At 68.3% G+C, this 49,812-nt stretch carries 44 protein-coding genes and 7 pseudogenes; 28 read left to right on the forward strand and 23 right to left on the reverse strand.

Annotated elements, in window-relative coordinates:
• Positions 1–214: 214 nt before the first annotated feature.
• Both ACNPQM_RS32790 and ACNPQM_RS32795 read right to left on the reverse strand, forming a co-directional pair.
• Complete coding sequence (locus tag ACNPQM_RS32790; RefSeq protein WP_418086808.1) at positions 215–1,180, reverse strand: NADP-dependent oxidoreductase; 966 nt, start codon at positions 1,178–1,180, stop codon at positions 215–217.
• A 252-nt stretch (positions 1,181–1,432) separates the two neighbouring features.
• Positions 1,433–3,217 (reverse strand): MOSC domain-containing protein, encoded by a 1,785-nt coding sequence (locus ACNPQM_RS32795; RefSeq protein ID WP_418086809.1) that lies wholly within the window; start codon positions 3,215–3,217, stop codon positions 1,433–1,435.
• 417 nt (positions 3,218–3,634) lie between these two features.
• Here ACNPQM_RS32795 and ACNPQM_RS32800 point away from each other — a divergent pair, with 417 nt between their 5' ends.
• Positions 3,635–4,288: an HD domain-containing protein gene (locus ACNPQM_RS32800; RefSeq protein WP_418086810.1), complete on the forward strand. Its 654-nt coding sequence runs from the start codon at positions 3,635–3,637 to the stop codon at positions 4,286–4,288.
• 42 nt (positions 4,289–4,330) lie between these two features.
• Here ACNPQM_RS32800 and ACNPQM_RS32805 read toward each other — a convergent pair whose 3' ends face one another.
• Positions 4,331–4,594: a hypothetical protein gene (locus tag ACNPQM_RS32805; RefSeq protein WP_418086811.1), complete on the reverse strand. Its 264-nt coding sequence runs from the start codon at positions 4,592–4,594 to the stop codon at positions 4,331–4,333.
• Positions 4,595–4,728: 134 nt separating this feature from the next.
• Positions 4,729–5,280, reverse strand: a complete 552-nt coding sequence (locus ACNPQM_RS32810) for a glycoside hydrolase family 25 protein (RefSeq protein ID WP_418086845.1) — start codon at positions 5,278–5,280, stop codon at positions 4,729–4,731.
• A gap of 151 nt (positions 5,281–5,431) precedes the next feature.
• On the opposite strand from ACNPQM_RS32810, the gene ACNPQM_RS32815 reads away from it, so the two are divergent.
• A complete protein-coding gene (locus ACNPQM_RS32815) occupies positions 5,432–6,127 on the forward strand; it encodes an NADPH-dependent F420 reductase (protein ID WP_418086812.1) in 696 nt (231 codons plus the stop codon).
• 80 nt (positions 6,128–6,207) lie between these two features.
• Here the strand turns inward: ACNPQM_RS32815 and ACNPQM_RS32820 are convergent, their stop codons facing one another.
• The gene (locus ACNPQM_RS32820) at positions 6,208–7,557 is read right to left on the reverse strand and encodes a radical SAM protein (RefSeq protein WP_418086813.1); all 1,350 of its coding nucleotides are present in this window, start codon (positions 7,555–7,557) and stop codon (positions 6,208–6,210) included.
• Between the two features lie 113 nt (positions 7,558–7,670).
• On the opposite strand from ACNPQM_RS32820, the pseudogene ACNPQM_RS32825 reads away from it, so the two are divergent.
• The 7 genes and pseudogenes from ACNPQM_RS32825 to ACNPQM_RS32855 form a co-directional block, all read left to right on the forward strand.
• Positions 7,671–7,775 (forward strand): annotated as a pseudogene (locus ACNPQM_RS32825) (hypothetical protein); the annotation flags it as partial.
• A gap of 139 nt (positions 7,776–7,914) precedes the next feature.
• A complete protein-coding gene (locus tag ACNPQM_RS32830) occupies positions 7,915–8,376 on the forward strand; it encodes a hypothetical protein (RefSeq protein WP_418086814.1) in 462 nt (153 codons plus the stop codon).
• Positions 8,377–8,502: 126 nt separating this feature from the next.
• Positions 8,503–8,988 carry a MarR family winged helix-turn-helix transcriptional regulator gene (locus ACNPQM_RS32835; RefSeq protein ID WP_358860939.1) on the forward strand — a complete coding sequence of 162 codons (486 nt, stop codon included), beginning with the start codon at positions 8,503–8,505 and terminating at the stop codon, positions 8,986–8,988.
• A 91-nt stretch (positions 8,989–9,079) separates the two neighbouring features.
• Positions 9,080–10,579, forward strand: coding sequence for an MFS transporter (locus ACNPQM_RS32840; RefSeq protein ID WP_418086815.1), 1,500 nt, complete (start codon positions 9,080–9,082; stop codon positions 10,577–10,579).
• A 187-nt stretch (positions 10,580–10,766) separates the two neighbouring features.
• Entirely contained in the window at positions 10,767–10,994 is a 228-nt protein-coding gene (locus tag ACNPQM_RS32845) for a hypothetical protein (RefSeq protein WP_358860937.1), read from the forward strand.
• A 424-nt stretch (positions 10,995–11,418) separates the two neighbouring features.
• The gene (locus tag ACNPQM_RS32850; RefSeq protein ID WP_418086816.1) at positions 11,419–11,823 is read left to right on the forward strand and encodes a hypothetical protein; all 405 of its coding nucleotides are present in this window, start codon (positions 11,419–11,421) and stop codon (positions 11,821–11,823) included.
• A gap of 17 nt (positions 11,824–11,840) precedes the next feature.
• Positions 11,841–12,014: pseudogene (locus ACNPQM_RS32855) on the forward strand (FGGY-family carbohydrate kinase); the annotation flags it as partial.
• Between the two features lie 4 nt (positions 12,015–12,018).
• Here the strand turns inward: ACNPQM_RS32855 and ACNPQM_RS32860 are convergent.
• Positions 12,019–13,092, reverse strand: a complete 1,074-nt coding sequence (locus tag ACNPQM_RS32860; protein WP_418086817.1) for an enoyl-CoA hydratase/isomerase family protein — start codon at positions 13,090–13,092, stop codon at positions 12,019–12,021.
• A 256-nt stretch (positions 13,093–13,348) separates the two neighbouring features.
• On the opposite strand from ACNPQM_RS32860, the gene ACNPQM_RS32865 reads away from it, so the two are divergent.
• Entirely contained in the window at positions 13,349–15,541 is a 2,193-nt protein-coding gene (locus ACNPQM_RS32865) for a SpoIIE family protein phosphatase (RefSeq protein WP_418086818.1), read from the forward strand.
• Between the two features lie 98 nt (positions 15,542–15,639).
• Here ACNPQM_RS32865 and ACNPQM_RS32870 read toward each other — a convergent pair.
• Positions 15,640–16,837 (reverse strand): annotated as a pseudogene (locus ACNPQM_RS32870) (RNA-guided endonuclease InsQ/TnpB family protein).
• Between the two features lie 51 nt (positions 16,838–16,888).
• Here ACNPQM_RS32870 and tnpA (ACNPQM_RS32875) point away from each other — a divergent pair.
• Positions 16,889–17,318: pseudogene (tnpA, locus tag ACNPQM_RS32875) on the forward strand (IS200/IS605 family transposase).
• A gap of 218 nt (positions 17,319–17,536) precedes the next feature.
• A complete protein-coding gene (locus ACNPQM_RS32880) occupies positions 17,537–18,025 on the forward strand; it encodes a GNAT family N-acetyltransferase (RefSeq protein WP_418086819.1) in 489 nt (162 codons plus the stop codon).
• 786 nt (positions 18,026–18,811) lie between these two features.
• Here the strand turns inward: ACNPQM_RS32880 and katG are convergent.
• Complete coding sequence (katG, locus tag ACNPQM_RS32885; protein WP_418086820.1) at positions 18,812–21,043, reverse strand: catalase/peroxidase HPI; 2,232 nt, start codon at positions 21,041–21,043, stop codon at positions 18,812–18,814.
• 33 nt (positions 21,044–21,076) lie between these two features.
• A pseudogene (locus ACNPQM_RS32890) lies at positions 21,077–21,480 on the reverse strand (Fur family transcriptional regulator).
• Positions 21,481–21,672: 192 nt separating this feature from the next.
• Here ACNPQM_RS32890 and ACNPQM_RS32895 point away from each other — a divergent pair.
• Positions 21,673–22,083 (forward strand): Fur family transcriptional regulator, encoded by a 411-nt coding sequence (locus ACNPQM_RS32895; protein WP_358860931.1) that lies wholly within the window; start codon positions 21,673–21,675, stop codon positions 22,081–22,083.
• A 255-nt stretch (positions 22,084–22,338) separates the two neighbouring features.
• Here ACNPQM_RS32895 and ACNPQM_RS32900 read toward each other — a convergent pair whose 3' ends face one another.
• On the reverse strand, positions 22,339–22,563 hold the full coding sequence (locus ACNPQM_RS32900; protein WP_418086821.1) for a DUF6381 family protein: 225 nt from the start codon (positions 22,561–22,563) through the stop codon (positions 22,339–22,341).
• 410 nt (positions 22,564–22,973) lie between these two features.
• Positions 22,974–24,383: an APC family permease gene (locus ACNPQM_RS32905; RefSeq protein ID WP_418086822.1), complete on the reverse strand. Its 1,410-nt coding sequence runs from the start codon at positions 24,381–24,383 to the stop codon at positions 22,974–22,976.
• Between the two features lie 291 nt (positions 24,384–24,674).
• On the opposite strand from ACNPQM_RS32905, the gene ACNPQM_RS32910 reads away from it, so the two are divergent.
• From ACNPQM_RS32910 to ACNPQM_RS32920, 3 genes and pseudogenes are all read left to right on the forward strand, one after another.
• Positions 24,675–26,123 (forward strand): aldehyde dehydrogenase family protein, encoded by a 1,449-nt coding sequence (locus tag ACNPQM_RS32910; RefSeq protein WP_418086823.1) that lies wholly within the window; start codon positions 24,675–24,677, stop codon positions 26,121–26,123.
• Positions 26,124–26,256: 133 nt separating this feature from the next.
• Positions 26,257–26,565, forward strand: a pseudogene (locus tag ACNPQM_RS32915) (FAD-dependent oxidoreductase); the annotation flags it as partial.
• A gap of 81 nt (positions 26,566–26,646) precedes the next feature.
• A complete protein-coding gene (locus tag ACNPQM_RS32920) occupies positions 26,647–27,180 on the forward strand; it encodes an Lrp/AsnC family transcriptional regulator (RefSeq protein WP_418086824.1) in 534 nt (177 codons plus the stop codon).
• 76 nt (positions 27,181–27,256) lie between these two features.
• Here ACNPQM_RS32920 and ACNPQM_RS32925 read toward each other — a convergent pair whose 3' ends face one another.
• A complete protein-coding gene (locus ACNPQM_RS32925; RefSeq protein ID WP_418086825.1) occupies positions 27,257–28,456 on the reverse strand; it encodes an RNA-guided endonuclease InsQ/TnpB family protein in 1,200 nt (399 codons plus the stop codon).
• A gap of 51 nt (positions 28,457–28,507) precedes the next feature.
• On the opposite strand from ACNPQM_RS32925, the gene tnpA (ACNPQM_RS32930) reads away from it, so the two are divergent.
• The 6 genes from tnpA (ACNPQM_RS32930) (at position 28,508) to ACNPQM_RS32955 (ending at position 34,512) form a co-directional block, all read left to right on the forward strand.
• Positions 28,508–28,936, forward strand: a complete 429-nt coding sequence (gene tnpA, locus ACNPQM_RS32930; RefSeq protein ID WP_418086826.1) for an IS200/IS605 family transposase — start codon at positions 28,508–28,510, stop codon at positions 28,934–28,936.
• A 477-nt stretch (positions 28,937–29,413) separates the two neighbouring features.
• Entirely contained in the window at positions 29,414–30,298 is an 885-nt protein-coding gene (locus ACNPQM_RS32935) for an ABC transporter substrate-binding protein (RefSeq protein ID WP_418086827.1), read from the forward strand.
• Between the two features lie 8 nt (positions 30,299–30,306).
• Positions 30,307–31,281, forward strand: a complete 975-nt coding sequence (locus tag ACNPQM_RS32940; RefSeq protein WP_418086828.1) for an amino acid ABC transporter permease — start codon at positions 30,307–30,309, stop codon at positions 31,279–31,281.
• The gene (locus ACNPQM_RS32945) at positions 31,278–32,051 is read left to right on the forward strand and encodes an amino acid ABC transporter ATP-binding protein (protein ID WP_358860923.1); all 774 of its coding nucleotides are present in this window, start codon (positions 31,278–31,280) and stop codon (positions 32,049–32,051) included. The genes ACNPQM_RS32940 and ACNPQM_RS32945 overlap by 4 nt, the downstream gene beginning before the upstream one ends.
• Positions 32,051–33,670, forward strand: a complete 1,620-nt coding sequence (locus tag ACNPQM_RS32950) for an N-acyl-D-amino-acid deacylase family protein (protein ID WP_418086829.1) — start codon at positions 32,051–32,053, stop codon at positions 33,668–33,670. Before ACNPQM_RS32945 ends, ACNPQM_RS32950 begins: the two co-directional genes overlap by 1 nt.
• Positions 33,667–34,512 carry a serine hydrolase gene (locus ACNPQM_RS32955; protein WP_418086830.1) on the forward strand — a complete coding sequence of 282 codons (846 nt, stop codon included), beginning with the start codon at positions 33,667–33,669 and terminating at the stop codon, positions 34,510–34,512. The genes ACNPQM_RS32950 and ACNPQM_RS32955 overlap by 4 nt, the downstream gene beginning before the upstream one ends.
• An 89-nt stretch (positions 34,513–34,601) precedes the next feature.
• Here ACNPQM_RS32955 and ACNPQM_RS32960 read toward each other — a convergent pair whose 3' ends face one another.
• The 6 genes from ACNPQM_RS32960 to ACNPQM_RS32985 all read right to left on the reverse strand — a co-directional run bounded on the left by ACNPQM_RS32960 (position 34,602) and on the right by ACNPQM_RS32985 (position 40,276).
• Positions 34,602–35,525, reverse strand: coding sequence for a LysR family transcriptional regulator (locus tag ACNPQM_RS32960; protein WP_366695374.1), 924 nt, complete (start codon positions 35,523–35,525; stop codon positions 34,602–34,604).
• A gap of 9 nt (positions 35,526–35,534) precedes the next feature.
• Positions 35,535–36,887: a diaminopimelate decarboxylase gene (lysA, locus tag ACNPQM_RS32965; RefSeq protein WP_418086831.1), complete on the reverse strand. Its 1,353-nt coding sequence runs from the start codon at positions 36,885–36,887 to the stop codon at positions 35,535–35,537.
• Positions 36,888–37,154: 267 nt separating this feature from the next.
• Positions 37,155–37,766, reverse strand: coding sequence for a sugar O-acetyltransferase (locus ACNPQM_RS32970; RefSeq protein WP_418086832.1), 612 nt, complete (start codon positions 37,764–37,766; stop codon positions 37,155–37,157).
• Between the two features lie 184 nt (positions 37,767–37,950).
• Positions 37,951–38,976: a DUF6397 family protein gene (locus tag ACNPQM_RS32975; protein ID WP_418086833.1), complete on the reverse strand. Its 1,026-nt coding sequence runs from the start codon at positions 38,974–38,976 to the stop codon at positions 37,951–37,953.
• A 131-nt stretch (positions 38,977–39,107) separates the two neighbouring features.
• The gene (locus ACNPQM_RS32980; RefSeq protein WP_418086834.1) at positions 39,108–39,521 is read right to left on the reverse strand and encodes a roadblock/LC7 domain-containing protein; all 414 of its coding nucleotides are present in this window, start codon (positions 39,519–39,521) and stop codon (positions 39,108–39,110) included.
• Between the two features lie 116 nt (positions 39,522–39,637).
• Entirely contained in the window at positions 39,638–40,276 is a 639-nt protein-coding gene (locus ACNPQM_RS32985; RefSeq protein ID WP_418086835.1) for a GTP-binding protein, read from the reverse strand.
• A 330-nt stretch (positions 40,277–40,606) separates the two neighbouring features.
• On the opposite strand from ACNPQM_RS32985, the gene ACNPQM_RS32990 reads away from it, so the two are divergent.
• The 4 genes and pseudogenes from ACNPQM_RS32990 (at position 40,607) to ACNPQM_RS33005 (ending at position 42,386) form a co-directional block, all read left to right on the forward strand.
• Entirely contained in the window at positions 40,607–40,972 is a 366-nt protein-coding gene (locus tag ACNPQM_RS32990) for an ArsR/SmtB family transcription factor (RefSeq protein ID WP_418086836.1), read from the forward strand.
• Positions 40,956–41,726, forward strand: a pseudogene (locus tag ACNPQM_RS32995) (cation-transporting P-type ATPase); the annotation flags it as partial. The gene ACNPQM_RS32990 and the pseudogene ACNPQM_RS32995, both read left to right, overlap by 17 nt.
• Before the next feature lie 193 nt (positions 41,727–41,919).
• Positions 41,920–42,213 carry a hypothetical protein gene (locus ACNPQM_RS33000; RefSeq protein ID WP_418086837.1) on the forward strand — a complete coding sequence of 98 codons (294 nt, stop codon included), beginning with the start codon at positions 41,920–41,922 and terminating at the stop codon, positions 42,211–42,213.
• Complete coding sequence (locus tag ACNPQM_RS33005) at positions 42,213–42,386, forward strand: hypothetical protein (protein WP_418086838.1); 174 nt, start codon at positions 42,213–42,215, stop codon at positions 42,384–42,386. Before ACNPQM_RS33000 ends, ACNPQM_RS33005 begins: the two co-directional genes overlap by 1 nt.
• 11 nt (positions 42,387–42,397) lie before the next feature.
• Here ACNPQM_RS33005 and ACNPQM_RS33010 read toward each other — a convergent pair whose 3' ends face one another.
• Positions 42,398–43,966: an LCP family protein gene (locus ACNPQM_RS33010; protein WP_418086839.1), complete on the reverse strand. Its 1,569-nt coding sequence runs from the start codon at positions 43,964–43,966 to the stop codon at positions 42,398–42,400.
• Between the two features lie 173 nt (positions 43,967–44,139).
• On the opposite strand from ACNPQM_RS33010, the gene tatA reads away from it, so the two are divergent.
• Positions 44,140–44,304: a Sec-independent protein translocase subunit TatA gene (tatA, locus tag ACNPQM_RS33015; RefSeq protein WP_327242400.1), complete on the forward strand. Its 165-nt coding sequence runs from the start codon at positions 44,140–44,142 to the stop codon at positions 44,302–44,304.
• Between the two features lie 148 nt (positions 44,305–44,452).
• A complete protein-coding gene (locus tag ACNPQM_RS33020) occupies positions 44,453–45,028 on the forward strand; it encodes a TerD family protein (RefSeq protein WP_418086840.1) in 576 nt (191 codons plus the stop codon).
• A 31-nt stretch (positions 45,029–45,059) separates the two neighbouring features.
• On the opposite strand, the gene ACNPQM_RS33025 is transcribed toward ACNPQM_RS33020, so the two are convergent.
• From ACNPQM_RS33025 to ACNPQM_RS33040, 4 genes are read right to left on the reverse strand one after another with little or no spacing between them, the layout of a single operon-like run.
• On the reverse strand, positions 45,060–45,494 hold the full coding sequence (locus tag ACNPQM_RS33025; protein WP_418086841.1) for a DUF742 domain-containing protein: 435 nt from the start codon (positions 45,492–45,494) through the stop codon (positions 45,060–45,062).
• Positions 45,495–45,516: 22 nt separating this feature from the next.
• Complete coding sequence (locus tag ACNPQM_RS33030; protein WP_418086842.1) at positions 45,517–45,954, reverse strand: roadblock/LC7 domain-containing protein; 438 nt, start codon at positions 45,952–45,954, stop codon at positions 45,517–45,519.
• Positions 45,951–48,626 carry a nitrate- and nitrite sensing domain-containing protein gene (locus ACNPQM_RS33035; RefSeq protein ID WP_418086843.1) on the reverse strand — a complete coding sequence of 892 codons (2,676 nt, stop codon included), beginning with the start codon at positions 48,624–48,626 and terminating at the stop codon, positions 45,951–45,953. The genes ACNPQM_RS33030 and ACNPQM_RS33035 overlap by 4 nt, the downstream gene beginning before the upstream one ends.
• A 56-nt stretch (positions 48,627–48,682) precedes the next feature.
• The gene (locus ACNPQM_RS33040) at positions 48,683–49,546 is read right to left on the reverse strand and encodes an MHYT domain-containing protein (protein ID WP_418086844.1); all 864 of its coding nucleotides are present in this window, start codon (positions 49,544–49,546) and stop codon (positions 48,683–48,685) included.
• Between the last annotated feature and the right edge of the window lie 266 nt (positions 49,547–49,812).

The following is a 49,812-nucleotide window of genomic DNA, read 5'->3' on the forward strand; positions in this document are numbered from 1 at the left end:
CCCCGACCCATTCCCCCATCACCACGAAAACGAGTCTGGCCCCGCCGCTCACGCGGCGGGGCCAGAACCCCAAGATCTTCATGAATCTTCTAGGGCGTGTCGTCGAACGGCCGTCGTCGCTCGAAGGGCGGCCACGCCGTATCCGGTGTGCGATCACACGCTGCCGACGTGCGTGCCAGACGCCATGCGGCAGACGGCAGTTCGACGACAGCCCTTAGGGGCTCCGGTTACCGTCCACATGGAGGACGACCTTGCCGCGCGGATGCTCGGTCACAAGTACCTCGTAGGCCGCGCTGGTCTCGGTGAGTGGCATCACGCGGTCCACCACCGGCGTCAGACGGCCCTCGTCAATCAGTTCTGCGATGGCCACCAGACCGGCCCGGTCGGGTTCGACGATGAAGAACAGGGCTCGGACTTCATGGACGGCGGCCTTCTCGGGGTCCGGGGGCCGCACGACGCTGATGAGGGTTCCGCCGGGCCGCAGCGTCGCCCAGGAGCGGTCCTGCGTCTCTCCGCCCACCAGGTCGAGCACCACGTCCGCGTCCCGTACCAGGCCCTCGAACCGTTCAGCCCGGTAGTCGATGACCCGCTGCGCGCCGAGCGCGGTGACGAAGTCAATGTCACGCGAGGAAACGGTGGCCGTCACGCGCCCGCCCAGCGCCGTAGCGATCTGCACGGCGAAGGTGCCCACGCCGCCGGCGCCGCCGTGAACCAGGACGTGCTGTCCCGGTTGCAGCTCGGCATGGTCGACCAATGCCTGCCATGCGGTGAGGGCTGCGAGCGGTACAGCGGCCGTGTGGTCGTGGTCCACCTGGGACGGCTTCGCGGCGAGCACGCTTGCGGGAACGGCAACGTACTCGGCTGCCGCACCGTCGCGGGTGAACGGGATCAGCCCGTAGACCTCGTCGCCGACAGCGAGATCGGTCACCCCGGCGCCGACTTCGGCCACAACGCCGGAGACCTCGTGCGAGGGAATGGTCGGCGTTCGGTCGCGCCCCGTCCCGTCAATGCTGTCGGTCCAGCTGGCGTCCCATTCGAGTTCGCCGGCGGTGATGGAGGCGGCGTGCACCGCGACGAGCACTTCGCCGGTGGCCGGTTCGGGGCATGGGGCCGACTCGTAGACGAATTGTTCCGGGCCGCCCCGCCGGTGGGCCCGGACGGCGTGCATCGTACTGGTCATGAGGAGATCACTCCCGTGATCGGACCGACCTCAGTCGGTCATACCGGCCCGATCACTCCTTGGACGGCAGCTCGCTCCTCATCAGGCCCGCACCGGACGCCTGGCTTCGTAGCTGAAATGCAGCATCGATCGTTGGCGCATCGCGGCACCACCCAGTGCCTCTCCCGGCAAGCGAATCACTGACATGCCGACCTGTCTCGTGTTCAGAGAGCCGTTGGTCAGCTGATCATCTGCTGTTCGGCGCGGAGGCAGTCACAGATCGAGGATGAGATCCGCGGGTGGTTGTGAGCAGCAGATGAGCGCGTTGCCCTCGGCCGGCAGGTCGATGGGATCAGGAGAGTAGTCGACACCGCCGGAGACGACTGCCGTCTCGCAGGTGTGACAGACACCGGTACGGCACGACCACCGCACTGGGACATCGCATGCCTCGGCGAGTTCCAGGAGTGTGCCGTAGCCGGGGTCCCAGGGAACGGTCAGGCTGCTGCGGGCGAAAGTGACTGAGGGGCCGGTACCCGGTCCAGGCGGATGGGTGGGCAGATGGGGAGCCGGTGCATCGGTCGGAACCACTCCGGGCGTCATCGCGGTCACGGATCCAAAGGTCTCTGTGTGGATCCGCCCAGGGGCCAGGCCGCAGCTCACCAGTGCTTGTGTCATGTCGTCCATGAATGCCGCCGGACCGCAGATGTAGGCGTTGGCGTCCTCCGGGATTCCAAGGCTCTCCAGAATCTGGGCGGTGAGCCGACCGGTGGAGGAGTAGTCGTCGCTGAGACGGTCGTCGTCGCGTGGGCGGCTGTACGAGACATGCCGTCGGCCGGACGGCAGGCGTGACATCAGGGTGCGCACCTCGTCGGCGAAAGGGTGCTCGGCGCCGTCCCGGGCTCCGTGCACCCACCACACCGCGCGGGGATCACGGTTGTCGGCCAGTGCATGGAGCATGGCGAGCACCGGGGTGGCACCGACGCCGGCGGAGATCAGCACGATGGGTGCCTCGTTGTTGTCGAGGGTGAAGGTGCCTCGCGGAGCAGCCACCTCGAGGACGTCGTCGACCACGACGTGTTGATGCAAGTAGCTGCTGCCCACGCCATGGGGTTCTTGCTTGACGCTGATCCGGTAGTCAGCGCCCCCCGGGCGCCCGGACAGGGAGTAGCTGCGAATAACCGGTGCGCCCTGCGGGTCGGGACGCATCCTGACGGTGACGAACTGGCCTGGCAGCGCTGGTGGAAGCCGACTGCCGTCGGTGGCGGAGAGGGTGAGGGAAAAGATACTCCTGCTTTCGGGGGCGATGCGCGTGACCGCCAGGGGGCGGAAGCCCGGCCAGGCCGGCGGCGGGCTGCTCGCGGCGGCAGTCAGGCCCGTATTGCCTCCCGTACTGCCTGTTGACCAGCCCTTCGAGTCGTAGTCGTCCAGGAGCGACTGCATGGACGTCTTCCAGCCAGGGCTGAGAGCGGGAATGCGGAGCGCCCGCTCCACCTGGTAGCGCGAACGCCCGGGTCTGTAGAGGACGGCGTCGACCTCCGCGACGGTCATGGCTTCCGGCCCCGTGGAGACTTTGACGATCTCGTCTCCGGCCTGGACGACCCCCTCGGCCAGCACCTTCAGATAGAAGCCGGGGCGTCCATGGGCGACCAGCAGGGCGGGCATCTGCGGTTCGTCCATGCGAAGACCCACGCGATAGCACGTCACCCGGGGCTGCGTGACTTCGAACAACGCCTCGCCGATGCGGTACCGGTCGCCGATGCACACCTCGTCGTCGGGCAGTCCGTCCACGGTGAAGTTCTCACCGAACTGGCCGTGAGTGAAATCGTTGCGGTGCAGGTGCTCCTGCCAGTACCGATAGGAGTCCACCTGGTACACCAGCACCGCCCGGTACGGCCCGCCGTGACCGGTGAGGTCGCCCTGGCCGTCTCCGTCGATGTTCAGCTTCCTGACCATCCGCGGGCCCGTGACCGGGTGCTTCCATACACCCGTATGCGTCTCTCGGCCCTTCCAGGGAACATCCCGGGGCATCCCGACATTCACCGCGACGAGCGTGGCCATCCGTGCATCTCCCTGGTCGAACGGACCGCCCCCATCACTGCCACGCTAATACGCCAACTGTCGATGGCACGTGCAGGACACGTGACGCAGTGCCCTGCGCAGGGGTCTCCTTATCAGCACAGGTCCGTACTGCTCAGGGGCGGACCGGAGACGAAGGTGGCACCGCACTGGCAGTGGCGCAGCAGTCGCCAGGGTCCGGATTCATCGGGCCCTCCAGGACGGACGTCCGAAAACCATCCTGTCGGCGGCGGAGGCCGCAGCGAGGTCGACTCCTACCAAGTCCATGCCAACGCCCTGGCATCAGGGGTCTCCCCCAGGTCCTCGGCGTGGTCACGCCACGCTGCCCGGGTTGCCGCTCCACCGGCGAACACGGAAGGTGAAGCCAACGGCTGTCCACTCACAAGAAAGCGCAGGTGAATGACAGTGACCATCGCGCCGTCCTCCGTGGCCGGTATCCGTGCGCCCGACACCGGAATCGCGCGGGAAGCGGACCAGTTGGTCCGGGACACCACGAGCGAGCTCATCTACCACCACTCACGGCGCGTGTTCTGGTTCGGTGCCCTGCAGGGACGCCGTCGCGGTCTGAGCTTCGATCCCGAACTCCTCTACATCGGCGCTCTCTTCCACGACCTCGGGCTCGGCGAGCGCTTCCACGGGAGCGGCCGGCGGTTCGAGGTGGACAGCGCGGACGAGGCCCGGCGATTCCTCCAGTCGCACCATGTGCCGGAGGACAGCATCCGGCGCGTGTGGACCGCCATTGCGCTGCATACGACGCCTGGTATCCCGCAGTTCATGGAGCCGGAAGTAGCTCTGGTAACGGCCGGGGTCGAATGCGACGTCCTCGGTATCGGCTACGAGGAGATCTCGGAGGCCAACCGGGCAGAGATTGTCGCCCTGCATCCCCGGCCGGAATTCAAGCGGCGCATTCTCGCTGCATTCACCGACGGGATCCGGCCAAAACCGGAGACGACCTTCGGCAATGTGAAGGCCGATGTGCTGCAGCACTATGTGCCCGGTTTCGAGCGCGGGGATTTCGTCCGTACGATCCTCGACTCCCCATGGCCGGAGTGAGCGGGCGCATCCGATCGGCACCGGACTGGCCGCGGCGGCCGTTCAGCCCGCTTGGGCGATCGCACCGCGGAGCATGGCCACGGTCGTCGCCGCCGCCCGACGCTCCGTGTCGTCCTCTGTCGCACGCACACGCTCCTCCAGGAGCACAACGGCCGCCTGGAGGACCCCGATGCGCACCGGAACGCTCCGCATTCCGGCCAGTACCGCGGCCGCCTGCTCCGCCGGGGTCGCCGTCGAAGCCTGCGGAATGAGGATGGTGCCGCGCCCGAGCGCACGGTCGCGGGGTGGTTGAGCTGCTGAGGTCACCGGAGAAGTCTGCCGCACCCGAACCCTGGATTCGGTCAGCGACTTAGCCGTTGTCCGTCCTCTTGATGGTTGATGTGTACGTAGACGCGCCTCGACAGGTCTTCCAGCTGCACCGCCGACCAGACAGCCAGCGGTCATGGTCGCGCCCAGGTGCGCATAGCGCTGCGTGAGGCGAAGGCGGCCAGGTCCTTGTCGAGCGGGTGGTCGGCGTACTGATGGATGCGCCAGGGCGCCTCGATACGGGGATGTCCGGCGGTCACGAAGTCTGCGATCCACAGACCGTCACCGGCATACGACGTGGTGTCGTAGTTCAGCCAGAAGTGCCGGTTGCAGTAGAGCAGGACCCGGTGGTGCGGCCTCAGGCGCTTGACCTCGCGGATGAAGCGGTCCTTCTCGGCATCGCTCGCCCGCGTTCCGTCACCGGTCACTTCCCAGTCCACGGCGAGCAGATCGCCTGCCTTCTCCGAGGCCTTGCTCACGAAGTACTCTGCCTGCGCGGTGAGGTTTCCCGGCCACAGGAAGTGATAGAAGCCGACCACGCATTCTGCGTCCCTGGCTCGCTTGACCTGTGCGGACAGGTGTGGATTGACGTACGAACGGCCCTCGGTGGCCTTGATGAAAACGAAGTCGATTCCGTCCGTGTCGAAGGACGGCTGATACGAGCTGACATCGACGCCGTGCAGCATGGGCACCGCCTTCAAGTGGGCTCCGTGGTTCCGTTTCTCTCTGTACGTGCCCGCAGCCACCGGTTCCCATCCGTCCCTCCCCAGGGGAACGTTCTTCCGGCCACCCGGAATAGGTCTCCGCATCAGCGAGTTGGTGAAACGACAAGACGGCATGGCACTTCGCAGGCACCATCGGAAGGTCGGATCAATGAAGATCGGCATCATCGGAGCAGGCAACATCGGCGGCAACCTGACCCGGCGTCTCACCGCGCTCGGTCACGAGGTGTCCGTCGCCAATTCCCGTGGCCCTCAGACGCTCACGGCGCTCGCCGAGGAGACCGGAGCCACCCCGGTCACCGTGGCAGAGGCGGCGCAAGGGGCGCGCGTCGTCGTCGTCACCATCCCGGTCAAGGCCGTCCCCGGCCTGCCCGCGGGGTTCCTCGACGGGGCGGCGGAGGGTGTGGTCGTCATCGACACCGGCAACTATTACCCGCAGCAGCGCGATGGCCGTATCGCCGCCATCGAGAACGGCCTGCCGGAGAGCAGGTGGACCGAGGAGCAGATCGGTCACCCGGTCATCAAGGCATTCAACGGGACGTACGCGGAGGACATCCTCTCCAAGCCGCTCCCGAAGGGCAGCCCCGGCCGTCAGGCCCTGCCGGTCGCCGGTGACGACGCGGCCGCCAAACAGACCGTGCGGGACCTCATCGACGAGCTGGGCTTCGACACGGTGGACGCGGGCAGCCTGGACGAGTCGTGGCGCCAGCAGCCCGGCACGCCCGTCTACGGCAACCAGGGCGATGCCGAGACCATCGCGAAGGCGCTGGCCGAGGCGTCCCCGGAGCGTACGGCGGAGTGGCGCGCCTGACGGACAACGCCCTGGTGCGGGGCTTCGCCGAGGTTGTAAGTGAACTCACGGCCGACGCACGGGCGTTGTCCGACGGCTCACTACCGCGCGTCGTCCGGTGCGGCCGGGAGGCTGTCCATGAACGAGCTGACGGAGAACACGGCGCGACCGGGTCCGGGCGGACCGTAACCGGGCGGCGAGCTGAGCCCGTACTCCTCCATCGTCGAGCGGTACGCGTCCAGCAGCCGGATGTGGTAATCCAGTGGCGCGCCGTCCGGGTTGGTCTTTCCCAGCGGCGTGGTGGGCTCCGGGCACCATGTCGTGAAGCGCGGGGTGATGCCGTGCGACATGAAGAACCGCAGGCCCTCGGTGGTCGAGTCGATGGCCTCGTCAACGGTCGTGAAGCCGAATGGCTCGGCCATCTCCACGCCCGCCACGAAGTTGGGAATGACGTTGCGGGCGCCGAAGACCTCAGCGGAGTCCAGGATCCGGCGGTGCCACTCGTCGCGGCCCACGTAGCGCTCCTTGCCGGGGCAGTACAGCTCGAACAGCCGCCGGTCCCACACTTCGTAGTTGGGGTGGTAGATCTGGACGCCGTAGTCGTGGAAGCGCTGGACATCGGCTTTCGGCAGTGCCTGCGCGACGACCTTGCCGATCCAACGGCCGGGAAAGGCGTCCTCGATCGCCTTGGCGTACTGCCCGTAGAAGTCGGCTTCGTCGCGCCCCCCGATGTGGGAGGTGATGGCGCCGCCGGTCAGGGTGTAGGCGGTTGAGGTCTTCGCGGTGTCGTAGCGGTCGATGATGGCAAGTGCTTCCAGCACCTCCTCGACCGGCTTGACCCCGGTGTAGGGACGTCCCGCCGCCTTGTGCTGGCGCCAGTTGTGGTTGATGTCGCAGTACTGGCACTCCTCCTTGGCACCGAAGTACTGGCAGACGCGGAAGACCGTCAGATAGACGAGGTAGCCCCACTGGATGGTGGGCGCGACCTCCATCACCGACTTGCCGTTGGCAAGCGTGTGGCGGTAATAATCCGGCATCGGCGGCAGGCCCACGTCCGAGATCCGCCTGCCGTCCAGGTACAGCCCCAGGACGCCGTCCTCGTCGGCCGCGACGCGGTAGGGCGACGCCGGGTTCACCCGGACCGAAACTACCGTGCGGCGCAGCTCGTACGGGCCTCCGGTGAGCACGATCTCCTCCGGCGGGCGTCGCAGGGCTGCCGCACCCAGTTCCGGCAGGGTGCCGTGGTCGAAGGAGAAGATGAAGTACGACTTCGGCTTGACGTCACCGTCCTCGTTGTCACTGAGCGCGGACTCATCGAACGCCACGCCGCCGCGGAGCAGGTCCTCCTTGATGACGGCTTCCCGCGGCACGTGCGGGAACCGTTCCATGAGCCGCTCGATCAGGTGGGTACGGCTGGGGTCGCTGTGGCCGGTGTCGGTACGGCTGGGCATGTACGGGACTCCTCGGTCCGGTCGTCGAATGTTCTTCCGGGTACGCCACACCTTGCAACGAACCACGGACGTGATCCGTTCGCGACGCCCGTCCCCATCCCTTCGAGCACGGGGTGGGACTGCTGCAGATGCGCGGCATGAACAAGGAGCTGGGACCCACGGTGCTCGGCATGCACCATGCGGTGGAGGCGGCGCCGGCTCCGCGGGGGATCCTGAATCCCGGAAAAGTTCTCGGCGCCCGGCCGGGCGTTTCGGTGTCGCTCCTGGGGGTCGTCGCCGGTCGGAAGGGTGGTTCGGGGCCCCTGTCAGTGGGGCGCGGCACACTGGCAGAAGTGCGAGACGGGCAAAGGGGAGCGGATGGGCAGCGAGCACGACACCGGTTTCGAACCGGCCACTGGGGACGGCCCTTTGGCCCCGGGGCCGACGGAGAAGCGTGCCGTGTCGGTGCGGACGGCGTGGGAGGGGCTGCTGCAGATCCGGCGGCTGACAAACACCGGGCGGGCGGACCCGGAGGGCGTACCGGCTCAGTGGGAGCTCCGTCGGATGGTGCGGGCGGTCGCGCTGGCGCTGGAGGCGGCCGGCGTGCCCGCGTCGGCCGTTGATGCGTCCGGGCAGCGGGTCGCTTCCGGGTACCGCGTACAGGAGGGCGAGACACCCGGCACCGTACGGGTGGAGTGGCTCGGTCCGCCCGGCAGCGGGGCTGCGCACGAGGAGGAGGCGGAACTGACCCGGTGCGCGACATCGCTGGGGCAACTGGGCTGGACGGCGCTGCTGTACCGCGGGCCGCGACGCCGGCGGTTCCTGGAGGTCGAGCCCTGAAATGTCACCCGCGCCTGTCGCTGTTCGGGTACCGGCTCTCCTCTGTTCACCGCCACCCGGGCGACGCCATATAGGTCGACTTCCGGATAATCCGCCACGGATCGAATCACGGTTACCCTGACAGACATGACTGCCATGGCACCCACCCGCACCGAACCGGACCTCTCCTTCCTGTTGGACCACACCAGTCATGTCCTGCGGACTCAGATGTCGGCAGCGCTTGCCGAGATCGGACTCACGGCGCGCATGCACTGCGTGCTGGTCCACGCGCTGGAGGAGGAGCGGACCCAGATCCAGCTCGCCGAGATCGGCGACATGGACAAGACCACGATGGTCGTGACGGTCGACGCCCTGGAGGAGGCCGGTCTCGCCGAGCGCCGCCCCTCCAGCAAGGACCGTCGGGCCCGGATCATCGCCGTGACCGAGAAGGGCGCCAAGGTCGCCGAGCAGAGCCAGCAGATCGTCGACGGTGTGCACGAGCGGGCACTCACCGCCCTCCCCCAGGACGAGCGTGACGTGCTGCTGCGCGCACTGAAACACCTGGTCGATGGTCACCTGGCGACCCCGTCCGAGAGTCCACAGACGGTCCGGCGTGCACGCCAGCGTGGGTAACGGACCACAGAGATAGAACTGAAAGAAATAGTCTGCAACAAAACCATCCGCTAATGTCTCTCCTGTCACCTCATTCGACAGGAGAGAACGCATGTCCGCTCCTTCTGCTTCTCCCGCAGCCGCTGACCGGCCGGCGCCGTCCGCGACCCCCGCTCCCACGGCCCGCTCCCGTCGGCTGGCCCTCGGAGTGATCGCCACCGGCATGCTGATGATCGTCCTCGACGGCTCCATCGTGACCGTGGCCATGCCGACCATCCAGAACGACCTGGGGTTCACACCCGCCGGGTTGAGCTGGGTCGTCAACGCCTATCTGATCGCATTCGGCAGCCTGCTGCTTCTCGCAGGCAGGCTCGGCGACCTGCTCGGCCGCAAGAGCATGTTCCTTGCCGGCACCGCGCTGTTCACCGCCGCGTCGCTGCTGGCGGGCGTGGCCACCACGCCCGCGACACTGATCGCCGCCCGGTTCCTGCAGGGCGTCGGCAGCGCCATGGCGTCCGCAGTCGGCCTGGGCATCCTCGTGACGCTCTTCACCGAGCCCCGCGAACGCGCCCGGGCGATAGCCGTGTTCAGCTTCACCGGTGCGGCCGGGGCGTCGATCGGCCAGGTGCTCGGCGGCGTCCTCACCGATGCGCTCAGTTGGCACTGGATCTTCTTCATCAACCTGCCGATCGGCCTCGCGGCGCTCGCGGTCGCCATGCCAGTCCTGCCCGCCGACCGCGGTCTCGGACTCCGGGCCGGCGCAGACGTCACCGGCGCGCTCCTGGTCACCACAGGGCTGATGACGGGCATCTACACAGTCGTCAAGGTCGAGGAGTACGGCTGGACCTCCGCGCGCACGCTCGGGCTGGGCGCCCTCGCCGCCGTCCTGCTCGGCGCATTCGTCGCCCGCCAGGCCACCGCTGGAACCCCGCTCATGCCGCTGCGCATCCTGCGATCGCGTACCGTCGCGGGGGCCAACCTGGTCCAACTGCTCATGGTCGCGGCGCTGTTCTCATTCCAGATCCTGGTCGCCCTGTACCTGCAGAAGGTCCTCGGTTACGGCTCCGCACGGACCGGACTCGCGATGCTTCCGGCAGCCGTGGCGATCGGCGCCGTGTCCCTGGGGGTCTCGGCCCGCCTCAATGCGCGCTTCGGTGAACGCCGCGTCCTGCTGAGCGGGCTCGTCATGCTGGTCGGGGTCCTCGGACTGCTCGCTCGCGTGCCTGTGCACGCGCATTACCTCACCGATCTGCTCCCAGTGATGCTGCTCGGGGCCGGTTTCGGCCTCGCCCTCCCGGCGCTGACCACACTCGGCATGTCCGATGCGAAGGCCGATGACGCCGGGCTCGCGTCCGGGCTGTTCAACACCACCCAGCAGATCGGTATGGCAGTGGGCGTCGCCCTGCTGTCCACGCTGGCGGCCTCCCGCACCCAGGGACTGCTCACAAACGGAGAGAACCGGGCCAGGGCACTGACGGGCGGCTACCACCTGGCCTTCGCCGTAGGCGCGGGCCTCCTGGTCGCCGCATTCGCGGTCGCGTTCATGGTGCTGCGCCCGGTGCGGCCGAGCCATCTCCATGCGGAGCCACCGGGCAGCAATCGACGCCCCTGAACGTCCCACCGACGTGGATTGCGCGCCCGTGGGAGTCCACGGCAGCCGGACGAGCCAATCGCAGGACAGCCCAGCAGGACGTCAGTCAGCCCCAGTGCCACGGCCACCGGAACCCGGCTACGAGTATCAATGTCAGACCCATGAGAGATGCTTGATGGTCCGACACCTCTGACCAGGAGATGCTGAGATGCGCAATGACGAACTCGTCGCGGCCCAGGCGTACGTCCGGCTGCTGGAGGCCACTCGGGCCGCCCTCGCGGACCCGGACGAGGCGCCGTTGTACCTGCCCCTGCTCGCCTCGCCGATGGCGGAGGCCGACGGTGCACTGCAACGTGCAGGGCTCTGCGGAAATGAGGCCCGGTTCTTCGACCTCGTGCGGACCCTGCAGCCGAGCATGTCCGGCAGCAGTCGCTGAACAGCACCAAACACTGCATATCGCAGCATGGCAGCCTGGGCTGCGATGCCCGCGGCGGCCGGTTCGTTCCCGAGGGAAAGGAAGCGGCCGCCTCGGTCGGTGCCCTCGCACAAGCCAGGGCAGCGCGGCGGGCATCCCGGTGACACAGCGGTGCCACCGCCCCTACGGTGGCTGTCATGACTGCAGCTCCACGGACGCTCGCACTCGCCCGCCCTGTGGTGATCTCGTCGGTGCCCGGGTCGCGGTGGGCACCCTCTCGTGGCCCTGGACCGATACCCGCGAGCAGGCGTTCACCGCGAGGTCCCCTCGCGGTGCGGAGGGCGCTGCGCCGCGTGGCGCAGGACCGGTGAGCCCCTGCTGAGCGAGACAAGGGTCAGACTGTTCTTCTGACCGCAGGCACGACGACAAGGACGGCGGTCCGCCGATGGTTCGAAGCAGCAGGAACGCCCGGCGTCTCGTGGTGAACGACGAGACGTTCCTCTGGTCGGTCGGTCATGACCACGATGTCGAGGAGGGCACGTACCGCAACTGCCGCGAGATCCTCACGATCCGCCACTACCGTGCACGCGGGCGGCTCCTGATCGTGTTCCAGGAGGGCACCGGCCGACTGGTCCCCGACGGCTTTCTCCCCTCGGGAGCCGTCGGCACCACGCAGGGCGGCTGGCTGAACCTGCACAAGCCCGGAACCGTCAGAGCCCTGCTCGACGAGGCGGTGTCCGGCGGGTGGCACCCGGACACCTCCTCGACCGAGCAACTCGACGGCTGGGAGCTCTTCGATGCGGTGGCCGCTCGCCGGAACGCGGGGTCGCCCGAGCTCCCTCACACGTGATGAATTGTTTCACGCCCTTAAGGAGTCTGGCACCGGCGTATCGCCGTACGCTGCGGCGTGCCGCAGAGCCGGCGGGCCGCGAACCGACCCGGATCCATCTGGTCGGCGGCGGCTCCCGCAAAGAGCTGCTGTGCCAATCGACAGCGGATGCGACCGGGCTGCCCGTCATCGCCGGCGCCCGGGTCACCGCGTGCCTCAGCCGGCGGCCGAGGCCTCACAGGCGAGTCCGAGTTCGCGGCCACCCAAGGGCGTGAAGAACGCTGCCACGTCAGCCGTCGTGACCTGGTTCAGCCGGGCCGGACTCCACTGCGGGGTGCGGTCCTTGTCGATGATCTGGGCGCGCACACCTTCCACCAGATCGGGCCGGGTGAAGGCGGTGCAGGAGACGCGGAACTCCTGATCGAGCACCTCCTCCAAGCTGTTGAGGAGCCGGGCGCTGCGCACCGAGGCAAGGGTTGCCTTGAGTGCGGTGGGCGACTTGGTCAGAATCGTCTCGGCGGTCTCCTTCGCGGCGGATACTCCGCAGTTCTGGAGCCGCTCGACGATCTCCTCGACCGAGTCCGCCGCATAGCAGGCGTCGATCCAGTCCCGATGCGCGGCCAGTTCGGCGACCGGGGCCTCTGTGACGTACTGCCGCACCACCTCCGTGACGTCGGCGGGCGTGGCGGCCCCGGCCAGCTCCCGGGTCAGTTCCGGCAGGTGCCGCGACGATACGAAATGGTCCGCGAGCCCGCACAGCAAGGCGTCGGCCGCTCCGACGGCGACCCCGGTGAGCGCCAGGTGGGTACCGAGTTCACCGGGTGCGGAGGCGAGAAGATGGGTCCCGCCCACGTCGGGTACGAAGCCGATACCGGTCTCCGGCATGGCGACGCGGGAGCGTTCCGTGACGACACGGACGCTTCCATGGGCCGAGATGCCCACCCCGCCACCCATCACGATGCCGTCCATGAGCGCGACGTACGGCTTGGGGAAGCGGGCGATACGGGCGTTGAGCCGGTACTCGTCACGCCAGAAGTCCAGCGATGCGGAGCCGCCCGCGCGGGCGTCCTCATAGACGGCGCGGATGTCGCCGCCTGCGCAGAGGCCGCGCCCCCCCGCCCCACTGATCAGCACCGCGGTCACCGAGTCGTCGTGTTCTGCCCCGGTGAGGGCTTCGTCGACGCGGAGCACCATGGTGTGAGTCAGCGCGTTCAGTGCGCGTGGACGGTTGAGCCTGATGTGCCGGGTGCGGCCCTCGGTGTGCAGCAGGACGGGATCTTCGTTGTTCATCAGTGCGCTCCGGTCAGGCCCTGGGTTGTATCGTCCACCGGTCACGGACGATCTTCCGATGCTCATTCTGCGATGGCGGTCCGCAGATCGAGGCAGCAGGGGTACCGAGGACCCGCAGGAACGAGTTCGGCGGACCGCTGGGAGCGGGGTCCGCTGTGGCAGCACTCCGGGGCGGGTTCGACAATTGAGACACGTACCAGACACACCTGCAGGCCGTACTGTCCGCCAATCCCGCCGGACGACCTCCGGAGCAGGAATGACCGACCACGACCAGGAGCCGGACTCCGACGATACGCCCCGCCCGCAGATCGACCAGCCGTACATTGGCGAGACCGGGACGGAAGAGCGGCTTGCCCTGAATCGCACGGGCAGCTTCGAGTGGGACCTGGATGCGCGGTCACTGGACATCGACGCGGCAGGTCTGCTCGTCTTCGGACTGGACCCGGAGGAGTTCACCCCCGACCCGGAAATTCTGGTTTCACGGCTCGACCCGGCGGAACGGGCCCGGCTGGAACTTGCGATCGACGAGGCCATCACGGGTGGCCACAGTTCATACAGCGTCCATTTCCAGGTTCCGCGTGAGAACGGCACCCACCAGTGGACACATGTCCAGGCGCGGATTCTGCGGAGGGACGACGGGCGGGCGCACCGGGTCATCGGGGTCGTGCGGGATGCGACGGCGGAGGTCACCCATTCGGCCTTCGTGCTGGACCTGGAGAAACGCCGCCAACGGCAGACCAGCATCGTTGAGCGCACAACAAGTGCGATGTCGCGTGCGGTGAGCGTGAACGACGTGACCGCCACACTCGCCGGCCCCAGCAGTCTGGCCATGCTCGGCACGGACGGACTCGCCCTCGGTCTGGTGGAGAACACCTCCATGAATGTCATCGCGGTGAGCGGGGTCGCGCCGGAGAGCATCATCGAGATCGGGTCCGGAAGCCTCGACCCGCGGTTCCCCCTGGCCGATACGGTCCTCAGCGGTCGACCCCGTTTCATGACTTCAATCGCCGGCCCCCTGCGGCGGTATCCGGCCCTGGAGCCGTACACGGACCAGCTGAACTTCCGCGCCGCCGCCTATCTTCCGCTGGTCGCGCAGGCGCGATCACTGGGCGGTCTCGCGCTCTTCTACTGCGAGCGGACGGCCTTCAACGCCGACGAACGCAACCTGTGTCTGGGGCTCGCGGCGATCGTGGCCCAGTCACTGCAGCGGGCGACCCTCTTCGACGAGGAGCGGGAGTTCGCCACCGGGCTGCAGTCGGCGATGCTTCCCCGGCGGATCCAGGAGATCGAGGGCGGCGAGATCGCCGTGCGCTACCACGCGGCACGCAGCGGGCGGCAGGTCGGCGGCGACTGGTACGACGTGATCGCCCTGCCCAAGAACCGCTTCGGCATCGTCGTGGGCGACGTGGAAGGACATGACACCCATGCGGCCGCCATCATGGGCCAGCTGCGCATCGCCCTGCGCGCGTACGCGGGCGAGGGACACCCGCCGGAGACGGTGCTGGCCCGGGCCTCGCGCTTTCTCTCCGAACTGGACACGGACCGCTTCGCCACCTGCACATACGCCCAGGTCGACCTCCCCTCGGGTGCCGTACGTGTGGTCCGCGCCGGGCACTTCTGTCCGCTGATCCGGCACATGGACGGCCGGGTCGGCACTCCGCAGATTCGGGGCGGTCTGCCCCTCGGGCTCTCCACGGACTTCGGGAACGAGGAGTACCCGGAGACGCGTCTCGACCTGGTGCCCGGCGAGACCCTTGTCCTTTACACCGATGGTCTGGTGGAGAAACCGGGCGCCGATATCGAATCGGGTGTCCGTGCACTGATCCACGAGGTGAGCACGGGGCCCGCGAGTGCGCAGGCACTGGCCGACCATTTGTCCGACCGGCTCTGGGAGCACTGGGACGCGGAGGACGATGTGGCATTGCTGATCCTCCGGCGCAGTCCGGACCCGGGTTCGCGGCGGGCGCCGCGCCTGCACCAGTACATCCACCAGGCGGATCCCGAGGGCCTCTCCGATGCCCGATCCATCGTGCGTCAGGCACTGCAGGACTGGAACATGGCCGATCTCGCCGACGATGCCGAACTGGTCACCGGCGAGCTGCTGGTGAATGTGCTTCTGCACACCGAAGGCGGGGCTGTGCTCACGTTGGAGGTCCTTCCCGAACCTGTCCACCGGGTGCGGCTTTCGGTGCAGGACCGCTCCAGTGCCTGGCCGAGGCGCCGGACTCCCGGCGAGACAGCGACATCGGGACGCGGTCTGCTGCTCCTCGACGCCGTCGCCGTTCGCTGGGGCGTCGAGCCGCGCGGCGAGGGGAAGGCGGTGTGGTGCGAGATCGGACCTGCCGCACCGCCCGCCACCACGCCCCTGGTCGCTGCCGCGAAGGCCCATGAGTCCGCGGGGCCTGTGGAGATCCCGGATCCGCCCGAGCCGACGGAGGAACGACGTTGAGCAAGCTGTGAGTTGAGGGAGCACGTCATAGCCTGGTCGTGCTTCGGCAGTTCGAGCGTCTTGTGACTCCTCCCCCACCTGATGGTGGGGGCTTCTCGCTATGCCGGTCGGGCTTCGCGACGGACCAGCCCGGCCCGTAGAACGTTCAGGGCGCCCACCGTGTCCGCGTGTGCCTGGTGGCCGCACGAGACGCAGTGGAACTTCTCCTGGGTGGGCCGGTTCTCCTTGGCGGTGTGCCCGCACCGAGGGCACCGCCGGGAGGTGTTGCGGGGGTCCACGGCCATCACTTCCCGTCCGGCGCATTCTGCCTTGGCGGTGAGGATCGTCAGGAACACCCCCCATCCGGCATCAGCGACCGAACGGTTCAGCCCGGCCTTCGCGGCGGCCCCGTTGGGCAGGAAGCCGCCCGGCGTGGCGGGGTCCGGCTTCGGAGCCGGGGCCTCGCTCATGTTGCGGATCCTTAAGGCTTCGTGCGCGATGAAATCGTGGTCACGCACCAGGTTCAACGCGCTCTTGTGCGCGTGGTCCAGGCGCTGACGGCGGACCTTGCGGTGCAGCCGCGCCACCGTCTCCACGGCCTTACGACGGCGCCTGCTGCCCCGCTTGCACCGGGCGAGGGCCTGCTGCGCGGCTTCGAGCCTGGCGGCGGCCTTCGCCCCGTGACGGGGGTTGGGCACGAACTCGCCGCCCGAATCGGCGAGGAAGTTCGTTATCCCCATGTCGATGCCGACCACGGAACCGGTCCGGGGAAGCGGCTCAGGCGCGGTCTGCTCGGCGGTCAGGATGACGAACCAGCGCCGCCCTTCACGCTTGACGCTGACCGTCTTGACCTTGCCGACCACCGGCCGGTGCCGGCACCTTGACGTGCCCGACGCCCTGGATGCGGACGCGGGTGACGGGATCATGCGGAGTCGAGTCCCAGCGGCAGCCGTCGCCGTCCTTCGGGAAGTCCACGGTGTCGAACCGCTTGCCCGAACGAAAACGTGGATACCCCGGCGCCTCCCCGGCCTTCACCCGCCGGAAGAACGCCGCGAACGCCTTGTCCAGCCGCCGCAACGTCGCCTGCTGAGAAGAGAACAACCAACGGCCCTGACGCTCCAGGTCGAACGCCCGGATCTCCTTGAGCTGCGCGGACTGCTGCCCGTACCGAACCGTCGTCCTCGAGCCGTGCCGGTAGGCGTCCCGGCGCTCCTGCAACGCTCCGTTGTAGAGCGAGCAGTGGTCACGCAGCATCTCGGCGAGCGCGATCGCCTGGCCCGCAGTGGGCCGCATGAGGAACTTGTACGCACGAATCATCCGGCCCACCCCCTCCCTGGCCCGCTGCGGAGATCATAATCCACTTGGCATATGTCACGAAACTGGGAACAAAACTCCGATATTCACACAAATCGCCACGTCACCTAACCACCTTCATGCTCACTTGGTGTTCGTCACCAAGTACCGGCGCGACAGGTTCGATGACGACATGCTGAAGCGGTGCGAAGAGATCATGCGCGAGGTCTGCGGCACGTTCGAGGCGCAGCTGCGGGAGTTCAACGGCGAAGCCGACCACGTCCACCTGCTGGTGCACTACCCGCCGAAGGTCGCCCTGTCGAAGCCGATCAACAGCCTCAAGGGCGTCAGCTCCAGGTACCTGCGAGCGGAGTACACCGGGCGAATCAACCGCATCGGCACGGGACCGGTCTTCTGGTCCCGCTCCTACTTCGCGGGATCCTGCGGCGGAGCACCACTGACCATGATCCGCCAGTACATCGAAGAACAGAAACGACCTGCCTGACCATCCCCCACGCGCAGCGAACTTTGGCGCTTCGCGCCTCCGGACCAAGGATGCGTTTCACTCCCCGGCTGAAGCCGGGGATACCCACGCAAGATCAGGGATGGATTGTTCCTCCACATGTTTCATCGCTGAATGGCGACGAGGCGCACAACGGCGGTACCTGATCTGCAGGACGAAAAGTGCTGGAGGTCGCGTTCCCGTTCAGGCATCCTGACTGCATGTTGATCAGGGAAGCCAAGCCCGAGGACTGGCCTGCCATCTGGCCCTTCTTCCACACCATCGTCGCCGCAGGTGAAACCTTCACCTATCCGACGGATCTCGGCCAGGACCAAGGCCGTGACTGGTGGATCCTGCCAGCCCCCAACCGGACCGTCGTCGCGGTGGACGACTCGGGTACGGTCCTGGGCACGGCAAAGATGAACCGCAACCACATGGGCAACGGATCGCACATCGCGAGCGCCAGCTACATGGTTGACCCGGCGCACTCGGGGCAGGGCGTGGGGCGCGCACTGTGCGAATACACGATGCAGTGGGCGCGTGCTGCGGGCTACCAAGCGATGCAGTTCAACGCGGTGGTGGAGACCAACGCCCATGCGGTGAACCTGTACCGGGCACTCGGCTTCGAGGTACTGGGCACACTGCCGGAGGGCTTCCGCCACCCGAAGAAGGGCTACGTCGGGCTGCACATCATGCACCGCACTCTGTGAGAAGCACCGGGGAAGGGCCTGGTGCCTCACCATTCCGGGACGCTGCTGCCACCCTGTTCAGGCTGGTGCGGGCACCGAGCTGCGTCATCTCCTCGACGGTGCCGAGTAGGATCTGGCCAACTTCCTTCCAGTGGCGCCCGACTGGGTGTCTCAGCACCTGCCCGACCACGCCGACCCCGTCACAACCGCCCTGGCGCGATTCCTCGCCCTGTCGGCGCCGACCGTACCCTCAAGGCCGTAGGCGCCCCTGCTCCGTTGATCAACTGGTCGGCAGGTCCCCGCGCTGTTGCCGTGTACGACGCGGAGAACGTGTGCGCGTGTATCCGGGGCACTTCGACGCGGGTGCCGACAGCTGAAGCAGGTTGTCCGCGGCGTTCCTTGCCTTCAGACAGCCACGTGCACGGAGAGTGGTCCTGGGGCTCCCCGAGGGCTCGATGGAACGTTCCTCCGCGCAGGCACTGAACCTTGGGCTGCCGATGGTCGCCTTCACCGAACACATCGACCACACCGTGTGCACCGTCGCTGTCCGAGCCCGCTCCACATGGGCACGTGAGACGCCCCGGATCTTCGGTCCGGGGCGTCTCACGGCCCGGCGGAAGCTCGTCCCGTCGCCGGCTGTCGGCGGTAGCACTTGCCCGCCTGGGCACCTTCAGTTGCGGTCACCGACCGGCCGATGGCAGCAACAGCGGTTGCCGCCTCGCTGTTGTGCCCGAGCACCAGGACAACAGGGCGACAATCGAGGCCGTACCGGTGGCTACCCTGCGCGGGCCCACCTGGACGTCGTGATCAGACAAGGTCGAACCGGTCGAGGTTCATCACCTTGTCCCACGCCGCGACGAAGTCGTTCACGAACTTCCTCTTCGCGTCGTCGCCCGCGTAGACCTCCGCGAGCGCGCGCAGCTCGGAGTTCGACCCGAAGACGAGGTCGGCGCGGCTGCCGGTCCACTTGACCTCGCCCGTGGCGGCGTCGCGACCCTCGAATGTGTTCGCGTCCTCGGACGTCGCCTTCCACGTCGTGCCCAGGTCGAGCAGATTGGCGAAGAAGTCGTTGGTCAGAGACCCGGGGGTCGTGGTGAAGACGCCGAGCGGCGACTGCTGGTAGTTGGCGCCCAGGACACGGAGGCCACCGACGAGGACGGTCATCTCGGGGGCGCTCAGAGTCAGCAGGTTCGCCCGGTCGATCAGCAGGTACTCAGCCGGCAGCCGGTTGCCCTTGCCGAGGTAGTTGCGGAATCCGTCGGCGGTCGGCTCGAGCGCGGCGAACGACTCCACGTCGGTCTGCTCCTGCGACGCGTCCACGCGGCCCGGCGTGAAGGGGACCTCGACGTCGAAGCCGGCGTCCTTGGCAGCCTGCTCGACGGCCGCACCACCGGCCAGCACGATCACATCGGCGAGCGAAACCTGCTTGCCGCCGGATCGGGCGGCGTTGAAGGACTCCTGGATCCCCTCCAGGGTGCGCAGCACCACCGCCAGCTGGTCGGGGTCGTTGCCCGCCCACCCGTTCTGCGGCTGGAGGCGGATGCGCGCGCCGTTGGCGCCGCCCCGCTTGTCGCTGCCACGGAAGGACGAGGCCGACGCCCACGCGGTGGACACGAGCTGGGACACCGACAGGTCAGAGGCCAGGATCTGGCCCTTGAGGGCGGCGATGTCCTCGGCGTCGATGAGCTCGTGCGTCACCGCGGGGAGAGGGTCCTGCCACAGCAGCGTCTCGGCCGGGACCTCCGGGCCGAGGTAGCGCACGGTCGGGCCCATGTCGCGGTGGGTCAGCTTGAACCACGCCCGGGCGAAGGCATCTGCGAACTCGTCGGGGTTCTGGAGGAAGCGTCGCGAGATCTGCTCGTAGGCCGGGTCGAACCGGAGCGAGAGGTCGGTCGTCAGCATCGTCGGGGCGTGGCTCTTCGACGGGTCGTGGGCGTCGGGGACGGTGCCTGCCCCGGCGCTGTCCTTCGGCCTCCACTGATGCGCACCGGCGGGGCTCTGGAACAGCTCCCACTCGTATCCGAACAGGATCTCGAAGAAGCTGTTGTCCCAGGTCACCGGGGTGTTCGTCCACGTCCCCTCAAGGCCGCTGGTGATCGTGTCGCCGCCCTTTCCGGTGCGATACGAGTTCCTCCAGCCGAGGCCCTGCTCCTCGAGCGAGGCGCCCTCGGGGTCGGGGCCGACGTTGTCCGCGGGGCCCGCACCGTGCGTCTTGCCGAAGGTGTGACCGCCCGCGATCAGGGCGACCGTCTCCTCGTCGTTCATCGCCATCCGGCGGAACGTCTCACGGATGTCGCGGGCCGCGGCAAGCGGGTCCGGGTTGCCGTTCGGGCCCTCCGGGTTGACGTAGATGAGGCCCATCTGGACCGCGCCGAGGGGGTTTTCCAGCTCTCGGTCGCCGGTGTAGCGCTCATCGCCGAGCCACGTGGTCTCGGGACCCCAGTAGACGTCCTCGTCGGGCTCCCACACATCCGCACGACCGCCGCCGAAGCCGAAGGTCTTGAAGCCCATCGACTCCAGGGCGACGTTGCCGGCGAGGATCATGAGGTCGGCCCACGAGATGCTCTGGCCGTACTTCTTCTTGACCGGCCACAGCAGGCGGCGGGCCTTGTCGAGGTTCCCGTTGTCCGGCCAGCTGTTGAGGGGGGCGAAGCGCTGCTGGCCGGCCCCGGCGCCGCCGCGGCCGTCGCTGATCCGGTAGGTGCCCGCGCTGTGCCACGCCATCCGGATCATGAACGGGCCGTAGTGACCGAAGTCGGCCGGCCACCAGTCCTGCGAATTTGTCAGTACCTCTGCGATATCCCGTTTCACGGCAGGGAGTTCGAGACTCTTGAACGCCTCGGCGTAGTCGAACTCCTCCCCGAGGGGATTGGCCACGGCCGGGTTCTTGGCGAGGACCTTCAAGTTGAGCCGCTCCGGCCACCACTGGCGGTTTCCGCCGCCCTGAGTCGGGTGCGGGGCACGCCCGTGCACGATCGGGCAACCACCTCCGCCCTCCGCTTTCGCGTCTACGACGATTGCATCGTGGTTCTCAGACATGGGAATCCTTCCGTACTGGGCGGATCACGGTGTTCAGGAACTGCGGGCGGTGGAACAGTCGGGGCACAGGCTCCGGCGATGACCTCGGCCCGTTGATCGAGCAGCTGTGGTCGTCGGAGACGGGCAGGCGGGGCGCCTCACCGACCGCGCGGGTCGACACCGGCGACGACACCCCACAACAGGTACACGATGTGGTGCTGGTTGTCCCCGAGGCGTCGCTCGAACCGGGCCGGACTGCCGACCGGTTCGACGCGGCGTACGAGTCACGCCGTAGTGAGCGCGTGGAGGGCCTCACACACGATTGCAAGGGAGATGGGGCCCACCGGTCGCGCGCCCGGGAGGCGATCGCCTCGATGCCGAGGTGGTCACCGTTCCGGACGGTCTCGAGCAGCGCGCCCCCGGGCGGCCGTCACCGCCCCCAGGCCGGCACCGCACAGCTCCTCGGCGGTGGTCCCGTCACTCTGTCTCCTGCCGTACTGGAGTCTTCCTGTCCCTGGGCTATTGCCGAAACCGATCCTACGATGGACAGAGTCTCAGTCAAGAAGCGCGCCAAACCTATATTCGATCAGGACTTCGAACTCCACTGGTAAATTCGGGTATCCCCACCGAATCTGAATTGGTGAACTGATATGAGTGACCTGCTGGAGCGACTGCGAGGACGTGGCTGGCGGATGACCTCCCAGCGGCGTGTCGTTGCGGAGGTCCTCGACGGCGACCACGTGCATCTCACGGCCGACGAGGTGCACGCTCGCGCAGCGCAGCGACTGCCCGAGATCTCTCGGGCGACCGTCTACAACACCCTGGGCGAGATGGTCTCCCTCGGTGAGGTCATAGAGGTCTCCACCGACGGCCGCGCCAAGCGCTACGACCCCAACGCACACCACCCGCACCAGCACTTGGTGTGCTCCAGCTGCGGCACGATTCGCGATGTCCACCCGACCGGCGATCCGCTGGCCGCCCTCCCGGCGGTGGAACGGTTCGGCTTCACGGTGTCCGATGCCGAGGTCACCTACCGCGGGCTGTGCCCGTCCTGTACATAAGACCGACCGGCAATTGGGGAGTGGGTGAAGGAGCGGGGCTGGGGTGCGTGCATCGCAAGGCGGAGGATCGAGCCATGGTGGAGCCATGGTGGAGCCATGGTGATGGACGACAACGCCGCGAGGTGCGTGCCCCAGCCCCGTGACGCCGCCCCCAATTGCCTGTCGGTCTACGGGCTGTCCCGTGACCGGCAGACGGAGGGCCTCCCACCGCAGTGCGGTGGGAGGCCCTCCGTGCCGTTGAATGCCGACGATGCGTCAGCGAGATGAGAACTCGTCCTTCTCACTGTCGGCACGGCGACCGGGCCTGTCCTCGGCCGCACGTCCGCCGTCCTTCATGGACTGCTCCCTGATGCGCCGGGCCTCCTCGTACAGCCTGCGACGTTCCTGCGGATCGCTCGCCTGCTCGGCACGCTGGTTCAGCTCACGAACCTTGTCCTGCATCTGCCGCGCACGACTGGCGGACTCGCCTGCAACGCTCATCATCACTCCTGGGGAGGTGAGGGTGGGACACATCGCAGCCAACCAGCGCGCCACCGCTCGCGCACCCGGGAGCGTCACCCTGCGCAATCGTCGCAGGCAGTCAGCCTTGATGGGGTCGCGTCACTTCGAAGGCAGGCATCTTTTACATCCCCTCTGCATCAATGTGCTGGGTATCTGCAGCAATCCGGCACCCCACCGGACGCGCGGGTTGAAGTCAACCGGCGCGGGCGCGTCCGACTACGACAGCAGGGCCTCCCGGCATCGCTCGGTTCGATTCGCATCCCGAGCTACCGAGAGGCTCTGCCTTCATGCGCGTACCGCCAGAACATCACCCGCCCAGGACCCCTGCTCGACCCGCACGTTCCAGGACCGGTTGACAGGCGGCTTCTGGAGCCTGTGCGCCGACCTGGTCAGGCCGGGCGGTCGTCGGTGATGTGCCGGTCCTGCACCTTGGTCCGGTACAGCCACAGCAGTACCGCCACGACCAGAACTGCGAGTGCCACTCCCAGTTCTGTATAACCGCCGTATCCGGTGATGGAGAAACCGGTCGCGCCCACCACCAGCACCACGGTGAGGAACCCGGTCAGCGTCCAGGCCAGGGGCACGAAGAACCGGGGCAGCCGGATGGGACGAACGGCGTCGGGACGGTCCTTGCGCAGCAGCGCGAAGCCGGAGACCGCCAGCACATGGGTGAGGATGTATCCCAGGTTGCCCGTGACGATGATGGCCAGCGGGGTCTGAAGCACCGTCAACACGAAGACATTGAGCGCCAGGGCCACCAGCAGCGCCCGGGCCGGCACACCGCGCTTGTTCAGCACTCCCACCTGCCTGATGGTGAGCCCGGCCTTGCCCATCTCGTACAGCACGCGGGAACCGTCCGCGAGACCGGTGATCATGATGAGCAGCAGCGAGGCGATGAGGAAGACCACCATGAGGTCGGAGGCGCCGCCCACCAGGTCCTGGAAGGCTCCGATGAAGAAGGTGGTGGGCTCCTCGCCGATGGCCTTCTCGCCGACGTACCCCGACAGGGTCAGTGGCAGCAGGATGAACACACCGAGGGAGAACAGCACACCGGCGCGCAGCGCCCGGGAGGTGTCGCGCACCGTGTCCTTGTACTCGGGGGCGAAGGTCGCGCACACCTCCACACCGAACGACGTCCACGCCATGACGTACAGCCACACCAGCGCCTCGCGCAGTCCCGCGGCGCCGTGCAGATTCCAGTGCAGGCCCTGCGCGCTCCAGTCACCGGAGAACAGCGGCAGGACGATGAATACGGCGAGCGGCACGAGCAGCGCACCGCCGGTGACGTAGACGACCCACATGGCGACGTGCAGTCCGATCATCGCCGCGCCGAACAGCAGCAGCATCACGAGCAGGCCCACAGCTATGGGGAAGTCCACTTTCGCCGGCCCGAACTCCAGGCTCCAGTCCTGGCCGGGGAACCACTGTGCCTGAACGAAGGAGCCGATGAGTCCGGCGTAGACGGCGAGGGCCGTCGTCCAGGGGAACCAGTAGCCGATGCTCGCGATCGGACCCACCACGGGCGCCCGCTTCTTCCATCCCTCGGTCGCGTAGTGCGCGATCCCTCCGGAGGAATCGGGGAACATGGCGGCCATCTCGGTGTAGATCCAGTTCGTCGCGGTGGCCAGCACCATCGACGCCGCCCACAGGGCGATCGCACCCCAGGCGCCGAGTCCGCCGATGGAGGCGCCGAGCGAGGCGATGAGCGCCGCCGGCATGGTCAGCGACATCGCGAATCCGTCGAACCAGCTCATCTTCTTCGGCAGTGCCGGGGCGGACGCACCCGCCGATCCCGACAAGTCCGAAGGGTCCGGCGAGGGCGGGGCTGGGATCTGTGGCTGGGATGACATGGCGTTCCCCTCAGAGTGGGCGCAGACATGACAGTCGATGACGCCTGGTTATAGGGGAGGCGAAAAATGTCTGTCAATACTCATGAACAAGCAATCATCGACTTTCGCTTTTGCCTATTCCGCAGTCTTGACAGCCCTTAATTGCTCAGTGAGTCTCCAGTCATCGCAGCGGACCCTGGCTGACGCGGCCCGGAGCCGATGCGCCCTTTCCCGGTCAGGACAGGACAGAGAGGCCAACGCATGACCACCCCGACCGCCGACCGGCACCAGCTCTTCATCAACGGCGCGTACACCGAAGGCACCTCCGGAACCACCCACAAGGTCATCAGCCCCGCGACGGGCGAACTCGTGGGCACCTTCCCGCTGCCCGCGGCCGCCGACGTAGACGCCGCGGTGCGTGCCGCCAACGAGGCCCAGCCTGCCTGGGCCTCGACCAATGTGTGGACCCGTGCCGAGCTCTGCCACCGCATCGGTACCGAACTCGGCAAGCGCGTGGACGAACTCGCCCGCCTCCAGTCCCTGGAGCAGGGCAAGCCGCTCGCCGAGTCCGTCGCCGACATCGAGGAGGCGGCCAAGCTCTTCCACCTGCACGCCGAGGACGCCGTACGACTGCACGGCGAGACGCTGCCCTCCACCGACAACACCAAGCGGATGTTCACCTTCCAGCGCCCGGTGGGCACTTGGGGCATCATCACGCCGTGGAACTTCCCGCTGCTGATGCTCGCGGAGTTCGTCGCCCCCGGTCTCGCCACCGGCAACGCCCATGTCGTCAAGCCGCCGGCCAACACCCCGCTCACCGTTCTCAAGGCGATGGAGGCGTTCGTTGCCGCCGGACTGCCCGACGGCCTCGTCAACATCGTGCCCGGAGAGGGCGACACCGGCGATGCGCTGGTACGCCACGAGGGCATCCACGCCATCGGGTTCATCGGCTCCACCGCGACCGGCGCGAAGATCCAGTCCGCCGCCGGACTCAAGCGCTCCATCATGGAGTGCTCGGGCAACGGGCCGCTCGTCGTCCTCGCCGACGCCGATGTCGAGGCCGCCGCCAAGGCCGCTGTCGACGGTGCCTATCCGTGCGCCGGACAGGTCTGTTGCGCCACCGAACGCGTCATCGTGCACGCGGACATCCACGACGAATTCGTCGAGGCCGTGCTCCGCGAGGCCCAGCGCATCACCCTCGGCGACCCGTTCGACCCCAAGACAGTTCTGGGCCCCCTCAACAACGAGGACGTCGCGGCCAAGATGGACCGTCACATGGCAGATGCCCGCGAGCGCGGCGCACGCATCCTGCTCGGCGGCAAGCGCGCTTCAGGACACCCCACGGACCTCTACTATGAGTTCACCGTGGTGGACGGGGTGCCCGAGGACAGCCTGCTGTCCCGCGAGGAGTCCTTCGGCCCGGTCGTCCCGATCATCACCGGGCAGGACGAGGACGACCTTCTGCGCATCGCCAACGACGACAAACTGGGCCTGCAGGGTGCCGTCTTCACCCGCAGCATGACCTCCGCCTTCCGCTTCATCGAGGAGATGGAGGTAGGCCAGGTCGTCGTGAACGAGAGCAACAACTGGTGGGACATCAACATGCCTTTCGGTGGAGCCGGCAGCCGCTCCACCGGCTGGGGCCGCATCGGCGGCAAGTGGACGCTCATGGACATGACCGACACCCGCACCGGCGTCATCAGTCTCTGAGCTCCCGGCTCGCCCGAACGTCCGCCGACCGGGGCCCTGACCAGCGTCGGGGTCCCGGCCCGCCCTGCCTCTCCGAGCCAGCAACAAGGTACCCGCCACATGACCACCACAGCTCCGCGCCCCACCGGCCATCGCTCGCTTCTGCATGTTCGCCGGCACCGCCGCGCACGGCCGGATCTCCTACGCCCTCGGCTTCACCGGACTCGGCGTCGGCGCCACCCGCTACGGCGCCCAGGTCATGGTGGACCTGCTCTCCGGCCGGAGCACGGAGCGGCTCCGGCCCGCCATGAACCGCCGCCCTCCGGTGCCCTTCCCCCCGGAGCAGGTCCGGTATCTCGGCATCGAGGCCACCCGGTGGTCCATGGCCCGCGAAGACGCGCACGGCCATCGCAACCTGTGGCTGCGCACCTTGGACCGACTCGGCCTCCGCTTCGACTCCTGAGCCGGACAGGATAGGCCCGTACGACCAAAGTTCCAGGCCCGCACACCGTGGCGGGCCGTACATGAGAGCCGGAGCAACAGCATGAGCACGCTGGGTGGCAGCCCCCTGGACGACACCGACCGCCAGATCATCGCCGCACTCCAAGCAGATGGCCGCCGCCCGTACAGCCAGATCGCCGACGAACTGAACATCCCGGCCTCCTCCGTGCGATACCGCGTCCAGCGCATGGAGGACAACGGCACCCTCCAGATCGTCGGCATCGCAAACCCGCTCACCATCGGCTTCGACCGGTTCGCCATGGTCGGCATCCGGGTCAGGCCGGGCAGCGCCCAGGAGGTCTGCCGACGACTGCGGGAGCTGCCCGAGACCTCGTACGTCATCATGACGGCAGGCACCTACGACGTGATGGCAGAGGTGATCTGCCGGGACACCGACCACTTCACCGACCTGATGAACCGCAGACTGCATCACATCGACGGAGTCGTCTCGACCGACTCGTTCTTCGTGCTGGAAGTGCACAAGCTGGCGTACGGCTGGGGCGTCGGTGAGGTCGACACCTCTCTGCTCGACGCCCCGCAGCCGCCGCGCAACGCCGGTCTCGACCAGCGCACCTGAGCCGCGTCGCGAGCGTCTGCTCGCGCATCCCCAACGCACGTGACTCCTCCCCCACCTGAAGGGTGGGGGCTTCTCGCTATGCCGGTCGGGCTTCGCGACGGACCAGCCCGGCCCGTAGAACGTTCAGGGCGCCCACCGTGTCCGCGTGTGCCTGGTGGCCGCACGAGACGCAGTGGAACTTCTCCTGGGTGGGCCGGTTCTCCTTGGCGGTGTGCCCGCACTGAGGGCACCGCCGGGAGGTGTTGCGGGGGTCCACGGCCATCACTTCCCGTCCGGCGCATTCTGCCTTGGCGGTGAGGATCGTCAGGAACACCCCCCATCCGGCATCAGCGATCGAACGGTTCAGCCCGGCCTTGGCGGCGGCCCCGTTGGGCAGGAAGCCGCCCGGCGTGGCGGGGTCCGGCTTCGGAGCCGGGGCCTCGCTCATGTTGCGGATCCTTAAGGCTTCGTGCGCGATGAAATCGTGGTCACGCACCAGGTTCAACGCGGTCTTGTGCGCGTGGTCCAGGCGCTGACGGCGGACCTTGCGGTGCAGCCGCGCCACCGTCTCCACGGCCTTACGACGGCGCCTGCTGCCCCGCTTGCACCGGGCGAGGGCCTGCTGCGCGGCTTCGAGCCTGGCGGCGGCCTTCGCCCCGTGACGGGGGTTGGGCACGAACTCGCCGCCCGAATCGGCGAGGAAGTTCGCTATCCCCATGTCGATGCCGACCACGGAACCGGTCCGGGGAAGCGGCTCAGGCGCGGTCTGCTCGGCGGTCAGGATGACGAACCAGCGCCGCCCTTCACGCTTGACGCTGACCGTCTTGACCTTGCCGACCACCGGCCGGTGCCGGTGCACCTTGACGTGCCCGACGCCCTGGAGGCGGACGCGGGTGACGGGATCATGCGGAGTCGAGTCCCAGCGGCAGCCGTCACCGTCCTTCGGGAAATCCACGGTGTCGAACCGCCTGCCCGAACGAAAACGCGGATACCCCGGCGCCTCCCCGGCCTTGACCCGCCGGAAGAACGCCGCGAACGCCTTGTCCAGCCGCCGCAACGTCGCCTGCTGAGAAGAGAACGACCAACGGCCCTGACGTTCCGGGTCGAAGGCCCGGATCTCCTTGAGCTGCGCGGACTGCTGCCCGTACCGAACCGTCGTCCTCGAGCCGTGCCGATAGGCGTCCCGGCGCTCCTGCAACGCTCCGTTGTAGAGCGAGCAGTGATCACGCAGCATCTCGGCGAGCGCGCCCTGCTGGCCCACGGTGGGCCGCATCAGAAACTTGTACGCACGAATCATCCGGCCCACCCCCTCCCTGGCCCGCTGCGGAGATCATAATCCACTTGGCATATGTCACGACACTGGGAACAAAATTCTGACATTCACACAAATCGCCACGTCGCCTGCCATCTCCATGCTCACTTGGTGTTCGTCACCAAATACCGGCGCGACAGGTTCGATGACGACATGCTGAAGCGGTGCGAAGAGATCATGCGGGAGGTCTGCGGCACGTTCGAGGCGCAGCTGCGGGAGTTCAACGGCGAAGCCGACCACGTCCACCTGCTGGTGCACTACCCGCCGAAGGTCGCCCTGTCGAAGCCGATCAACAGCCTCAAGGGCGTCAGCTCCAGGTACCTGCGAGCGGAGTACACCGGGCGAATCAACCGCATCGGCACGGGACCGGTCTTCTGGTCCCGCTCCTACTTCGCGGGATCCTGCGGCGGAGCACCACTGACCATGATCCGCCAGTACATCGAAGAACAGAAACGACCTGCCTGACCATCCCCCAGGCGCAGCGAACTTTGGCGCTTCGCGCCTCCGGACCAAGGATGCGTTTCACTCCCCGGCTGAAGCCGGGGATACCCACGCAAGATCAGGGATGGCCGTGATGGGTGTCTTCGGTGAGGAACTGGCGCGTCCTCACGCACCCGAAGGGCCGGATCGGCAAGCCGACGTCGCCCAACCCCCGCGCGGTGGCGGATCGACGACCATGTGGCCGTCGATCCGCCATCGCGTTCGCCGGAATCCTGCTGTACTGCGCGTCGATCACCAGAAGCGTCCGCCGGTACCGAGCAGCTGTGCGCACCGGCCGAGCGGTTGTCGCATGCGACGCCCCGTTCCCGTTCGGCGACTGGTTCGCCCGGACTCGGAGCCATACATATTTCGATGGTCAGGCATGAATAGCTTCATCATCTTCCATTCACCCGGGCGCGACTGCCAGCATCGGCGCACCGCCACCCCGTGAGGGAGAATCCGATGAATCGTCCCCGTTCTCTGCGCTGCCTGGCAGCCCTCGCCGTCCTGGCCCTCGCGGCCACGGCCTGTGGACGCTCCAGTCAGGGCGACGCCCCGTCCGGCAGCGCCTCGCAGACCACCACCGGCCGGACCGCAGCCGAACTGCTCCCTGCTCAGTACCGGCAGAAGGGTGTGCTGCGCGTGGCCACCGCGGTCGGCTATCCGCCGATGGAGATGTACGCACCCGGGACCACCCGGCTCACCGGTGTCGACCCCGACCTGGCCAAGGCCATCGCACAGCGGCTCAAGCTGAAGCTCGAACTCACCAATGCCGCCTTCGACGGACTCATCCCTGGGCTGGAATCCGGACGGTTCGACCTGGTCATGTCATCCATGACCGACAGTGCTCAGCGGCGCCAGGCGGTCGACTTCGTCGACTACTTCCGGACCGGCGGCGTGGTCATGACGAAGAAGGGCAATCCGCAGGGCATCAACTCGCTCGCGGACCTGTGCGGGAAGACCGTCGTCCTCGCCAAGGGCAGCTCGAACCTTCAGATCGGCGAGGAACAGAACGCCAAGTGCCGGGAGAAGATGCGGATCTCCCAGAGCGAGGACGCACCGACCGGGCTGCTCCAGCTGGACAGCGGGCGTGCGGTCGCGACCATCGTCGACTATCCGGTCGCCAAGATGTTCACCAAGAAGAGCAACGCCTACGAGGTCCTGCCGGAGCAGTACGGCACCGCCCCGTGGGGCATCGCGGCCGCGAAGAGCCAGGCCGGGCTGCGCGACGCCGTCCACAAGGCCCTGCAGGAACTGATCGACGACGGCGCTTACAAGAAGATCCTCGACACCTGGGGAGTCGGCGACAGCGCCGTACCCGCAGCCACCGTCAACGACGGGCAGTGAGAACGGACATGAGCCACCAGAAGATGCCCGGCGCCGCCCTCGGTGCGGCGCCGGATCCGGCCCACGCGGAAGCGAGACCGCAGGAGGACGACCTGTCCCTCCAGGTGACCAAACGCCCTCGTCCCGGGCGCTGGCTGGCGGTCCTCGCAGCGGCGCTGTTCGCGGTGTGGCTCGCCTACACCATCATCGTCAATCCCAACCTGCACTGGGACATCGTCGCCGAGTACCAGTTCGACGGCGTGATCCTCAAAGGCCTCGGGGTGACCATTCAGCTCACTCTCGTCTCCATGGCTCTCGGCATCGCCATCGGGATCGTCGTCGCGGTGATGCAGCTTTCCGACAGTCCCGTACTGCGTCTCACCGCCGGCGCCTATACCTGGTTCTTCCGGGGCACCCCACTGCTGGTCCAGCTCATCTTCTGGTTCAACCTGGCCCTGCTGTTCCCGGTGATCAGCATCGGTATCCCCTTCGACGGCCCCAAACTCATCAGCTGGCAGTCCAACCAGGTCATCACCGGATTCGTCGCGGCACTGCTCGGCCTGTCCATCAACGAGGGCGCCTACATGGCCGAGATCGTTCGGGCCGGTATTCAAAGCGTGGACCCCGGCCAGCGCGAGGCAGGCGCATCCATCGGAATGTCGAACCGTCAGATCCTTTCCCGCATCATCCTTCCGCAGGCGATGCGGGTCATCATCCCGCCTTTCGGCAACCAGTTCATCTCCATGCTCAAGACGACTTCGCTGGTCTCGGTCATCGCCGGCGCCGATCTGATGACCGTCTCCCAGCACCTCTACCTCGCCAACTTCGAGGTGGTAGCGCTGCTCCTGGTGGCTTCGCTCTGGTACCTGGTGCTCACCACGATCGCCAGCATCGGCCAGCACGCCGTCGAACGCCGCTACAGCCCCGGCGCCGCGCCCGGGCTGCGGAGCAGGGTCCTGACCAATCTCGTACCCCGGCGCGCCAAGAAGGGGGCAGCGGCATGAATGACGTGATCCTCAGGGCCCGCGGGGTCCGTAAACGATTCGGTGACACCGAGGTGCTCAAGGGCATCGATCTCGAAGTCGGCAGCGGTGAGGTGCTCTGTGTCATCGGCCCGTCCGGGTCCGGGAAGTCCACGCTGCTGCGCTGCTTCAACCACCTTGACCAGATCGACGCGGGGCGGGTGTGGATGAAAGGTGAACTGATCGGCTACGAGCAGCACGGCCCGTCCGGCCGAGTGCTGCGGGAACGACGCGCCCGCGACATCCGACGCCAGCGCGAACGGATCGGCATGGTGTTCCAGCGGTTCCATCTGTTCCCGCACCGCACGGCAGTGCAGAATGTGATGGAGGGGCCGGTTACCGTCAAGGGCCGGTCCCGAGCGCAGGCCGAGAAGCAGGCCCGGCAACTGCTGGCCGACGTCGGTCTCGCGGACCGAGCGGACCACTACCCGGGGCAGCTGTCCGGCGGGCAGCAGCAGCGCGTGGCAATCGCCCGCGCACTGGCCATGGAGCCCATACTCATGCTCTTCGACGAACCCACCTCCGCCCTCGATCCCGAACTCGTCGGCGAGGTCCTGGGCGTCATGCGCGACCTGGCCCGCAGCGGTATGACGATGGTCGTGGTCACGCATGAGATGGGTTTCGCCCGCGAGGTCGCCGACCGTGTCCTGTTCATGGATCAGGGCGCCGTCGTCGAGGCGGGGAGCCCGGATCTTCTGTTCACCGACCCGCGGCACGACCGCACGCGGGCTTTCCTGTCGACGGTGCTGTGATGGGCCGCCCGCTCGATCTGCTGCTGCGTGGCGGCACACTCGTCGACGGAACCGGCGCACCCGCCAGGGAGGCGGACATCGCGGTGGTGGAAGGGCGGATCGCCGTGCTCCCCGCCGGTACCCCGGCGGCGGCGGCCGAGACCCTCGATGTGACGGGCCGGGTCGTCACACCCGGTTTCATCGATGTGCACACGCACTCCGATGCCCTCGCGGCACCCCTCGGTAGCGCCGGCACCACGGAGCCGACGGACGATCTCCGCCTCGCGCCGCTGCTCCAGGGCGTCACCACGGAGATCTGCGGCAACTGCGGGACCAGCCTGTTCCCCTCGCTCCCGGAACGGCTGCCGGTACTCGCCGAACATCTCAGGGTGACGTTCGGACTCGGCCCGGTCCAGCCGGCGGTGGACTTCGACACATTCGCCGCCGGGCAGGACCCCGCCCTGCGTCGCACCCATATCGCCTCGCTCGTCGGCCATGGCACGCTGCGCGCGGGAGTGATGGGCTTCGAGGCCCGCCCACCCGGGCCCGACGAACTGGACACCATGTGCGCGCTCCTGGACCGGGCGCTGGCCCAGGGAGCGGCCGGCCTGTCCACCGGGCTGATCTACCCGCCCGGCACCTACGCCGACACCGAGGAGATCGTCGCGCTTGCCAGGGTCGCCGCCCGCCATGGCAAGCCCTACGTCACTCATCTGCGCGACGAGATGTCTCAGGTGGAGTCGGCCCTGGAGGAGGCCCTGGAGATCGCGGTCCGCTCCGGCGCCCCTCTGCAGATCTCCCACCACAAGACCGCGGGCCGGCACGCCTGGGGTGCCACGCTGCGCACCCTGCCCCGGCTGGAACAGGCCCGAGCCGAAGGCGTGGACGTGCTGTGCGACGTCTATCCGTACACTGCGGGAAGCACCGTCCTGCACGCCATGCTGCCCCCGTGGACGAGCGAGGGCGGTGTCAGCGTTCTGCTGGAACGGCTGCGCCGGCCGGAAACGCGCGACCGGATCAGGGCGGACATCGCTCAGGGCGTCAAGGGGTGGGAGAACACCGTGGGAAACGGTGGCTGGGATCTCATCACGGTGGCCGCCGCGCAGGCCCACCCCGAGGCCGAGGGCCGCAGCATCGCCGACCTCGCCGCCGAGCGCCGCGTCCACCCGGTCGACCACGCGTGCGACCTGTTGCTTGCCGAGCAGGGCGAAGTGACCATCATCAGCCACTCCATGCGTGAGGACGACGTACGACGGGTGCTCGCCAGCCCGTTGTCGATGATCGGCTCGGACGGCGTCCCCAAACCCGGTCGGCCGCATCCTCGTTGGGCGGGGAGTTTCGCCCGCGTACTCGGCCATTACGGCCGCGACGAGCAGCTGCTCCCGTTGGAGAGCGCGGTGCACAAGATGACCGGACTGCCGGCGCGGCGGTTCGGACTGACCGGCCGCGGTGTGGTCCGCGACGGCGCCCTCGGCGATCTCGTCGTGCTCGACCCGGCGTCGGTGTGCGACACCGCCACCTTCGACCGTCCCCTCCTGGCACCCGAAGGCATCGATACCGTCGTGGTGGCGGGACGGGTCGCAGTAAGAGGCGGCTGCCCGACCGCCGTACGGGCGGGAGAAGTGGTGAGGATCCGATGAGTCTGGCCCAAGTGACCGCGGCGGCGCGGCGCTCGGCCGCGCTGCCGCTCACGCTGGCTGTCGCCGCCGTCGACATCGACGGCGGCGAGACGGTGGGGGTCGACGAGCACACCGTTCTGCCGGTCGCGTCCGCCTCGAAACTGCTGCTGCTCGCCGAGGTCGCACGCCGGCTGGACACCGGGGAGCTGCTCGCCGGCCGAACCGTGGACGTCCTCGACGAGGACATGGCGGACGGTACCGGTCTGCTGCGCCGGATGAGCAGGCGCGCCTGGACCGTCGAGGACCTGGCGTGGCTGACCGCTTCGGTGAGCGACAACACCGCCACCAACGCACTGCTGCGCCTGGTGGGGCGCGAGTCCACGGCCCGGCTGGCGGCGGATCTCGGGCTCGACCGCCTCACGCTGCACGACAAGGTCCGTGACATCCGGGGCCCGGACGTGCCCCCCGTCTTCGCCACCGGCACCGCACAGGACCTGGCGCGGCTGGTGACCCATGCGGTACGAGGCACGATGAGCTCCCCGGCGGCCTCCGCCGGGCTGCTGCGCTGGATGCGCGCCAACACCGACCACGGCCTGGTCCCCGCCTTGGTGGATCACGACCCTTACGCCCCGGGCTTCCCGGACCCGCTGCCCGACGGGCTTCTGGTCGCCAACAAGACCGGCACCGACACCGGGGTGCGCGCCGACGCCGGTGTCATCGTCGGGCGGCGCCGACTGGCCTATGCGGTGGTGGCGCACTGGGACACGGTGCTGGGCCCCAGCACCGAGCGGGCCGCGGTGCATGCCATACGGGACGTCGGCCGGACTCTCGCTGCCTGTGCCCGACGCGGGCCTGCCGAGTGAGGTGCGGGCCCCCGAAGGGGCGCACTCCGACCCCCGGCACAGGAGGTGCGGCCCGCCCATGGGAAGCAGGCGGCAACACGGTCCGCCGGTCAGGACCACTGCATCTCCAGCAGTGACCGGATCTCCTCTGCGGCCGAGCGCAGTTCCGCGAGGAAGATCCGCAGCAGCGGGTTGCGGTTGGTGGGCCGGGTGGCGACCCCAATGCGCCGGTGCAGTTGGGGGTGGTCCAGCCTGCAGACATGCACGCCTGTGGTGTCGCCGAGCCCGAGAGCGGGGACGAGCGCGATACCCATGCCCGCGCGCGCCAGGTTGATCGTGACCTGGTAATGATCGCTGCGGCAGCGGACCCGGGGCCGGAACCCCTCGGCCGCACACGCACGCTCAAGAACCGGCTCGCCTGTGTGGCCGCCGTGCGTGCCGATCCAGCTCTCCCCCTCCAGGGCGGCGAGCCGGACCGCGCTGCACCGCCCGAGGCGGTGCCGCAGGGGGAGAACCACCAGTTGCGGCTCGTCGAAGAACATTTCCACGCTCACGGTCGCCTGCCGGCACCAGGGGTCCATCGGATGCTCGAAGACGACCGCGGCATCCAGCCGGCCCGCCTCCAGATCGGGCACCAGCTCGTGCGGCTGCCCCAGGATCAGCTCCAGTTCGACCTGGGGCCGCTTCGCCGCGAACGCCGACAGCGCCCGGGGGAGCAGCTCAAGGCCCGAGGAGGCGAAGAAGCCCAGCCTGAGGAGACCGGCCTCGCCCTCGGAGTGCGCCCGCAGGTCGTCCTGTGCGACGGCCATCAGGTCGGCGACGGCCTGCGCGTGCTCGGCCAGTCGCACACCGGCTGCCGTCAGCCGCAGGCTCTGCGGCTGACGTTCCACCAACGCCACCCCGAGCTCCTGCTCCAGCCGGGCGAGTTGGTGCGAGATCGCGGACGGGCTCAGATGCAGCGCCCGGGCCGCGGCCACGATGGTGCCGGTGCGGGCTATTTCCAGCAGGACGAGCAGGCGGGCACTGTTCAGCATCGGGTCAGGTTAGGCCTTGCCGACGCACTGCGGCGCCACGGCACCGGACCGCACCATCGCCGCAGGCGCCAGGTGCCAGGCGTCCTCGTCCACGTCCAGACGCAGCAGGTCCTCCTCGGTCTCGCGGCGCACCACGGTGCGGGCAAGGCCGTTCGCCACGAAGACGACAGCGGGACGCGGCAACTTGTTGTAGTTGGAGGCCATGGCGTATCCGTAGGCGCCGGTGACCGGCGTGGCCAGAAGGTCTCCCACACCCACATCGGCGGGCAGTGCGGCGGTGTCGACGATCACATCGCCGCTCTCGCAGTGCTTGCCGACCAGCCGTGCCCGCAACGGTCGAGGCGCGTGCGGGCAGCGCGGCAGGAACGCCTCGTACCGGCTGCCGTACAGGGCGGGACGCAGATTGTCGCTCATGCCGCCGTCGACACTGACGTAGGTCCGCACGCCCGCGATGCGCTTGATCGTGCCCACCCGGTAGAGGGTCAGCCCCGCGCGGGCGGCGATGGACCGGCCGGGCTCCACGGTCACCTCGTCGCCCCAGCCCGCGTCACGCACCGAGGTGCGCACCCGGGCCGCCCAGTCAGCGAACGACGGTGGGGTCTGCCCCGCCTCGTAGGCGACGCCCAGGCCGCCGCCGACGGTGAGCCGTCGCACCCGTGACTCCGCGGCGAACCGTGCGACGGCCGCGGCGCCCGCCGCGAGTTCCGCCGTGTCCAGGACCTGGGAACCCACATGTGCGTGGACACCCTCCAGGATCATCGCCGGGGAGCCGAAGGCCCGCCGCACGGCGGCCGAGGCGGTTCCGCCGACGAGTCCGAAGCCGAACTTCGAGTCGTTGCCACCGGTCCGGACGGCCTCGTGAGCGCCGGCGGCGACACCGGGCGCCACGCGCAACTGCACCCGGGCCGGCGGCAGGTCTTCCTCGGCCCGCAGGCGCTCGATGCGGTCCATCTCGTCGAAGCTGTCGACCACCACGTGTCGCACCCCGGCGGTCATGGCCGTGCGCAGCTCCGCCTCGTCCTTGTTGTTCCCGTGCAGCACGATCCGCCCGGCCGGAACACCCGCGTGCAGCGCGACCCGTAGCTCGCCGCCGGAGGCGACATCGAGCAACAGCCCCTCTTCATGGGCCAGTCGAGCCATGGCCGTGCACAGAAATGCCTTGGAGGCGTAGGCGACATGGTCCCGGCCGAAGGCGGCGACCGCCTCCCGGCAGCTTCGGCGCAGATGCTCCTCGTCGTACACGAAGAGAGGTGTTCCGAAGCGCTGTGCCAGGTCGGCGAGCAGGACCCCTCCGACGGCCAGCCCTTCTGGACGGACCTCGGACGTGCAGGGCAGCAGACCCGTTTCGATGGCTGACGTCATGCGTTCCTCCCGGAAGCCGGCTCGCAGCCATCCTGCGGCCTGCACGGGGGGTCACAAAAGCGCATTCTTCTATGGCTGAGCCTCATGGAATTCGATGCTCGCGCCGTTCGATGGGCCATGGCGATGCATCTGCGCCCCGCCTGGAGCCCGATGCCGTCGGCCGGAGGCACTCCCGGGCGCGGCCCCGGAGGGGTGCCGGGGTCACGAGCAGCTTCCCTGATCAACATGGGGGCCGGGATGCCGGTACCGGTGTCCCGGCACGAGCCGCTATCCGCCGAGCCCCGCAGCCATGCCCCCTTCTCCTTCCGCCGCTCCCTCGCCGCGTGCGAGAGAACGAATGACTCGGGCCGGATTCCCCACCGCCAGCACGCCGGGCGGCAGGTCCTTGGTGACGACCGATCCTGCACCGACAACGGTGTCCGACCCGATGGTCACGCCGGGACACACGATCACGCCTCCGCCGAGCCAGACGTTGTCCCCGATCGTCACGGGGGCCGCCTTCTCCCAGCCTGCTCTGCGGCGCTCGATGTCCAGTTCATGGCTGGGGGTCAGCAGCTGCACGCCGGGGCCGATCTGCGCATCGGCGCCGATCGTGATGGGCGCGGCATCGAGGAAGACCGCTCCGAAGTTGATGAACGTGCGCGGTCCGATGGTGATGAACGAACCGTAGTCGCAGTGGAACGGTGCCCGGATGGCTACCCCCTCACCCACCGAGCCGAGCAGCTCCTCAATGATCTTTCGCCGCGCGGCGGGAGTTGCCCGCGCCGCGGCGTTGAACGCCTCGCAGAGTTCGATACGCCGCTCGGTGTCCGCCCTCAGTTCCGGGTCGTCCGCGATGTACCAGTCGCCGGCCAGCATCCGCTGCTTGTTCTCCCCCATGGCCCTCCCCCGCATGCTCCTCGTCCGTCTCCGTCATCGCGTCTGCCCACTAGTTCAACGGTCTTCGCCCGAGCTTCGTTCCTCGCCTCCCCCGCGCAGGGCCTCGCGCCTCCGCAGGCCTAGGGCGCGTTTCGAAAGTCCAGCCTGCCGGGCGGCGTCTGGCCCGTCCTACGGGCGGACGACGCTATTTCGAAATACGCCCTAGCCGGGTGAGCAGTCCGGCTACTTGGACAGGAGCGGGATCGCGCACGGTAGGTTGGATGGGGACAGAGACAGGGACCGAGCAGTCCGGACCGGGGCGCCGGCCGTCCCCCGGATGAGGTGCCGGGCGAGCCTCGCGCGCACTGTCCAGTTCCAGGTCGAGATTGACCCTGCGCCAGAGGATCTCGTCCGGGTCGTCGGCGCGCATCAGCTGCGTCACGGTGTCACGAGCGGCGACGGATCCGGGTGGCCCGAAGACCGGGCCGGGCTGGACCTTCCTGAGGTACGCACGCTCGTGCGGATCGTCGACCACTTCTGCCAGCTGCACCGGATCCAGCGCGCAGGCAAGCACTGCAGCCCGCGCCCAGGGATCCTCCGTGCCCCTCAGCAGGCGCTCGATCCGGTGCGAGCGCCAGTTGCGCGTCCGCCAGTCGGTTCCTGCGCCCAGACATGTCCGCATCCAGGCTGGGCTGTTCCCGGTCAGCAGCTGCGGCGCCCCGGCGGCGAACCCGAGGAGCTCCTGGGCCAGGTAGAGCCAGACAATCGCCCGGTACCGGTTGAGACAGAACGCGACAGGCGTGATGCATCCGGCCCTGGCCAGCCTGGTAAAGCGGACCGGACTGATGCCGAGGAGCCGCGCGCCCTCCGCTGTCCCTACCGTCCGCACCCGTTCTCGCACTGCGTCCGGGAACCCATCCCCCGACCGCAGCCGGTCAATCTCCTCCCGACTCACCCTGGGCCTGCCACCAGCCTCCGCCACCGTGATCCGCACAATGCCCAGGTGCACGGCGAGCTCGAACTCCCCGCGCTTCAGGTTCAGCTCCTGCGCCGCCCTCGCTGCAGCCAGCGTCGCGCCGACTGCCGTCCGGTCGAATTTTGCCGGATCAGTTTTCGACGGATCGACCTTCGTGGGATCGATGTCCGTGGGTTCGATGTCCGTCGAGGCGTTCCGCGAACGCCGAGTTCCTGCGCGCGGTGCCGCGGCGCGCGTCGCATAGGTCCTGGCCATGACCGCCCTCCCCGTATAACTACGATGACTCTCTGTGATCACCGTAACGAAGGAGAGAGCCTTGTACCCGGCGCCTGTGGATAACTTCCAGGGGCCGGGCACAAGGCGCAGTCAAGAGGGGACCCGAACCGTCAGAGCCGGTTGACTTCTCCACCGGCGCCCTGACGCGCGGTGACCCCCAGGTGTTCTCCGACCTTGTTCACGAGCAGTGTCATCTCGTAGGCCACCTGACCGACGTCGGCCTCGGCCGCGGTCAGCACGCAGAGGCAGCTGCCGTCTCCCGCGGCTGTCACGAAGAGAAGCGCCTCGTCGAACTCCACCATCGTCTGCCGGGCTCTTCCTGCCTGGAAGTGCCGTCCCGAGCCTCGCGCAAGGCTGTGCAGCCCCGACGAGACCGCGGCAAGATGCTCCGCGTCCTCACGTGCCAGGCCCGTGCTCGCCCCCGTCACCAGGCCGTCGTTCGACAACACCAGCGCGTGTTGTATGTGCTCGACCCGGCCGGTGAGATCGTCGAGGAGCCAGTCAAGCTCCCTGTCCAGCGCCATTTCCCCGCTCCTCCCCGCTCAAGCGTTCCCCGTGCCGCACGTGTACGCGTAAGCCTTGCGCACAGCGCACGTTGGGGCAACCACCCCTCCGAATTGCGCTCGTCGTCCGGACAGGGTCAGCCGACCGAGTCGAGGAGCCGGGCTGTGTGCATGCGGCCCGCGTACTCCACCATGCGGATGAGAACTTCCTTGCCGGAGTCGCGGTCGCGTGCGTCGCAGAGCACGACGGGTGTGCCCAGGTCCAGGTCGAGCGCACGGGACACCTCACGCTCACCGTAAGCGCGGGCGCCCGCGAAACAGTTGACGGCGACGACGAAGGGGATCCGGCGGTGTTCGAAATAGTCGACGGCCGGGAAGCAGTCCTCCAGCCGCCGGGTGTCCGCGAGGACGACCGCTCCGAGTGCCCCCTGGGAGAGCTCGTCCCACAGGAACCAGAAGCGGTCCTGTCCCGGTGTGCCGAACAGATAGAGCGAGAGACCGGACCGGATGGTGATGCGTCCGAAGTCCATGGCAACGGTGGTGGTGGTCTTGTGATCGACTCCGCCGGTGTCATCGACCGACTGTCCGGCCTCGCTGAGGAGTTCCTCCGTCCGCAGCGGCCGGATCTCGCTCACTGCACCGACCAGAGTCGTCTTGCCGACCCCGAACCCGCCGGCGACCAATATCTTCAATGCGAGCGCGTCGGTTTCCACGGCCTCTTCGGCCGTTCCCTCGACGGTCTCCCCACCCGTTCTGCCAGCGTGCTCGGAAGGCATCGATCACTTCTCTCACCCGTGAGCCTCAGGACGTAAAAACACAGTTCAAAGCCGTCTTGACAGGCTCGGTTCGGTATCTGTGGGCAGCAGTACGGTGGACAGCATGGCAAGCAGCCGTCGGTTCCGAGCAACGTGATCGGTTTTTGACCGTAGTGAACGAACAGGGATCGTTCGATGTCTGCACGGGGTCAGTATTCGAGCCGCATTCGAACCATGTTCGAGCCGGAACCGATCCAGGGGGTGGACCTCATTTCTGGGGCCGACCACAACTGCCGCCTACACTGTCGCTTCGGGGCGCCGGAATCGGTCCGGGTGGACGGGAGAGCAAGAGTGTCGACAGGTGCCGGCGGCAACTTCGTGGATCCGCCCGCGGAGGTGCTGACGGAGGCGGCCGCCGCCTTCGGTCTGCTGGCGACACCCGCGCGCCTGCACATCGTATGGGCGCTGTCCCAGGGCGAGAGCGATGTGACCGGGCTGGCGGAGCGGGTGGGCGGGACGCTGCCCTCGGTCAGCCAGCATCTGACAAAGCTGAAACTCGCTGGTCTCGTACGCTCGCGGCGCGAAGGCCGCCGCCAGGTGTATCTGGTCGACGATCCTGATGTGGTGACGGTGGTACGGCTGATGGTCGGCCAACTCGCCGCACGGGCCGGGCACTCTCCGGCGCAGCCGGTACGCCTGCGTGAGCTCGGTGCCTGAGAGCAGCGCGACCACAGGGCCCGTCCGCGGCGATCTCGATGGTTGTGCCCCGACCGTCGCCGTACCGACGGCGAGCACGACGGTCGGCCCGATCACCTCCACCGACGCGACAACGGTAGGGCCGGGCCGGGCCGAATTGACGTCGTTGCAGGTGCTGCGTTCTCTGGACAGCGGACCGCGCGGACTTCTGGAGACACAGGCCGAGGAACGGCTCGGGCGGCTCGGCAACAACACACTTCCGGCCTGGCGTCCGGTCTCCTGGCCGCAGCGCTTCGTCCGCAGCCTGCGGGACCCGTTCACCTCGGTTCTGCTCTGTCTGGGTCTGGTCTCCGCCGCGGTCAGCGCGTGGGGCACCGCATCTGTGATTCTGGTGCTCGTGGTGGTCAGCTGCCTGCTGCGCTCCACGCAGGAGCACCGGGCCGACGGGGCGATGGCGGCACTGCGGAAGCTGGTGCCGACGACCACGGCCGTACTTCGCCGCACCGGCCCGGAGGCGGCGCCCTCGGCCCGTGAGCTGCCGGTCGCGGAGCTGGTGCCGGGCGATGTGATCAGGCTCGGCCCGGGAGATCTCGTGCCCGCTGATGTTCGGCTGCTCCGCGCGAGCGGGCTGACCGTGTATCAGTCCGCTCTCACCGGGGAGTCCTCGCCGGTCGCGAAGCATCCCGTCGACATACCGCGCCGGCCGACCGCGCCTCCTGCCGGACCATGCACCGAAACCGGAGCGGCCGGACCATTCACCGAGCCCCAGTTGTGTGCTTCGACGTGGCACAACTCGCGTTCGCCTTCGACCGTCCGGCGGCCGATGTGCTGCGGCGGCCCACGGTGCTGCGCCCGCGCGACTTTCTGCGCTTCATCAGCGGATTCGGTCTGCTGAACGCGACGCCGACCTCGCCACATTCGCGGTCCTCGCCCTTGCCCTGCACGTATCTGCGACGTCCGGCGGCCAGGTGGCGTTCCACTCCGGATGGTTCACCGAGAATCTGCTCACGCAGGCTCTGGTGATGCTGCTGCTTCGTACCGGCCGGCGTACCGCCGAAGGCAACGGGGGCGGCCCGCTGCGAGTGGCCGCGGCCGGTCTTGCGCTGGTCGGCATCCTGCTGCCGCCCACTCCTCTCGGGCCGCTGCTGGGAATGAGCGCGCTGCCGCCGCTCTATTACCTGTTGCTCGCCACGGTGTTCGCGCTCTACGCCATTGCGCTGAGGGCGGCCCACAACCGCTACCAGCGCATCTCGAGATACTGATGCCTCAGCCGCACGTCCCTGTCCGCGTACGCCGCGCCATTTCCGACGATGTACCCGCCCTGGTACGGATGCGCGCCCTGATGCTCTCGGACATGGGAATGGAGACCGACGGTGCTCCGTGGCGGGCAGCCTCGGCTCAGTGGTTCGCGGAGCGGCTGCGGACGGGAGCCTGATCGCGCCCGGTTCAGCCGTACGAGAGGTCCTTGCACAGGTCTTCGTCGGCTGACCGCGCCCCGTCGCCGATGGTGGAAGGAACTGCGCTGGGTGTCGGCGTGGCCTCAGCAGCGGGCGACGGATTCTCTGCGTACGAGGTCCCGAGGATCACTTGGATGCCCGCGGTGCCGGACGCCATGGTCCGTGCCCCGCCGAAGAGGCGCGCGGTGGTCTCCGCTTCGGCCTGCAGACCCGGCCCGTACTGGATGACGGTCGACATACGGCCCTGGTTGCTCGCGGTGGCTGTACCGGTGACGGTGAAGCCGTGGGCGCGCAGAAGTTCGGCGGCGCGGGCCGCAAGGCCGTTGACCGTGGTGCCGTTGTAGACGGCGAGGCTGATGCCCGTACCGGCGACGGGGGCAGGGGCGGCGGGCGACGGCGACGCGTCGTCCGGCCTCTCGGGGCTGCGGCTGCCCTTGCCCTTACCGCTTCGGTGTATCCCGCCCCCGGCGGGTGGTGCGAGTCGCGCGCCAGGCCCACGTAGGAGACCGTGCGCCTTGGCGTCGTGACCGTCGATCGTCCGGTCAGCCTTGAGCGCCGCCCAGAGAGCGTGGGCCTCCGGTTCGACGATCGCGACGCGGGCGCCCTCGTAACGCCACGGGACGGTGACGAACCGGGTGTTGCGCAGATCGATGTTCTTCATCGACATGGCGAACTTGAGCAGCCGGTCGGCCGATCCGAGTCCGGGGTCCACGGTCATCGAGTCGGTCGCCGCGTCGGCGAGCGGCAGCAGGGTGGTCGGGTTCAGTCCCTGGGACTTGACCTTCTTGATGAGAGAGCCGATGAAAGCCTGCTGCCTTTTGATCCGTCCGATGTCGGAACCGTCGCCGATGCCGTGCCGGATCCGCACGTAGTCGAGTGCCCGCTGCCCCGAGACGGTCTGCGGCCCTTTGGCGAAGACCAGTGCGCCGCGGGTGGGCCGTTTCGGGCTGAGATCCTGCTGGTAGATGTCCTGCGGCAGACAGACCGGGACTCCGCCGACGGCGGAGGTCAGTGCGGAGAAGCCGGAGAAGTCCACGACGACGGTGTGGTCGACGCGCAGGCCGGTGAGGTGTTCCACGGTGTTCTGGGTGCAGGCCGGGTTTCCCTCGGCAGTCTCACCCACCGAGAACGCCCCGTTGAACATGACGTGGTGCTGCGGTGCGGTCCACTCGCCGCTGGGTGTCCTGCACGCCGGGATGTCGACCATGGAGTCACGGGGGATGGACACGGCGACGGCATGCCGGTGGTCGGCGTACACATGGAGCAGGAACACGGTGTCGGACCGCCCCACGGTGCCCTTGCCGCCGCCCAACTTCCTGTTGGCGCCGGAGCGGGTGTCCGATCCGATGACAAGGACGTTCTGCCCGTTCGGCGAGGCGGGTGGCCGGTCGCCCGAGATCCCGTCAGCGCCGAAGGTATCGATCTGGCCGGTCAGATTGAGGTAGCCCCAGCCGACCCCCGCGACCAGCAGGACGAGAAAGGACAGTCCCGTCAGGGCGGTGCGCCCGAGCCGGCTGCCCCGTCCCCCGCCCGCCGTCACCTTGCGACTGCCTGTCATCGGTCACCTCGTCCGTTCGGTTCCGGCTTCATGGAGGAAGACGTCCGACCCCGCCCCACGGTTGTACAGTTGCGCAACGTAGCAAGTATCGCTACGCGACTGGATCACCAGACCTACCCACAGTCGACCGGATCCACCAATTCCGGAAATCCGAGAAGAAGGACGGAACCCAGATGCTGCGCAACGGCCTCGAGCCCTGGCACCTATTGATTGTCGCGGTTGTGCTGATCGTGCTGTTCGGATCGAAGAAGCTGCCGGACACCGCCCGCGCCCTGGGCAAGTCCCTGCGGATCCTGAAGAGTGAGGCGAAGGCGATGAAGGAGACCGACCCGCAGTGAGCCGGGGGGTGCGGCACGGTACGGTACCGCCGTGCCCGCCATTTCATGGCTTGCGCAATCAGGGAACCCTGGGTAAGGAACCGCCGTTGACGCGGTAACGGCGGATGAAGCGCCGATCAACGGATCACTGGACCAACGGAGGAAGATCATGGGTGTGACCCTGGCCAAGGGCGGCAACGTCTCCTTGTCGAAGGAGGCACCGGGGCTGACCGCAGTGACGGTCGGCCTGGGCTGGGATGTACGGACGACGACGGGCGCCGATCACGACTTGGATGCCAGTGCGCTGCTGTGCTCCGACACAGGGAAGGTCCTCTCGGACCTGCACTTCGTCTTCTACAACAACCTCACCAGCCCGGACGGTTCGGTGCAGCACACCGGTGACAACCTGACCGGCGAGGGCGAGGGCGACGACGAGTCCATCAACGTGGACCTGGCCGGCGTACCGCTGGACGTGGCAAAGATCGTCTTTCCGGTCTCCATCCATGAGGCACAGAGCCGTGGGCAGAGCTTCGGCCAGGTCCGCAACGCGTTCATCCGCGTGGTCAACCGGGCGAACGGCGTGGAGCTGGCCCGTTACGACCTGAGCGAGGACGCCTCCACGGAGACGGCGATGGTCTTTGGCGAGTTGTACCGGCATGGCATGGAGTGGAAGTTCCGCGCGGTGGGACAGGGGTATGCGTCGGGGCTGGCCGGTATCGCGTCCGACTACGGCGTCAATGTTTGATCGCTCGAAGTCGCGCTCTTGAGCAGCGGTTTCAGAGTGCCCGCAGGCCATTGATTACCTCGCGGAGGATCCGCTCGTCCGGCAGCTGCGCGGGCGGTACAGGGCGGCTGACCCGCACATGACCGGCTTCGAGCAGATCTCCGAGGAGTACACGGACGACGCCGACCGGGAGGTCGGCGTCGGCCGAGAGTTCCGCGACGGACTGGGTCTCGGAGCGGCACAGCGTGAGCAGCGCGCGGTGTTCGGGGCCCAGCTGGGAATCCTCGGAGCTGTCCGGTGCCTGATCCGCGGCGGAGACGAGTGCGATCAGGTCAAGGTGCACTCCGCCCGGGCCCGGTTCGGTCCGCCCGCCCGTCATGGCGTACGGGCGGACCAAGGGCCCTGCTTCGGCGTCGTACCACTGGCTTCCCGGCAGTTCGGGCGGATCCGGGAAGCTCGCGAGGAATCCGGGGCCCTCATTGGTCATGTTCACTGCTGTCTCTGCCCTCTCAGCCGGCCGGGGACGGGGACACGGAGAAGCGCGGCGGGGTACGCAGGTGCTCGCCGACCCGTTTGACGAGCCGGGCCATCTCGTAGGCGACCAGTCCGATATCGGCGCAGGCTGTGCTGAGTACGGCGAGGCAGGAACCCTCCCCGGCGGCTGCGACGAAGAGGAAGCCCTCGTCCATCTCGACCATCGTCTGGCGTACCTCCCCGGCCTGGAAGTGCCGTCCGGCGCCCTTCGCGAGGCTGTGGAAGCCTGAGGCGACCGCGGCCAGGTGCTCGGCGTCCTCGCGGCTGAGGGCACTGGAGGCTCCCACGGCCAGACCGTCGCCGGAGAGCACCACGGCGTGCCGGACTTCGCCGACCCGGGCCACCAGATCGTCCAGCAGCCAGTCGAGTTCGCCCGAGTGCCTGTGTGCCTCGGTCCGCTCGTTCGCGATCATGACTGGTCTCCTTCGGTGCGGGGACGGAGTGTGGTGGTGGTTCGATGGGGCGCCACCGCGCCTGGGGCGACACCGCCGCCGCGTACCCAGCCGTCGCGGTAGGCGGTCATGCGGTCCCTGGCCTGTTCCGGGGTGCGCTCGGCCGGTCCGCCCATGCCGTTCCCGCCGTCGATTCCGGTCGGCTCGGGCCGGGGCTCGTCGCGCAGTTGCGGGATGAGGTTGGCCTGCCGGACCCGGCGGGGAAGTGAGCTGTCGCCCTCCCCCTTGGGCGCGTGGGTCTCCCGGGCTTCCCTGCTCACGGAGGGTTCCAGGCTCTGGCGGGTTTCCGCGTTCTCCCGGATCCCGCGGGTTCCGGGCTCGGCCCCGGCCGGCTCATCGCTCCGGTCCTCGACCGCTCTGCGGGAGTGCGGGCGCAGCGCGGTGACTCCGGCGGTGGGACCCGTCTTCAATTCCAGCGCAGGCGGCGGAACCGGCGCGGGGAACGCGGTCGCCGCCTGCGAACGTGCCGCATGGGGGCCCGGACCGGTTCCGAACGCCACGCCGTCGCTTTCCTGCTGACCCCCGACCGATGCCTGCTTCGCCACGGCCGCTTCCCCGCCCGCGGGCAGCGCGTCCTGCAGCAGCGCGGTGGGCAGCAGGACCACCGCCGTGGTTCCGCCGTACGGCGAGGTCCGCAGCTTGACCTTGATGTGGTGCCGGACCGAGAGCCTGCTGACCACGAAGAGGCCGAGCCGGTCGCTGTCGAAGAGGTCGAGTGCCTCCGTCCGCTCGATGCGCCGGTTGGCCTCGCGGAGAAGTTCGTTGCCCATGCCGAGTCCACGGTCCTCGATCTCCAGGGCGTAGCCGTTGCCGACGGGTTCGCCGGTGATCCGGACCTTGGTGTGCGGTGGCGAGAACTGCGCCGCGTTCTCCACGAGTTCCGCGAGGAGGTGGGTGAGGTCGGCGACCGCCGTGCCCTTGACCGCGGCATCCGGCAGTTGCCGCACCTCCACCCGGGCGTAGTGCTCGATCTCGGAGACGGCCGCGCGTACGACATTCGTCAGCGGTACGGGCAACCGCCAGGCGCGCCCGGGGGCCGCACCGGACAGAATGATCAGACTCTCCGCGTGCCGCCGCATCCGGGTAGTGAGGTGATCGAGGCGGAACAGGTCGCTGAGCTCGCCGGGATCGTCCGCACGGCGCTCCATGCTGTCGAGGAGGTTGAGCTGACGATGAACCAGCACCTGGCTGCGGCGGGCGAGGTTGACGAAGACCCCGGAGATGCCGTCAGCGAGTTCGGCGCGTTCGACGGCGGCGCTGAGAGCGGCACGGTGCACGGTGCCGAGGGCCTCTCCGACCTGGCCGATCTCGTCGTACGAGGCCGGGCCGGGAGGTGCCTCGGCCTCGATGTCGAGCTCCTCACCCGCCCTGAGCCGCTGCATCGCACGGGGCAGTTTGCGGCGGGCGATCTCCAGGGCGCTGTTGCGCAGGCTGACGAGTTCGACGACGAGCTCACGACCGATACGCACAGAGATCACCAGCGAGGCCGCGACGGCGACGCAGCCGAAGAGGACGGCTGCTCCGGACGGGCTGAACAGTCCGCGGGTGAGCGGGTCGGCGCGTTCCGCAGCGCGTTCTGCGGCTCCGGTGCCGATGATGCGCGATTGGCTCCGTACGCTCGCTGCGGCCGGATCCCAGTCGGCGGCGGGCACCGCCTGGGCGGCTTCCCGGCCGGGTCGCGCGGTGAGCACCGCGTCCTCGGCATCCTCGATCCGATGGTAGGCGGACCGGGCGGTGACCTTCTGCCAGTCGGTGCGTTCGGTGGCCGGGAGATCGGCGCCCGCGGTCTCGGTGAGGTTTCTGCGGGTCTCCACCGCCCCCGTGAACTGGACCAGTTGGCGGCCGTCGAGGCGCTTGGTGAGGGCGGCCGCGGCGAGCAGTGCGTCCTCGCGCGCCAGCATCTCGTCGATGCGGGCCAGTTCGAGGAGCACGCGGGCGTCGGACCCGAGCGCGTCGTCCTGGATTCCGGTGAGGGCGCCGAAGACGCCGAAACCCGCGGTGACTGCCTGGGTGTACCGGTCGTACACAGCGCTCTCGTCCCACTCCTGGCTCCCTGTGCCCCCCTCCTCGCGCAATTCGTGCGTACGGTCGAGGAACCGGTCGAGCCGGTCGGCGACGCCGGCCGGGAGGCGGCCGGTATCGGCGATGGTGTGGTCCTTGTCCAGTCGCAGCGCGGCGAGCGCGGTGTCGGTGCGTATGGTCTGCTGTTCCAGTGCGGCAGCGTGGGCGCTGCTGGGGTCGGCAGTCTGGATCAGGGCGGCTCTGCGTTCGGCCTGGAGAGCGGTGACAGCGGCGGATATCGGCACCCGCACCTCTTCGTCCGCGAGTTTCAGCTGCCGCAGCCGTGCCACGTCCTGGGCCGTGTTGACCGTGGCGAAGCCCCAGAGAGCCAGCAGCGAGACGACGGGCACCACCAGCAGCGAGATGATCTTCGCGCGTACGGTCCTGGGGCGCAGGGTCCGGCGTCCACGTGGTCCGGACGTCTGCTGCGTCAACAGCAGACGTGCGTCGCGTTCGGCGCTCTCGTCGGCCGGCGGTCCCGCGTGCGCGCGGCGTCCGCGCGCCGTGGGCACGGAACCGGGCCGGGTGGCAGTCGTCGTGCCGGAGTCCGGGGTTGTGCGGGGTGGGCGCATGGCCTCCTCATTCCGGGTGTGGAGCTGGGCGGCGGAAGGGGGACTGTGCTGTGCCGTCAGGGCGTCGCGGACGGAGAGAGGTCGTGGCCGCGGGAGCCGCGCCGGGGGCGGGAATCACGTCCGCGCTGCGCGAGGCGCGTCGAGGCCGCGTCTACGGCCGGTTCCATGATGCGCTCGGCGGAGACATAGGCGGCGCGCTCCGGGGCCGTCGGCGACAGGGCGACGAACGCCGAGGTCAGGAAGAGGTACGAGCCGAGGCCGACGGCGAGGGGAAAGATGAACTGCATAGTCGTGGCGCCGGGGAGTGCACTGCCGGAGGGGGTGACGCTGACACCGACGGCCATCATTCCGGTGTAGTGCATGCTGCTGACCGCCGCACCCATGACGAGCGAGGCCAGCGCGACCGCGCGCGATGACTTGATGTTGAGCGCTGCCCACAGAGCCGCCGTCGCGGCGACGACGGCAATGACCACAGAAAGGACGACCCGCAGGGGGTCGTAGTGGATCGTGCCGTGCAGCCGCAGCGCCGCCATGCCGAGGTAGTGCATGCTGGCCACGCCGAGGCCGGTACCGAACCCTCCGACGGCCAGCGCCCGGGTCCGGTCGCGGCTGTAACCGACGGCGAAGACGCCGCAGCCGACCACCAGCATGGCGCCGAGCAGACTGAGCAAGGTCAGCGGCACGTTGTAGCGGATCTCGGTGCCGGTCACGCCGAAGCCGAGCATCGCGACAAAATGCATCGTCCAGATGCCGGTGCCGAGGGCGGAGGCGGCCGTGATCAGCCAATTGCGGCGCGAACGGCCGTTCGTGTCCAGTGCGCGCACGGTGCAGCTGAGTCCGAGCGCCGCGCCGATCGCTGCCATCACGTACGACAGTGCAGGTGTCAGCCAGCCGAAGGTGGCGTGGTCCAGGTGTCCCATGGACCGGGGACGCTAGTCGCCATGGCAACGCACGTTCGGGGCGCATTTCGAAAGCTGCCGGAATATGACAGAGAGATGATCCGGAACGATCAGGCCGTGCTCGAACATGCACGCTACTTCCGTCCCGTTCACTCCGTTTCACTCCGGTTGACGGTGCGCGATCATGTCCCTGTGACTCCTCCCCCTCGTAAACGAGGGGGCTTCTCGCTATGCCGGTTGGGCTTCGCGACGGACCAGCCCGGCCCGTAGGACGTTCAGGGCGCCCA

The sequence above is a fragment of the Streptomyces sp. NPDC056231 genome, from assembly GCF_048270745.1.
Classification (GTDB): domain Bacteria; phylum Actinomycetota; class Actinomycetes; order Streptomycetales; family Streptomycetaceae; genus Streptomyces.

Bases quoted from the DNA above. Each gene is read 5' to 3' on its own strand.
- ACNPQM_RS33020 (WP_418086840.1), top strand. From the start codon at position 44,453: ATGGGTGTGACCCTGGCCAAGGGCGGCAACGTCTCCTTGTCGAAGGAG.
- ACNPQM_RS32935 (WP_418086827.1), top strand. From the start codon at position 29,414: ATGAATCGTCCCCGTTCTCTGCGCTGCCTGGCAGCCCTCGCCGTCCTG.
- ACNPQM_RS32865 (WP_418086818.1), top strand. From the start codon at position 13,349: ATGACCGACCACGACCAGGAGCCGGACTCCGACGATACGCCCCGCCCG.
- ACNPQM_RS32815 (WP_418086812.1), top strand. From the start codon at position 5,432: ATGGCACTTCGCAGGCACCATCGGAAGGTCGGATCAATGAAGATCGGC.
- ACNPQM_RS32960 (WP_366695374.1), bottom strand. From the start codon at position 35,525: ATGCTGAACAGTGCCCGCCTGCTCGTCCTGCTGGAAATAGCCCGCACC.
- katG (WP_418086820.1), bottom strand. From the start codon at position 21,043: ATGTCTGAGAACCACGATGCAATCGTCGTAGACGCGAAAGCGGAGGGC.
- ACNPQM_RS32830 (WP_418086814.1), top strand. From the start codon at position 7,915: ATGGGCAGCGAGCACGACACCGGTTTCGAACCGGCCACTGGGGACGGC.
- lysA (WP_418086831.1), bottom strand. From the start codon at position 36,887: ATGACGTCAGCCATCGAAACGGGTCTGCTGCCCTGCACGTCCGAGGTC.
- ACNPQM_RS32925 (WP_418086825.1), bottom strand. From the start codon at position 28,456: ATGATTCGTGCGTACAAGTTTCTGATGCGGCCCACCGTGGGCCAGCAG.
- tnpA (WP_418086826.1), top strand. From the start codon at position 28,508: ATGTCACGACACTGGGAACAAAATTCTGACATTCACACAAATCGCCAC.
- ACNPQM_RS32950 (WP_418086829.1), top strand. From the start codon at position 32,051: ATGGGCCGCCCGCTCGATCTGCTGCTGCGTGGCGGCACACTCGTCGAC.
- ACNPQM_RS32970 (WP_418086832.1), bottom strand. From the start codon at position 37,766: ATGGGGGAGAACAAGCAGCGGATGCTGGCCGGCGACTGGTACATCGCG.
- ACNPQM_RS32860 (WP_418086817.1), bottom strand. From the start codon at position 13,092: ATGAACAACGAAGATCCCGTCCTGCTGCACACCGAGGGCCGCACCCGG.
- ACNPQM_RS32900 (WP_418086821.1), bottom strand. From the start codon at position 22,563: ATGAGCGTTGCAGGCGAGTCCGCCAGTCGTGCGCGGCAGATGCAGGAC.
- ACNPQM_RS32840 (WP_418086815.1), top strand. From the start codon at position 9,080: ATGTCCGCTCCTTCTGCTTCTCCCGCAGCCGCTGACCGGCCGGCGCCG.
- ACNPQM_RS32880 (WP_418086819.1), top strand. From the start codon at position 17,537: ATGTTGATCAGGGAAGCCAAGCCCGAGGACTGGCCTGCCATCTGGCCC.
- ACNPQM_RS32850 (WP_418086816.1), top strand. From the start codon at position 11,419: ATGGTTCGAAGCAGCAGGAACGCCCGGCGTCTCGTGGTGAACGACGAG.
- ACNPQM_RS32980 (WP_418086834.1), bottom strand. From the start codon at position 39,521: ATGGCGCTGGACAGGGAGCTTGACTGGCTCCTCGACGATCTCACCGGC.
- ACNPQM_RS33030 (WP_418086842.1), bottom strand. From the start codon at position 45,954: ATGATCGCGAACGAGCGGACCGAGGCACACAGGCACTCGGGCGAACTC.
- ACNPQM_RS32920 (WP_418086824.1), top strand. From the start codon at position 26,647: ATGAGCACGCTGGGTGGCAGCCCCCTGGACGACACCGACCGCCAGATC.
- tatA (WP_327242400.1), top strand. From the start codon at position 44,140: ATGCTGCGCAACGGCCTCGAGCCCTGGCACCTATTGATTGTCGCGGTT.
- ACNPQM_RS33025 (WP_418086841.1), bottom strand. From the start codon at position 45,494: ATGACCAATGAGGGCCCCGGATTCCTCGCGAGCTTCCCGGATCCGCCC.
- ACNPQM_RS32795 (WP_418086809.1), bottom strand. From the start codon at position 3,217: ATGGCCACGCTCGTCGCGGTGAATGTCGGGATGCCCCGGGATGTTCCC.
- ACNPQM_RS32800 (WP_418086810.1), top strand. From the start codon at position 3,635: ATGACAGTGACCATCGCGCCGTCCTCCGTGGCCGGTATCCGTGCGCCC.
- ACNPQM_RS33035 (WP_418086843.1), bottom strand. From the start codon at position 48,626: ATGCGCCCACCCCGCACAACCCCGGACTCCGGCACGACGACTGCCACC.
- ACNPQM_RS33005 (WP_418086838.1), top strand. From the start codon at position 42,213: ATGCCTCAGCCGCACGTCCCTGTCCGCGTACGCCGCGCCATTTCCGAC.
- ACNPQM_RS33010 (WP_418086839.1), bottom strand. From the start codon at position 43,966: ATGACAGGCAGTCGCAAGGTGACGGCGGGCGGGGGACGGGGCAGCCGG.
- ACNPQM_RS32845 (WP_358860937.1), top strand. From the start codon at position 10,767: ATGCGCAATGACGAACTCGTCGCGGCCCAGGCGTACGTCCGGCTGCTG.
- ACNPQM_RS32910 (WP_418086823.1), top strand. From the start codon at position 24,675: ATGACCACCCCGACCGCCGACCGGCACCAGCTCTTCATCAACGGCGCG.
- ACNPQM_RS33040 (WP_418086844.1), bottom strand. From the start codon at position 49,546: ATGGGACACCTGGACCACGCCACCTTCGGCTGGCTGACACCTGCACTG.
- ACNPQM_RS32835 (WP_358860939.1), top strand. From the start codon at position 8,503: ATGACTGCCATGGCACCCACCCGCACCGAACCGGACCTCTCCTTCCTG.
- ACNPQM_RS32985 (WP_418086835.1), bottom strand. From the start codon at position 40,276: ATGCCTTCCGAGCACGCTGGCAGAACGGGTGGGGAGACCGTCGAGGGA.
- ACNPQM_RS32955 (WP_418086830.1), top strand. From the start codon at position 33,667: ATGAGTCTGGCCCAAGTGACCGCGGCGGCGCGGCGCTCGGCCGCGCTG.
- ACNPQM_RS32820 (WP_418086813.1), bottom strand. From the start codon at position 7,557: ATGCCCAGCCGTACCGACACCGGCCACAGCGACCCCAGCCGTACCCAC.
- ACNPQM_RS32810 (WP_418086845.1), bottom strand. From the start codon at position 5,280: ATGCTGCACGGCGTCGATGTCAGCTCGTATCAGCCGTCCTTCGACACG.
- ACNPQM_RS32945 (WP_358860923.1), top strand. From the start codon at position 31,278: ATGAATGACGTGATCCTCAGGGCCCGCGGGGTCCGTAAACGATTCGGT.
- ACNPQM_RS32975 (WP_418086833.1), bottom strand. From the start codon at position 38,976: ATGGCCAGGACCTATGCGACGCGCGCCGCGGCACCGCGCGCAGGAACT.
- ACNPQM_RS32895 (WP_358860931.1), top strand. From the start codon at position 21,673: ATGAGTGACCTGCTGGAGCGACTGCGAGGACGTGGCTGGCGGATGACC.
- ACNPQM_RS32790 (WP_418086808.1), bottom strand. From the start codon at position 1,180: ATGACCAGTACGATGCACGCCGTCCGGGCCCACCGGCGGGGCGGCCCG.
- ACNPQM_RS32940 (WP_418086828.1), top strand. From the start codon at position 30,307: ATGAGCCACCAGAAGATGCCCGGCGCCGCCCTCGGTGCGGCGCCGGAT.